The 41297-nt window shown below is 71.0% G+C and carries 35 protein-coding genes; 14 read left to right on the forward strand and 21 right to left on the reverse strand.

Features of this window, described 5'->3' with window-relative positions; all coding sequences use genetic code 11:
• Positions 1–95: 95 nt before the first annotated feature.
• The 3 genes from KU893_RS21950 to KU893_RS21960 form a co-directional block, all read right to left on the reverse strand.
• A complete protein-coding gene (locus KU893_RS21950; RefSeq protein WP_218236848.1) occupies positions 96–722 on the reverse strand; it encodes an NADPH-dependent F420 reductase in 627 nt (208 codons plus the stop codon).
• Positions 723–1290: 568 nt separating this feature from the next.
• Positions 1291–1569 (reverse strand): hypothetical protein, encoded by a 279-nt coding sequence (locus tag KU893_RS21955; protein ID WP_218236851.1) that lies wholly within the window; start codon positions 1567–1569, stop codon positions 1291–1293.
• A gap of 154 nt (positions 1570–1723) precedes the next feature.
• The gene (locus KU893_RS21960; RefSeq protein ID WP_218236852.1) at positions 1724–1984 is read right to left on the reverse strand and encodes a GlsB/YeaQ/YmgE family stress response membrane protein; all 261 of its coding nucleotides are present in this window, start codon (positions 1982–1984) and stop codon (positions 1724–1726) included.
• Positions 1985–2166: 182 nt separating this feature from the next.
• On the opposite strand from KU893_RS21960, the gene KU893_RS21965 reads away from it, so the two are divergent.
• The gene (locus KU893_RS21965) at positions 2167–2736 is read left to right on the forward strand and encodes an HdeD family acid-resistance protein (protein WP_218236854.1); all 570 of its coding nucleotides are present in this window, start codon (positions 2167–2169) and stop codon (positions 2734–2736) included.
• On the opposite strand, the gene KU893_RS21970 is transcribed toward KU893_RS21965, so the two are convergent.
• On the reverse strand, positions 2726–5188 hold the full coding sequence (locus KU893_RS21970) for a LuxR C-terminal-related transcriptional regulator (protein WP_218236856.1): 2463 nt from the start codon (positions 5186–5188) through the stop codon (positions 2726–2728). The two genes, KU893_RS21965 and KU893_RS21970, sit on opposite strands and share 11 nt — an antisense overlap.
• A gap of 159 nt (positions 5189–5347) precedes the next feature.
• Here KU893_RS21970 and KU893_RS21975 point away from each other — a divergent pair, with 159 nt between their 5' ends.
• The 3 genes from KU893_RS21975 to KU893_RS21985 are packed head-to-tail and all read left to right on the forward strand — an operon-like array spanning position 5348 to position 8423.
• Positions 5348–6982: an alkyl sulfatase dimerization domain-containing protein gene (locus KU893_RS21975; RefSeq protein WP_218236859.1), complete on the forward strand. Its 1635-nt coding sequence runs from the start codon at positions 5348–5350 to the stop codon at positions 6980–6982.
• Positions 6979–7389, forward strand: a complete 411-nt coding sequence (locus tag KU893_RS21980) for a phage holin family protein (protein ID WP_218236861.1) — start codon at positions 6979–6981, stop codon at positions 7387–7389. The genes KU893_RS21975 and KU893_RS21980 overlap by 4 nt, the downstream gene beginning before the upstream one ends.
• The gene (locus KU893_RS21985) at positions 7386–8423 is read left to right on the forward strand and encodes an AI-2E family transporter (RefSeq protein ID WP_218236863.1); all 1038 of its coding nucleotides are present in this window, start codon (positions 7386–7388) and stop codon (positions 8421–8423) included. The genes KU893_RS21980 and KU893_RS21985 overlap by 4 nt, the downstream gene beginning before the upstream one ends.
• A gap of 54 nt (positions 8424–8477) precedes the next feature.
• Here the strand turns inward: KU893_RS21985 and KU893_RS21990 are convergent, their stop codons facing one another.
• From KU893_RS21990 to KU893_RS22010, 5 genes are read right to left on the reverse strand one after another with little or no spacing between them, the layout of a single operon-like run.
• On the reverse strand, positions 8478–9149 hold the full coding sequence (locus KU893_RS21990) for a GAP family protein (protein ID WP_218236865.1): 672 nt from the start codon (positions 9147–9149) through the stop codon (positions 8478–8480).
• Entirely contained in the window at positions 9146–10489 is a 1344-nt protein-coding gene (locus KU893_RS21995; protein ID WP_218236867.1) for a DUF1254 domain-containing protein, read from the reverse strand. Before KU893_RS21995 ends, KU893_RS21990 begins: the two co-directional genes overlap by 4 nt.
• On the reverse strand, positions 10486–11439 hold the full coding sequence (locus KU893_RS22000; protein WP_218236869.1) for a DUF1214 domain-containing protein: 954 nt from the start codon (positions 11437–11439) through the stop codon (positions 10486–10488). Before KU893_RS22000 ends, KU893_RS21995 begins: the two co-directional genes overlap by 4 nt.
• A gap of 23 nt (positions 11440–11462) precedes the next feature.
• Positions 11463–11783: an SHOCT domain-containing protein gene (locus KU893_RS22005; protein ID WP_218236871.1), complete on the reverse strand. Its 321-nt coding sequence runs from the start codon at positions 11781–11783 to the stop codon at positions 11463–11465.
• On the reverse strand, positions 11783–12190 hold the full coding sequence (locus tag KU893_RS22010; RefSeq protein WP_218236873.1) for a hypothetical protein: 408 nt from the start codon (positions 12188–12190) through the stop codon (positions 11783–11785). Before KU893_RS22010 ends, KU893_RS22005 begins: the two co-directional genes overlap by 1 nt.
• 212 nt (positions 12191–12402) lie before the next feature.
• Between KU893_RS22010 and KU893_RS22015 the strand changes: the two genes are divergently transcribed.
• On the forward strand, positions 12403–14085 hold the full coding sequence (locus tag KU893_RS22015) for a SulP family inorganic anion transporter (RefSeq protein WP_218236875.1): 1683 nt from the start codon (positions 12403–12405) through the stop codon (positions 14083–14085).
• Positions 14078–15769, forward strand: a complete 1692-nt coding sequence (locus KU893_RS22020; protein ID WP_218236878.1) for a SulP family inorganic anion transporter — start codon at positions 14078–14080, stop codon at positions 15767–15769. Before KU893_RS22015 ends, KU893_RS22020 begins: the two co-directional genes overlap by 8 nt.
• Here KU893_RS22020 and KU893_RS22025 read toward each other — a convergent pair.
• A complete protein-coding gene (locus KU893_RS22025; RefSeq protein WP_218236880.1) occupies positions 15749–16963 on the reverse strand; it encodes a hypothetical protein in 1215 nt (404 codons plus the stop codon). The two genes, KU893_RS22020 and KU893_RS22025, sit on opposite strands and share 21 nt — an antisense overlap.
• Positions 16964–16972: 9 nt before the next feature.
• Positions 16973–17878: a YhjD/YihY/BrkB family envelope integrity protein gene (locus KU893_RS22030; RefSeq protein WP_218236882.1), complete on the reverse strand. Its 906-nt coding sequence runs from the start codon at positions 17876–17878 to the stop codon at positions 16973–16975.
• 206 nt (positions 17879–18084) lie between these two features.
• Here KU893_RS22030 and KU893_RS22035 point away from each other — a divergent pair, with 206 nt between their 5' ends.
• From KU893_RS22035 to cls, 3 genes are read left to right on the forward strand one after another with little or no spacing between them, the layout of a single operon-like run.
• Positions 18085–18465 carry a PLDc N-terminal domain-containing protein gene (locus KU893_RS22035; protein WP_257441371.1) on the forward strand — a complete coding sequence of 127 codons (381 nt, stop codon included), beginning with the start codon at positions 18085–18087 and terminating at the stop codon, positions 18463–18465.
• A complete protein-coding gene (locus tag KU893_RS22040; RefSeq protein WP_218236884.1) occupies positions 18462–19001 on the forward strand; it encodes a hypothetical protein in 540 nt (179 codons plus the stop codon). Before KU893_RS22035 ends, KU893_RS22040 begins: the two co-directional genes overlap by 4 nt.
• A gap of 40 nt (positions 19002–19041) precedes the next feature.
• Positions 19042–20526, forward strand: coding sequence for a cardiolipin synthase (gene cls / locus KU893_RS22045; protein WP_218236886.1), 1485 nt, complete (start codon positions 19042–19044; stop codon positions 20524–20526).
• Positions 20527–20565: 39 nt separating this feature from the next.
• Here cls and KU893_RS22050 read toward each other — a convergent pair whose 3' ends face one another.
• Positions 20566–21903: a hypothetical protein gene (locus KU893_RS22050; RefSeq protein ID WP_218236888.1), complete on the reverse strand. Its 1338-nt coding sequence runs from the start codon at positions 21901–21903 to the stop codon at positions 20566–20568.
• 29 nt (positions 21904–21932) lie between these two features.
• Positions 21933–23462 (reverse strand): flavin-containing monooxygenase, encoded by a 1530-nt coding sequence (locus tag KU893_RS22055; RefSeq protein ID WP_218236890.1) that lies wholly within the window; start codon positions 23460–23462, stop codon positions 21933–21935.
• Between the two features lie 59 nt (positions 23463–23521).
• Between KU893_RS22055 and KU893_RS22060 the strand changes: the two genes are divergently transcribed.
• Entirely contained in the window at positions 23522–24364 is an 843-nt protein-coding gene (locus KU893_RS22060; protein ID WP_218236892.1) for an alpha/beta hydrolase, read from the forward strand.
• Here the strand turns inward: KU893_RS22060 and KU893_RS22065 are convergent.
• The 6 genes from KU893_RS22065 to KU893_RS22090 form a co-directional block, all read right to left on the reverse strand.
• A complete protein-coding gene (locus KU893_RS22065; RefSeq protein WP_218236894.1) occupies positions 24349–24993 on the reverse strand; it encodes a TetR/AcrR family transcriptional regulator in 645 nt (214 codons plus the stop codon). The two genes, KU893_RS22060 and KU893_RS22065, sit on opposite strands and share 16 nt — an antisense overlap.
• A 71-nt stretch (positions 24994–25064) precedes the next feature.
• Positions 25065–25862 carry a hypothetical protein gene (locus tag KU893_RS22070; protein ID WP_218236896.1) on the reverse strand — a complete coding sequence of 266 codons (798 nt, stop codon included), beginning with the start codon at positions 25860–25862 and terminating at the stop codon, positions 25065–25067.
• A gap of 106 nt (positions 25863–25968) precedes the next feature.
• Positions 25969–28272 carry a hydantoinase B/oxoprolinase family protein gene (locus KU893_RS22075; RefSeq protein ID WP_218236898.1) on the reverse strand — a complete coding sequence of 768 codons (2304 nt, stop codon included), beginning with the start codon at positions 28270–28272 and terminating at the stop codon, positions 25969–25971.
• Positions 28273–28308: 36 nt separating this feature from the next.
• Complete coding sequence (locus KU893_RS22080) at positions 28309–30438, reverse strand: hydantoinase/oxoprolinase family protein (RefSeq protein ID WP_218236900.1); 2130 nt, start codon at positions 30436–30438, stop codon at positions 28309–28311.
• 28 nt (positions 30439–30466) lie between these two features.
• On the reverse strand, positions 30467–30895 hold the full coding sequence (locus KU893_RS22085) for an acetone carboxylase subunit gamma (protein WP_218236902.1): 429 nt from the start codon (positions 30893–30895) through the stop codon (positions 30467–30469).
• A gap of 32 nt (positions 30896–30927) precedes the next feature.
• Positions 30928–32841: a hydantoinase/oxoprolinase family protein gene (locus KU893_RS22090; RefSeq protein WP_218236904.1), complete on the reverse strand. Its 1914-nt coding sequence runs from the start codon at positions 32839–32841 to the stop codon at positions 30928–30930.
• Positions 32842–33057: 216 nt separating this feature from the next.
• Between KU893_RS22090 and KU893_RS22095 the strand changes: the two genes are divergently transcribed.
• Both KU893_RS22095 and KU893_RS22100 read left to right on the forward strand, forming a co-directional pair.
• Positions 33058–34884 (forward strand): sigma-54-dependent Fis family transcriptional regulator, encoded by a 1827-nt coding sequence (locus KU893_RS22095; RefSeq protein WP_218236906.1) that lies wholly within the window; start codon positions 33058–33060, stop codon positions 34882–34884.
• A gap of 502 nt (positions 34885–35386) precedes the next feature.
• Positions 35387–36490 (forward strand): S1 family peptidase, encoded by a 1104-nt coding sequence (locus KU893_RS22100; protein WP_218236908.1) that lies wholly within the window; start codon positions 35387–35389, stop codon positions 36488–36490.
• Between the two features lie 863 nt (positions 36491–37353).
• Here the strand turns inward: KU893_RS22100 and KU893_RS22110 are convergent.
• A complete protein-coding gene (locus tag KU893_RS22110; RefSeq protein WP_218236913.1) occupies positions 37354–38256 on the reverse strand; it encodes a DNA-processing protein DprA in 903 nt (300 codons plus the stop codon).
• A 146-nt stretch (positions 38257–38402) separates the two neighbouring features.
• The gene (locus KU893_RS22115) at positions 38403–39215 is read right to left on the reverse strand and encodes a hypothetical protein (RefSeq protein ID WP_218236915.1); all 813 of its coding nucleotides are present in this window, start codon (positions 39213–39215) and stop codon (positions 38403–38405) included.
• Positions 39216–39563: 348 nt separating this feature from the next.
• Between KU893_RS22115 and KU893_RS22120 the strand changes: the two genes are divergently transcribed.
• Both KU893_RS22120 and KU893_RS22125 read left to right on the forward strand, forming a co-directional pair.
• Positions 39564–40748, forward strand: a complete 1185-nt coding sequence (locus KU893_RS22120) for an AlbA family DNA-binding domain-containing protein (protein ID WP_218236917.1) — start codon at positions 39564–39566, stop codon at positions 40746–40748.
• 70 nt (positions 40749–40818) lie between these two features.
• Positions 40819–41241 (forward strand): hypothetical protein, encoded by a 423-nt coding sequence (locus tag KU893_RS22125; RefSeq protein ID WP_218236919.1) that lies wholly within the window; start codon positions 40819–40821, stop codon positions 41239–41241.
• Positions 41242–41297 lie beyond the last annotated feature (56 nt).

A 41297-nucleotide genomic window follows, 5' to 3' on the forward strand; every position in this document is an offset into this window, starting at 1 on the left:
ACCGGGGCCTCCCACGAATGTCGGATAGGCCGAGCAGGCAGCCCCTGCTCGGTAACCCACGAATCTCGTGAGCGAGGCCCCGGCCCGCAACCGCCTCAGGACGAGCCGGTCACGTCATACCGTCTAGGAGGCAGCCGGTCGGGACGGGAACAGGGACGGGGCCGGTCGTCATCGGAGTCGCCGATCCGGTGACGTGCGCCGTACACGGACATCAGCTGCCACCATCGGGACACGAGTCGTTCGGTCCCTCGAGCCGTCGCGATGTCGCCCAGGTCGACGACGTGTCGGTGGCCGAGCCGGGTCAGGACGGTCTGCACCACGTCCTTGGCCGCGCCGTCGTCGCCTGACAGGAGCACGGTCCCCGGCTCGAGCAGCGTGGTCGGTCGCGGCAGGGGATCGGTGTCGAGTGCGTTGATCGCCTTGACGACCCGCGCGGAGGGAAGGGCCCGCTGGAGGCGTTCACCGAGCGACTCCTGGGAGACCTCCTCGAGCGACGTGACGCTGAGCTCCGGGAGGTCGCGCGGCTGGGTGAGGTCGAGCACGATCGTGCCCGCGAGGCTCTCCGTGCCGGCCAGGGTGACCAGGTCGTCCGCATGCCTGCTGCTGAGGACGACCACCAGGTCAGCGCCTCCTGCGCCGGGAACGACGTCGTACGCCAGGTCCTGCAACGCGGTGGCGAGCCGGCGTGCGAGCCCATCCGTTGCTGGCACTGCGATCCTCATCGCGCCCCCTTCCGCGCCGGTCCCGCTGCGGGGTGCCGCGATGGCCCCACGTGGAAGTGACGGGAGACGGGGCCAGAGGCTTACGCCACTGGCCAGGGCCGGTCGCCGTCGACGCAGCCGACGGGTGGCGGTGCCGGCCTCGACGAGATCGGCACCGCCACTCCCCGGTGACCGCGGCCACCCCCCAGCTGGCCACGGATCCTCAGGTGGGTGGCGGCCCCACGGATGGGGATGGAGCCGCCACCCGCGCCGCCCCGGCACGATCCGGGGCAGCGGGAAGAGGACGTCCAGCCGTCGACCGGGCCGTCCTGCTCTGGTTAGACGTCTCGCGCGGGCGCATCGTTACGCTCCGATCCCGAGCGGCTGCCCACCGGGCCAGGCGATCCAGGGCCGAGGGAGTTGGTGGCGGCCCGCGGGACTCGGACCGGGCCGCCACCATGCCGGTGTCCAGCTCGGGCACCAGCACAGAGCGCGCGCTGCGAAGCAGCAGCGACGCGGGGCCGGTGAGGATGTGGGGCCCTCACCGGCTCGACAGACAGACGGAGCAGGCAGGCCGGTTCTTACGTTGTTACGTGGAGTGGCGTTCCGGGTGGGGAGCGGGTTCCCCGGCTGCGTCCGGCTCAGGTCGTGCCCCGACCCCGAACAGCTCCAGGAGCACCTCGCGCAGCGGCGACTCCAGGTCGTCCACCACCTCGTCGAGCACGTCGTCGAGTCGCTCCACGGAGACGGAGACCCCGCGGTGCGCCAGCAACGGGACCAGATAGCTCGGGTGCCGGAGGCCCTGCTCGGCCATGTGTCGACGCAGCGGCCACGCGGCGTGGATGTCCGGCTCTTCGTGCAGCGTCATCGCTCACCCCGTCCTCTGCTCGCCGGCGTCGCCGTACACCTACTAGACGTCGACGAAGGCGCGGCGATAACACCGCCTGTGCCACGGGTTCCGCTCCGGGCAGCGCGCAGGTTGGGGTCCTACCGCGGGCAGGCTCCTCGCGACGGACGCAGGGTCATCCGCGGGCGCGACGCGCCCACATGCCTCCGAGCCACGACAGGAGGAGCGCTCCGACGATCGAGCCGATCAACCCGCTCGGGCGCAGGTCGAGGCCATCGCCCGCGAGCAGGCTCACCAGCAGCCCGCCGACGAAGGATCCCAGGAGGCCGGTCACGACGGCGGTCGTCCAGTCGATCTCGTCCATCGAGTGGCCGAGGATCAGCTGGGCGACGCCGCCGGCGACGATGCCGAAGAGCAGCAGGGCGATGATGAGCATGCTCGGAACGCTAGCGGCGAGCGGCCCCCGACAGGAGCGCTGGAGGCCGGTCGGCGCCGAACTCACCCTGCAGGGATGAGATGGCGGCGCCGCCGGCGACGACGAGGGCCTCCGGCTCCTAGCGTCGAGCCGACGTCCTCGGCTCGGTCGGCGAGACGGGCGGTCCAACGGAGGTGGCGAAGATGTTCAAGGGATGGCTCGAGCTGTCGTGGCCCGTGCTCCTCGTCCGAGGGCTCGTCGGGATCCTGTTCGGGATCGTGGCGATGGCCTGGCCCATCGACACCGCGGTCGTGCTGGTCGTCGTGTGGGGGGCATGGGTTCTCGTCGACGGGGCGGGCTCGATCATCCACGCCTTCGGCCGTGACGTGACGCTCGCGGCCCGGGTCCTGCTGCTCCTCCTCGGCGCGCTCGGCGTCGTCGCCGCAGCCCTCGCGCTCTTCCGTCCCGGCATCACCGCCGTGACCCTGACCTGGGTCCTCGGTGTCTGGCTGGTCGCCCGCGGCCTGGTCTCGACCGTCACCGCGTTCACGCCGGCCGCCCGCGGCGGACGCGGTCTGCTGCTCGTCTCCGCCGCGGTCGACGTCCTGCTCGGCGTGCTGTTCGCCGCCAACCCCGGAGCGTCCGCCGTGGGCGTGGCGTTCGTCCTCGGGGTCGCCGCGTTCGCCTGGGGGGTCGTCTTCTTGGTGGTCGGGCTCGCCATCCGCTCCCAGATCGCCGACGCGGCGCCGCCGGTCGCGCCCGTCAGCCCATGAGGCGCACCGCGCCCCGGCGGTTCGCGACGCCGAGCTTGCGGTAGATCGCGCGCAGGTGCGTCTTGATCGTGTTGAGCGAGAGGTGCAGCTCGTCGGCGATCTCCTGGGTCGTCATCGACGTCCGCAGGTAGTGCAGGATCTCCTGCTCCCGTGCCGTCAGCGACTCACCCGGCGCATCGGCCATCGCGCTGCGCAGCCGCGCCACCTCGGCCAGGAGCAGCTCGGAGTGGCCGGACCGCGGATGTGAGGCGATCAGGTCGGTGAGGACCGCGTCGCGCGACAGGAACGGGAACCACGACGCCTCGGGCTGCGCGACCAGCAGGGCGCGCTCCAGGAACCGGTGGGCCTCGATCTGCTGGCCCCGCTCGGCGTTGAGCGCCGCCGCGGTGGCCAGCGCATAGACGTGGGCGTACGGCGGTCGCGACCGTCGGTCGATCCGCTGCAGCGCGATGTGGGCGAGTGAGGGCTCGCCGAGCCGGCGGTAGGTCTCGGCGATCAACACGTGGGTCAGCGGCATCCGCTCCCGGTTGAGGAGGGACTCGGCCACCTCCAAGGCGGCCTCCGCCTTCCCCCGCGCCTCGAGCAGCCGGGCCGCGGCGACCCGCTTGTAGGACTCCCACGGCACGCCGTGGCGGTCATGGTTGCTCACCAGGCTGAGGTTGTACTCCGCCTCGTCGTAGGACACCTCGCGCCCGAGTGCCGCCACCGTCATCGCGTAGTAGACGCGCCCCAGGCCCAGGAACGAGCCGTCGTTGCCGCCCTCGCGCACCATCTGCCCGAAGTAGGCGAGGGCCTGGTGCAGCTCACCGCGCCAGAAGTGCACGAAGCCGCGGGAGCAGATGGCGAGTCCGCCGTCGAAGGTCTCCCAGTCGCTGCGCACGATGCGGGCGTCGTCGATCGCGTCGAGCGCGCCGACGGCAGCGCCGAAGTGTCCGCCGTAGGTCAGCGCGAACGCGAGGTTGGCGTGCGCGCGGGCCACGAGGTCGTCATTCCCCTCGGCTGCGGCGACCCGCGTCGCCGCGGAGAGCACCTCGATGGCCCGCTCGGGATCGCGGCGCAGGCGCAGCTCGACCCAGCCGAGCAGGAACAGGGCATAGGCGTCGGTGGACGAGCCGTGCGCGGCCAGCACCTCGTAGGCCCGGTCCGCCGCTCCGGCCTTCTCGAACGGATCGCTGAGGAGGTAGAGCTCGGAGAAGCAGCGGACGAACTCCGAGGCGGCCGAGTCGGCCGTCGCCGACGCGGCCGCGCGCCGCCGCAGTGCCTCGGCCGCGTCCTGCTCCCCCGCGATGTCGCAGCAGCAGGCACGGATGAGGAGGATGTCGGGATCCTCGTGCAGCTCCTCGGGAAGCGAGAGACACAGCCGCTGCAGCGTCGTGGTCTGCGAGGCCAGGAGCAGGCCGAGCCAGCTCCCGCGGATGATGTCGGCGGCCAGCGACGGGGCCTGCGCCAGCAGCGCCTGCTCGACGGCCGCCGCCGGGTACTGCTTCACCAGCGCGTGCGCCGCGACCAGGTGCAGCTCGCGAGCCCGCTGGGGATCGCGGCGCTGCCGGATGGCGTGGGCGTGTGCCACGAAGGTGTCGTGCCAGCGGTAGATCTCCTCCTCGCCGGCCCCGGCGAACCGGTCGAGGAAGATCCCCGCCCGGTAGCACTGCGCGAGGAGTGCTGCACTGTCGTCGCGCCCCGTGAGCCGCCGGACCAGTGGCTCGGTGACCCGGGCACAGGTCGACGCCTCCAGCACGAAGGTGCGCTGGTCCTCCGGCAGCCGCTCCAAGACGACGTACTCGATGTAGTCCCCGATCAGCTGGTCGTACGACGTGTCGGCGACCGTAAGGTCGGGCGTCGACTCACCGCCGAGCACACGGAGCCGTACGGCGACGGGCCAGCCGCCGGTCTCCTCGCGCACCGCCACGGGGTCGATCTCGTTCGGCGTGCCGCTGAGCGAGAGGAGCTCGGCGATGTCGGCGACGTCGAAGGCGAGGTCGGCGGCGCGCACGACGCACGCGCGCCCCGCGGCCACCTCCCGCGCGAAGGACTGCTCGAGGCCCGGCTGGCCGATCAGGACGACGGTGACCAGGCCCGAGGCCAGGAGCGCCTCGGAGGCGAGGGTGTGCCGCACCGCCTCGGCGTCGAGCACGTGGGCGTCGTCGATCACCAGGACCCGCGGCTCGGACAGCCAGGCCAGCAGGTCGATCGAGTCCGGGGGCGGCTCCTCCGGGTCGCGGGCGGCGAGTCGTGCCTGCACCGGCTCGGGCAGCGCCGCCAGGAGGCACCCACGCACGATGGTGAAGCTGTCGGCCACCGCGCTCGCCGACACCCACACCAGGTCGTCGCGCGTCCGCGCCCACTCGGCGACGGCGGTCGTCTTGCCGAAGCCGGACGGCGCCGTGACGATCGTGAGCGGTGTCCGCTGCACGCAGGCGTCGACACACTCCTGGACCCGAGGTCGGGCCACCGTGTCTGAGCGCAGTGCTGGCAACGTCGCCATGAACCACGGCAAGCTCGTCCACGGCCCCGGAGGCGCGACAACCATGAGCGGAGCATAGTCATCCGCAAAGGGTGAGTTGGCGACCACGAGGTGTCGGCACGGCGACGAGGCTGCCACGCTCCCGGCATGAGTGAGTACCGGCCCGGCCCGGCCTCGCTCCACACGCGGCTGGTCTTCGAACGCGCCCGTACGGAGCTGCCGTTCTGCGACCTGCAGGACCAGGCCGATGCGCTGCGCGGGCGGCTGGCGCCGCTGCCCGCCGGTGCCGAGCGGTCGCGCAGCACGCTGACGACTGCGCCCGCACCGGGGACCGCGACGCACCCCAGCCTGCTGCGGATCGGCGAGCTGCGCCGGATCACCGGCGTGTTCGAGGTCGTCCCGGGCGTGCACCAGGTGCGCGGCCTCGAGGACCGCAACGTGACCCTGGTCGACAGCCGTCGTGGTCGCGTCATCGTGGACGCGCCGCACAGTCTCGCGGTGACGCGGGCCGCGGTGGCGCTGGTCGACGAGCACGCGGGCGCCCGCCCCGTGGTCGCGCGGCTGTGGGCCGGCGCGGGCACCGGGACGGCCGAGATCGACGGTCTGGTCGTGGACTCGGTGCGGGTGCCCGACGACGCGGTGTCCGAGGTGCTGCGCTGGTTCCCCTCCTCCGGCTTCCTGTACGCCGCCGCGTCGGTGCAGCACTCCCTGCCTCCCCTGACCTCGACGGGACGGGTGCGCGATCCGGTCGCGTGGTCGCAGGCACTCCACGACGTGCTCTGCGCCCACCGTGAGGAGCTCGAGGTCGTCGCGGGGGCCCGGGACTGGCCGACCTGGGGGAACGGCCGCGTGCGACAGCTCCTCACCGACCAGCGCGACCTGCTGCGCTATGTGCACGACGAGGTGCTGCGGCTGGGGTATCGCGGCCACGCCTGCGCCGAGGTCGTCTCCCTGCTGCAGCTGCCGCCGGCGCTCGCCGTCAAGTGGCACGCCCGCGGGTACGACAGCACGCTGGAGGCCCATGCCCGCCTCCTGCACCCCGGAGAGGCGGGCACGAGCACGCCGGACCCCTCCCCCTGGCAGCCGCCCGTGTCGCGGTCGGCGGCCGTGCGCTTCCTGAGCTGGGCAGGAGGGCTGCCGGGTGCGGTGGGTCGTCTGCGCACCGCCTACGCCGAAGGCGACTACCGCTGGGTGGCCCAGGCCGGCGAGATGGTCCTCGTCGCCGAGCCGGACGCCCCCGAGCTGCGCAGGATCACCGCGCAGGCCTACGAGCAGCTCTCCTACCAGGCGGAGAACATCGGGCAGCACCACGTCTTCGCCGAACGCGCGCAGCACCTGGCACTGAGCCGCGGCGAACCCCGGCAGCCGCACGCCTACTGCGTGGTGGACCGGGCAAGCGACCGCCTGATCGACCATCTGGGAGTCCGGTTGGAGGGGCCTCGGGCGGCCCAGCATCCTCTCCAGGTGCGCTGGTCGGTGACCGACGCGGGGCGGGACTACCTGCTCGAGGTCCACAACGGCGCCCTGTTCGCGACCCAGGACGCCACCGCCCCCGTCGAGGCGACGATCGCGAGCTCGCGCGCCACCTTGGCGGCCATCGTCTGCGACCACCTCGGGTGGCGTACGGCGCTGCGCGAGGGCTCCGCACGGGTCGACGGCGACCTCCAGGTCCTCGACCTCTTCTTCGGCCTCCTCGACCCGTGGCCCTGTCCCCTTCGCCCGCGACCGGCCCCCTCGCCCCCGTCGACCCCGTCGTCCCCATCCCTCCAGGAGGAACCGTGATCAGGCTGCTGGTCAGAGCACTCATCTACTTCGGCTCCGCGGCCGTCGGCATCGCCACGGCGGCGCTCGTCCTCGACGACGTGCACGTCGAGCCGACCGGCTTCGTCGCCGTGGTGGTGGTCTACGCCGTTCTGCAGACGGTGCTGACCCCGTTCATCACCCGCGTCGCGCTCAAGAACGCGACGGCACTGCTGGGCGGCACCGGTCTCGTCGCGGCGTTCCTCGCGCTCCTGGTGGCCGCCGCGCTCGGCGACGCGCTGAGCATCACCGGCGGCATCGGCTCCTGGCTCGCGGCGACGGTCGTCGTCTGGCTCTCGACCGCCCTGGCCACGCTGGTCCTGCCGCTGCTGCTGGTGAAGGCCGGCGTGGAGTCCGCGCGCGGCACCCATCAGGAGGAGCCCGCATGAGCAGCGGCCTGCGGCCCGCGCCGTACTGGCCGTCGGGCTGGTGGATCGTGCGCTCGACGGCCCTCGTCGTGCTCACGGTGGCGCTGCTCCAGGCCGTGGCGAGCATCGCGTCGGTGCTCGTGCTCATCTTCATCGGCACCTTCGTCGCGGTCGGCATCGAGCCGCTGGTGACCCGCTTCGAGCGCCGGGGATGGCGACGTGGCTGGGTGATCGTCGGCATCGCCGCCGCCCTCGCCGCCGCCCTGACCGGGGTGGCGCTCCTGGTGGCCGTGCCGGTCGCGCACCAGCTCGGCCGGCTGATCGACGCGACCCCCGAGATCGTGGCCGACCTCGGCGCGGTCCTGGGCGACTCGCGGGCGGCCGACCGGCTGCAGGACCCGCAGGTGCAGGCGGAGGCCAAGGACCTCGCGGTCAGCGCGCTCGCCCACCTCGACGGGCTGTTCGGCTCGCTGTTCGACGCGGCCGGGGGCGTCCTCGGCTTCCTCATGAGCGCCGGCACGGTCGCCGCCGTCGCGGTCTACGTCAGCCTCGCGCTGCCACGACTGCGCTCGCGTGCGCACGAGCTGCTCGGCGAGGAGCGGTCGGCGGTGCTCGACGACGTGCTCGCCAAGGTCGGCGCCTACGTGAGTGGGCAGGCCCTGGTGTGCCTCACGGCCGGGAGCGTCTCCTTCGTCGCGTTCCTCGTCCTCGGCGTGCCGTACGCCGCGATCCTGGCGATCCTGGTGCTGCTCCTGGATGCGATCCCCCAGATCGGGGCCCTGCTGGGCGCCGTGGTGGCGATCGCGGCCAGCCTCACCGACGGCGTGGGAACGGCGGTCGCCGTCGCGGTGTTCTTCGCGATCTACCAGCTGGTGGAGAACTACCTGGTCGCCCCCCGGGTCTTCTCGAGCGTGATCCAGCTCAGCCCGCTGACCACGTTCCTGGCGATCCTGGTCGGGGGCAGCCTGGCCGGGGTGCTCGGGGCGGTGGCCGCACTTCCGGTCGCGGCATCCCTCGTCGTCGTGGGCAGGCACCTGACGACCGCGTCGACGTAGGACGGGGGGCGCGGTCGAGGCCGGCGGATCGGCGCTCCTGCTGTCTGAGCAGGGTCAGAGGGCACCGATGGACTTGCCGACCAGACTCACCCCGAGGACGACCAGCAGAACGCACATCACCGTGGCGTTGTTGGCGACCAGCCAGACACGCATCCGGTCCAGCGGTGCGGCGACCCGGTCGGGCACGAGCAGGGCGGTGACGACCGGGACCGCGACCGTGGCGCCCGCCAGCAGCACCCAGACGACGAGCACGATCGCGGCACTGCCGACCGCGAGCTCGCCACGGGCCACCGTCACCCCCGCGCTGAGCGCGAGGAGCGCGTTCTTGGGATTGGCCGCGGCGAGCGCGGCCCCCAGGACCACCGCCTTGAGCGGCGTCATCGCGCTGACCCCCTTCATCCACGCAGGCAGGACGGGATCGGCACCCGGCGCCGGCCGGTCGTACCACTGGCGCACGGCCAGCATCAGCAGCAGCGAGCCGAGCACCATCTGCGTGATCGCCACAGCGGGGCGAGCACCCTCCTCCGAGCCGGTCGGCAACAGCTGGCCGAGGAGGCTGAAGACCGTGACGGCGCCACCGATGCCCAGCAGCCAGCCGACCAGGAACGCCGGCGCGACCCGGGTGGCGGCCGGCGAGAGCAGCATCAGGATCGCCGCGATGATCGGAACCGGGCTGATCGCGACGCCCACCGCGAGCGGCAGCGCCTCGCCGAGAACCTCGTTCACGACGCGTCGACCACCCGGAAGGGCGGCATCCGGTAGGAGCCGTCGAGGAACTCCCGGCGCGGGGCATAGACCCGCAGGATCGGCCGGAAGGGACCCGCCGGGGCCGGCAGCCAGTTGGCGCGGCGTACCGGATCCGTCGGCTCCTCGGCACTCACGTGGAGGGTGAGGCTGCCGTCGTCGCCGTGGACCAGGCCGGGCGTCCGATCGCCGATCGAGTAGCGCCCGGCGGGGTTGTCGACGAGGAAGTAGTCGGGCACGTCGTACATGGTCAGCGACCAGAAGGCATCGTTGGGAGGAGGCGTCTCGAGCCGCAGGCTGTAGCTGCGCTCCCCCGTCAGCTGCTCGCCGTCGGCGTCGACGTAGACCGGCGAGTACGCCGCCTCGTAGCCGTGGTTCCCCCACAACCCCCCCAGGGCTGCGGCGGCACGGATCACCAGCCGCTCCTGCGGGTCGGCGATCTGCCACTCGGGGTCGTCGAGCGCGCCGACCTCGAAGTGGTCGAGGTTGTAGTCGAAGACGTGGTAGGCCAGGTGCCAACCGTCCCGGACCTCGGTGTGTCCTCCGCGAGTGGCCTGGTCGAGCAGGGCCCGGCCGGCGTCGTGTCCCGCCGTGAGGGCGTCGCGCTGCTCCGGGTCGAGGTCGCCCACCGGAACGTCGCCGGTGAGGCCGAGACCGGCCAGGGACTCCTGCAGCGGCACGTCGCGGGCCGGGGGCGGGAAGGCCTGCGATGCCACGCGATAGGCCTCCCAGAACGCCAGCGCGGGCGAGAGGCCGTCGGTCGCACCCGACGGCAGCCCCTGCGGCGTGCCGCTCCCCATCGGGGTCAGCGTCGTCGCGTCCTGGAGCGCGTGCACAGCCGGGAGGTCGGTGTCTCCGGTGACGGCCCACCGCCCCACGATCGAGGCGATCACCGTCGGGACCCGGACCACCGTGGTCCCGGCCGGCGGCTCCCCCGACCATCCCGGCGGCACCAGCAGGAAGCGGCCGGCGTCCGAGCCCGTGGCCCGGGTGCCGATGTAGGCGAAGTTGTTGGTCCAGGCGTCGACGAACTGCAGCACGTAGTAGCGCTCCCCGACGGCGGGCACCTCCAACAGCAACGGTCCGGCGCTGAGGTCCAGCTGCGCCATCGAGTAGACCGTGTCGTTGTTGATCGTGACGAACCGGTCGGCGGGACCGGCCAGGCTGCGCGCGTGGCTGAAGCTGTTGAACGGCGCCGCCGGGTTGGCGCCGACACCGGTCGTGACGTAGCGCGCGACCTGCTCGAGGTTGAACACGAGCGGGAAGCCGTAGACGAATCCCCGGGTGGCCAGGGCGGTCGCGTCGTCGGGAGCGGTGTTCACGCCTCGCTCCCCACGCGGGTGACCTCCGGCAGCTGCCAGGTCCCGTCGAGGATCTCGGCGCGCGGCCGGTAGAGCCGCACCATGAAGTTCCAGCCCTCCATGATCGGCAGGTAGTTGGGCTCGCCGTTCGGGCTGACGCCGAAGCGGACCGTCGTACCTCCGTCGGCGTCCTTGACCGAGGTGATGCTGTTGAGGTTGTTGACGCCGAGCGCGTTGGGCTCGAAGTAGCCCTCGGCGTTGTAGAGCGAGATCGACCAGAAGGCGTCCACCGGGGGGTCGACGACGCGCAGCTGGTACTCGCCGACGGGGAGTCCCGGAACCACGTTGAGGTAGGTCGCCTCGTAGTCGGGCAGCCCGCCCCACCCGGCGGCGGTGCACAGCAGGTGACGGACCGGGTCGACCTCGTCGGCGCGGCCGAAGCCGTGCCGGAAGTCCGCAAGCCCGTCGGCCAGGCGCAGCAGCGCGTCGCGGGTCGCCTTCTGCGACGCCTGGTCGTAGTCGGGAAGCTCGAACGGCGTGTCGGACGTCGAGGCGATGCCCAGGCCGTCTTGGAGGGCGTTGACCTCGGCGACGTCCTCGGGGTCGCTGGGGTCGACGAGGATCCGCGCCCCGAGCATGACGTACCGGCTCCCGAAGTCCTCCTCGGTCAGCCGGTACTCGCCCGCCGCATGGAAGATCCGCGGGATGTAGTGGCCCTGGTTGACCACCATCACCGACAGGTAGCGCTCCCCCGACTCGGGCACCGTCAACACCACCGGCTCGGCGAGGTCGGCGATGCACGCGCTGTAGAGCGTGTCGCGGTTGAGCCGCACGATGTTCTGGTGGTCCAGGGGGGCCGGCACGCGGAAGTGGTTCCACCGGTTCACCGACCCGGCGTCGGCGTGCACCCGGGAGAACATGAGGTCCGACTCGGCACGGGCGAAGTTCTCGGCATTGACGATGATGCTCATGGGGGATCCGTTCCTCGGGGCGTTCAGGACGCAGGGGTCTCGGGCAGGCCGAGCAGCCGCTGCTTCGCGGCGGTGAACTCGGCGTACGACAGCACGCCCTGCTCGTGCAGCTGCGCGAGCTGGCGCAGCGCCTCGGTCGTCGGGTCGCCGGCGGGCGCCGGCGCCCCGAGGGCCGCAGGCGCCACGGGCGCGGCGGTCGGGGCCGCCGCTGCCGCCTGGGCGGCGCGGGCGCGCTGCCGGGCCGCGATGCGGCCGGTGACCACCTGGGCCGTGCCCGCGACGACGGCCGTGCGGGCCGCCGTCGCAAGCAGGCCGCCCCGTGCGGGGCGAGCGAAGAAGGGCATCAGTCGCAGCTCAGGTCGTCGGCGACGGCCGTGCGGGCGGACTCGATCGCCGCGGCCTCCTCCTGCAGCGAGGCGAACGCCTCGGCGAGGGTCGCGCCGTCCGGCAGCTCGTCCACGCTGTCGTCGAAGGCGTCGAAGGCGTCGTCGAGCTCGGCGTAGCGGTCGTCGGCCACGTCGTCGAAGGAGGTGACCAGGCCGCGGTAGGACTTCTGCACGTCGCTGCGCACGCTGCGGATCTCGTCGACCGTCGACTCGGCGCTCAAGGAGCTGATCTGGCTGACCGCCGAGCGGAAGTCGGTGATCGCCGCGCAGGCGTCGGCCTCGTTGCTCGACGCGTCGTCGGAGTCGGAGCACGCCGAGAGCGTGAGTCCGAGCGCGGCCACAGCCACGGCGGACAGAGCGAACATGCGGGTGGAGTGAGACACCTCGAAGGTCCCTTCGAATCGGGGCGGTTGACGTGGTCGAGCGTCTGCCGACCGGCTTTCGGTGTCCAGCCAGGCGCCTTCGCGGGCCGGAGAATCACCCGCGAAGGATGAGGTGCGGTCGCGTCCTTTGAACCGCTCCCCGCGCCGCTGCCAGAGTCGCCGCAGACCTTCGACGACAGGCTGGCGACTGCACCATGTCCTCCGACGCGACGAGACCGCCCCACGACCGGCGGCTCCTCCCGGGCCTCACCCGCGCGAACCTGCTGCGCGAGCTCAGCGCAGGGGTGACCCTGATCGCGATCTCCGTGCCCCTGAACATCGGCTACGCCCAGATCGCCGGGCTGCCCGCGACGGCAGGGCTGTACGCCCTCGTCGTCCCCGCACTCGTGTTCGCCCTGACCGCCTCGTCACGCCAGGTCGTGGTCGCGCCGGATGCCGCAGCGGCCGCGCTGGTCGCCTCGAGCCTGGCCGGGGTCGGTCTCGCCGACGCCGGCAGCTACTCGGCGATGGCCGCCGCCCAGGCGCTGATCGGCGGCGTGGTCTTCCTGCTCTGCAGCAGGCTGCGCCTGGGCTTCCTCGCCGACTTCCTGTCCCGGCCCATCCTGGTCGGGTTCATCGGCGGGCTCGCGCTGGAGGTCAGCCTCAGCCAGGTGGCGAAGATGCTGGGCATCGGCCTGCCCGAGGGGGAGTTCCTCGATCAGGCCACGCACCTGCTCACCTCGCTCGAGCAGGCCCACGGCTGGACGGTCGCGGTCAGCGCGATCGCGCTCGCTCTCCTCCTCGGCGGGCGCCGGTGGGCGCCCTCCGTGCCGTGGGCGCTGGTCGTGATGGTGCTGGCGACCGCGGCCACCAGCGTGCTGGACCTGACCGACCGCGGCGTCGCGGTGCTGGGCTCGATGCCGTCGGGGCTGCCCGAGCTGGCCTTCCCGGACCTGTCCCTCGAGGTGTGGCTCGGCCTGGTGCCCTCGGCGGTGGCGCTCACGGCGGTGACGGTCGCGGAGGGGCTGATGGTCGCGCGCAGCTATGCCGACCGCAACGGCTACCCGACCGACCCGGACCGTGACCTGGCCGCCTTCGGCCTCGCCAACGTGGCCGCCGGACTCACCTCGTCGTTCACGGTCGGCTCCTCCACCTCGCGCACCGCCGCGATGGACGAGGCCGGCTCGCGCACCCAGCTGCCGGCGGTGGTCCTGGCGGTGGGCTCGGTGCTGCTCCTGCTGTTCGGCGCCGACCTGCTCGCCGACATCCCCGCGCCGGCCATCGGCGCGACGGTGGCGGTCGCGGTCAGCCGGCTGCTCGGACTCGCCGAGCTGCGTCACCTCCTCCAGGTCTCTCCCGACGAGCTGGTGGTCGCCCTGGTCACCTTCGTCGGGGTGCTCGCCATCGGCCCCATCGGGGGCCTCGTCGTCGCCTTCGCCCTGGCGGTCGTCAACCTGACCCGACGGGCGGCGGCACCGCACGTCCACCTGCTCGCCGACCCGCGCCGGCCGGAGTCGGCCGCGCTCGACCTCGGCGAGCACGTCGCGCAGACCGCGCCCGGCGCTCTGGTGCTCCGGTTGGCCGGTCCGGTCTTCTTCGCCAACGCCGACGCACTCAGCGCGGAGGTGGTCCGGCTCGTGCGGGAAGCCCCGGACCCGGTGCACGTGGTCATCCTCGACGTGGGCTCGGTGACCGACGTCGACACGACGGCAGCCGAGGCGCTCGAGCGGCTCGAGGGCGACCTGCGGGCCGAGGGCGCGACCATCGCGATCACCCGCGAGGACGACCGGCTCCTGCGGCGGCTCGAGCGGCTGGGCGTGCTCGAGTCAGCCGAGCGGTTCCCGACCAACCGCGCGGCGCTCGCGTCGTACGAGCTGCGGGCCGGCGCCGGTGAGTGACGGCGGCGCCCGCGAACGGGTACGGCGCTACCTGCGTCGGTTCGGCGACCGGCGCACCGTGGCGCACGACCTCAAGGCCGGCGTCGTGCTCGGCACCGAGTCGGTGCCCGACGGGCTGGCGGCCGGCCTGCTGGCGGGGGTGAACCCGGTGCACGGCCTGTACGCCTATCTCGCCGGCACCCTGGGTGGGGCGCTGGCGACCGGCTCGCTGTTCATGACCGTGCAGACGACCGGCGCCATGGGGGTCCTGGTCTCGGACGTGCCGCAGACCCAGGATCCCGGCACCAGCGAGCAGGCGCTCGCCACGCTCGCCCTGCTGACTGGCCTGGTGATGCTGGGGCTGGGTCTGGCCCGGTTGGGCTCGCTGGTCCGCTTCATCCCGACCGCGGTGCTCGTGGGGTTCGTCAACGCGGTCGCCCTCAACATCGTGCTGGGGCAGCTCGGGAGCGTCACCGGCTACGCGTCGGAGGCGAGCAACCGGGTGCTGCGCGCCGTCGACACGCTCGTGCACGTCGCCGACCTCTCGCTCCCGGCGCTGAGCGTCGCGGGGATCACGGTCGCGCTGACGCTGCTCCTGGAGCGCACCCGGCTCGGCGCGCTCGCGATGCTGGTGGGCGTGGGCGTGGCGTCGGCGCTGGCCGCCGCGGTGCCGGCCCTCCACGTCGAGCGGATCTCGGACTCCACGGTGGTCCCCGACGCGCTGCCCGCGCTCGGGCTGCCGTCGCTCGAGCTGGTTCCTGTCCTCATCGTCCCGGCGCTGTCCCTCGCGCTGGTCGGCCTCGTGCAGGGGGCCGCCATCTCGGGATCGACCCCGAACCCCGATGGCGTCTATCCCGACGCCTCGAGCGACTTCCGTGGCCAGGGGATCGCGAACCTGCTCGCGGCGGCGGCCCGGGGCATGCCGGTCGGTGGGTCGATGTCGGCCACCTCCCTGGTGCGCGACGCCGGCGCCCGCAGCGCGCTGGCGAACCTCGTGGCGGCGGTGGTGATGGGTGCCACGATCCTGCTCGCCGCGGACCTGATCGCCGGTACGGCGATGCCCGCGCTCGGAGCGCTCCTGGTGATCGTCGGGATCCGCAGCCTGAAGCCCGCGGACGTCGCACTGGTCTGGCGCACGGGCGCGGTGCAGGCGACGGTGCTGGCGATGACGTTCGTGCTGACCCTGCTGATCCCGCTGCAGTACGCCGTCCTCAGCGGCGTCGCGCTGGCCGTCCTGCTCCACGTCACCCAGCAGTCGAACCGGATCACGCTGGTGCGCTGGGTGTTCGACGAGGACCAGCTGCTGCCACGAGAGGTGGCGCCGCCGGCGGTGCTCGAGCCCGGCGCGACGGTCGTGCTGGTGCCCTACGGCAGCCTCTTCTTCGCGGCCGCTCCCCGCCTGGAGGAGCAGCTGCCCACCGTCCCGGCCTCCGCACCCGGGGCCTTCGTCGTGCTGCGTCTGCGCGGCTCCGACGACCTCGGCGCGACCGCGATCGGCCTGCTCACCGGTTATGCGGCGCGCTGCCGGGCCGCGGGGGCGACCCTGGTACTCGCGGGGGTGGGCGAGCGCGTGGTGAGCCAGCTCGCCGCCACCGGCGGGCTCCAGGAGATCGGCGTCGACAACGTCTTCGCGGCCTCCTCACGCCTCGGGCAGTCGCTGACGGCGGCGTTGGAGGCCATCGCGCTACGCCGCAGCCGCTCCTGAGGGGCCGGCGCGGCGGACGAGGACCTCGACGACCGCACCCAGCACCCCGACCGCCACCAGCGCGCCCAGCGCCTGCCGGGGGCTCGGGTCGTCGGCGACGACGAACCACACGGGCACCAGAGCCACCAGCGAGAGCCGCACGGCGCCCGCCCGGGCCGCGAGGAAGGCACCGACGCGGCCCGAGGAGCCACCCCCGCGCCACCAGGTGACGGCGCGGGCCAGCCAGCCGCCCGGCCGGCTCCACCACGCGAGCGCTGCGACGACCAGGCTGGCAGCCAGCACCCCGCGCACCTGCGTACGCAACAGGCGCACCACGGCGTCGAAGACCTCCCGTGCCGCGCCGAGCCCCTCCTCGCGGACCGGGATCGCGTCGAGGTACGCCGCCCGCGCGGCCGCGAGAGCGACCCCCATCGCGACCATGGCGAACGCCACCGCGAGAGCCGCCACGAGCACCACGCGACGGCGGCGCCGGGCGAGCGCGACGGCTGCCGCCAGCGACAGCAGGGCGAGGACCGGCAGCAGCGTCGCCGTACGGTCCAGCGCTCGCGCCAACCGCTGCACCTTCACCAGGTCGGCCGACTGGAGCACGACGAACTGCGCCGAGACCTCGGGGATGCGGGCCGCGCGCTCGAAGCCCTGGTCCAGCAGCACCTCCTTGACGGTCGCGATGACCGCGGCGAGGTTGACCGACACCGTCCCCTCCTCGACGTGGAGCTCCTCGGAGTCCTCGCCGGTGACCAGGGCGACCAGCTGCTCGTGGGCCGAGCGGTTGGCCACCACCCAGGCGTCGGCGAACTGCTCGGAGCGCACGACCTTGCCCACGGTCTCGCGCACGTACGACGTGATCGCCTCGCGCAGCGGGACCGAAGCCGTCCGCAGCAGGTCCACCAACCGGGGCGGCAAGCCCCTCTCGGTGAGCGCGGTCGAGGCCTGGTCGGTCAGCTCATCGAGCCGCAGCAGCTCGAGCAGCTCGTCGGTGACGCGGCGCGCGATCGCGGCCTGCACCACCGGGTTGTCGGCGAGCGGGCCGACCGTCTCGACGTAGCGGTCGGTGTCGCCGACCTCCTGGTCGACGTACCGGGCGACGAGGCTCACCGGCACCAGCACGACGCCGAGGACGACGAGCAGGCTGGCGGCGAGGGCGCGCCAGCGTCCGTTCCGGCGGCGTGGAGGCAGGTCGGGTGGGCTGGTCATGGCCGGAACCTAGAGGCTCGAGGGCGCTGCCGGCTCGTCCCGGGCCGCGGGCTCATCCCCGACGGGTGAGCGGCCGGCCCGTTCGTCCAGCATCTCGCCCGCGGCGCGCCCGAGGATCGCGCTGAGCACCAGGACCGCGCTGAACCCGACGAGCCAGGTGGCGAGCGCCAGCACGAGTCCGAGGCCCCCGAACTGGCGCACCGAGGCGACGGAGTACTCCGGCATGACCACCGCGGACGCGCGGGTGAACGCGACGACGGCCACCGCGCTGGCCGCCGCCGGTACCGCGAGCGCCCGCCACGTGCGCGCCCCGTGGAGCAGCACGTGCAGGCTCCACCACCACAGCACCGCGACCAGCGCCACCTGGACGCCGACGACCACCGCGAACGGCACCGCGGCCCGGTCGAGCGCGCGGGTCACCAGGCTCAGCGCCTCGAGGGCGAACAGCCAGCCGAGCAGCCAGCCCAGGGCGCGGCGCCGACCACGGAACCCGGTGAGGTGCGGCACCTCCCACACCTTCTCGTAGGCCCTCATCACCGCTCGCGCGAAGCTCGACGCCGACAGCACCGTCACCAGCGCCCCGACCAGCCCGATCCGGTCGCGCACGTCCTCGGCCCCGGCGAGCGAGCGCGGCGCGGCGGACACCGCCCGGTCGAGCGACGCGTCGGCGAGGCCGGTGATGTCGGCGAACCGCTCCAACCCGGCCTTGGTCAGGTCGGCCGGCAGGTAAGCGACCAGGACGATGACGAGCGGCACCAGGGCCAGCAGCCCCTGCGCCGCGGTCACCATGGCCCGGTCGACCACCTCCACCCGGCGCCACTCCTCGACGATCCGGCCGACGATCGGGATGGCGTCGACCCGGGCGCGGATGCGGGCGAGGAGGGTGCGGGCGCGCGTGCGCAGCGGGGGGACCACGGACCAAGGATCCTCACTCGGGCCCGTCCGGGCAGTGCGTCGGGCGAGGTTCTCACCCCTAGCGGATGACATTGGCCTCCGCGGGGCCCGGGGACAGGCCCTCCGGCTCCCGACTCGCCTAGCGTCGAGTGGCTCCACCGCCCGGTGGGGCATGTCGACGACCGGCGCACGCACTGCGCTGGGAGCAACGAACGGACGGGTTCATCGTGAGCTTCTGGGACATCTTGTGGCTGCTGGTCTGGTCATTCTTCTTCGTGTCCTACCTGATGGTGCTGTTCAACATCCTGGGCGACCTGTTCCGGGACCACGAGCTGTCGGGCGGGATGAAGGCGGTGTGGGTGGTCTTCTTGCTGGTCCTGCCCGCCATCACCGCGATCGTCTACCTCGTCGCGCGCGGCAAGGGGATGGCCGGTCGCGCGATCGCACAGGCCCAGCGCAACGAGGAGGCCGCCCGCGCCTACATCCGTGACGCCGCCGGCCGTACGCCCGCCGAGGAGATCGCGACCGCGAAGAGCCTCCTCGACGCAGGCACGATCGGCCAGGACGAGTTCGACCTCCTCAAGGCTCGGGCGCTCGGCGTCCAGTGAGCCGCGACCCGGTCGGCACGCCGGACCCTGCCCACCCCCCGGGCCGGCGGGCCCGGCCGGGGGGGCCCCGACCCCGCGCCGAGCCGGGCGAGGTCGTCTACGGCGTGATCGTCTCGGCCGCGACGATCGGCGCGGTCGGGCTCCATGTCCACAGCAATGCCCGGCTCGGTGCGATCTGGGCGTTCGTGGTGCTGACCTACTGGCTGGCGCACGTCTACGTCCATCTCGTCGCCCACCCTCTGCGGGGAGTTCGGGTGCGGGTGCTGCGGCGGGTGCGCACGGCGCTGCGCGACGAGCTCGGCGTCCTCGTCGGCGCCCTGCCCGGCCTCGCGATCCTCCTCGTCGTCGCTCTCCTCGGCGGCGAGCCGGCGACCACGGCCAGCGTCACGCTCTTCGTGACGATCGGCCTGCTCTTCGGCCTCGGCACCTTCGCGGCGCTCCGCGTCGGCGCCTCCCTCGTCTACGCCCTCGGCGAGGGCCTGCTCGCCAGCACGCTCGGCGTGCTGATGGTCGTCGCGAAGGCTCTGCTCCACTGATCACCGGTCCGCCGCTCCTGTGGGACGGCGAGGAGGAAGCATGACCCTGCGCGAGTTCCTGGCCGAGCCGTTCACCTGGCTCGGCCTCGGCCTGCTGGCCGCCGACATGGTGCTGCGCGTGCTCGCGCTCGGGGTCATCCCGGGCAACCGCAAGCCCTCGACGGGGATGGCGTGGCTGCTGCTGATCCTGGTGCTCCCCATCCCGGGCTTCGGCGTCTTCCTGCTCTTCGGCAGCACGCACGTCGGGCGCCGGCGTCATGCCCGGCAGCGCGAGGTCAACCTCCGCATCGCCGAGCGCACCGCGCACCTGCCGACGCTCGACGACGACCCCGACCGGCCGACGTACGTCGACTCGGTGGCGCTGCTCAACCGCCGCCTCGGCACGCTGCCGCTGCTGCCCGGGAACGACGCCGTCCTGCTGCCCGACTACTCCGGCTCGATCGCCGCGATGGCCGAGGCCGTCGACGCGGCACTCGACGTCGTCAACGTCGAGTTCTACATCACCGCGTGGGACGACGTCACCGACCCGCTCCTGCAGGCGATGGCACGGGCCGCCGAGCGGGGCGTCACGGTGCGCCTGCTCTTCGACCACCTCGGCTCACGCGGCATCCCCGGCTACCGGACGATGCTCGAGCGGCTGGACGGCACCGGCATCCAGTGGCGCGCGATGCTGCCGATCCAGCCCCTGCGCGGGCGCTTTCGCCGCCCCGACCTGCGCAACCACCGCAAGCTGCTGACCGTCGACGGCCGGGTCGGCTTCACCGGCTCGCAGAACCTGACCGAGCCCGGCTACAACAAACCGAAGAACCATGCGCTGGGCCGCGCGTGGGTCGAGCTGATGGTGCGCCTCGAGGGTCCGGTGGTGGCCGCCCTCGACGCCGTCTTCGCCGGCGACTGGTACGCCGAGACCGACGAGCTGTTGGACGTCGAGGCGCATCCCGCCTCCGGCGCCTCGCGCCCCGGAGGGCTCCGTGGCCTCCCGTGCCAGGTCGTCCCCAGCGGCCCCGGCTACGAGGCGGAGAACAACCTGCGCCTGTTCACGACCCTCATCTACTCGGCCCAGCGCCGGATCTCGCTCACCAGCCCGTACTTCGTCCCCGACGAGTCGCTGCTCTACGCCGTGACGACCGCCGCGCTGCGAGGCGTCGAGGTCGAGCTGTTCGTCAGCGAGGTGTCGGACCAGTTCATGGTCGGCCACGCCCAGGCGTCCTACTACCGGGCCCTGCTGGAGGCGGGCGTGCGGATCCACCGCTACCCAGCGCCGTTCGTGCTGCACGCCAAGCACTTCACGATCGACGACGACGTGGCCGTGATCGGCTCCAGCAACATGGACCTGCGCTCGTTCGCCCTCAACTACGAGGTGTCGCTGATGCTGCTGGGCCCCGCGGCGGTCGCGGCACTGAGCGAGGTGCAGGACCACTACCGGTGCCGGAGCACCGAGCTGACGCTCGAGGAGTGGACTCGCCGCCCCGCGCACCTGCGCTACCTCGACAACGTCCTCCGGCTCACCGCCGCCCTGCAGTGAGCGTGCGGGCCCGGATCGGTCCGGGCCCGCACGCTCGGCTCAACCGCAGCCGCGCGCCGCCAACACCCCCCGGGGCGGGTGCAGCGACGTGGGCAGGTAGTCGCCCATCACGGCCTTCTCGTCACCGGGGACCCGCGTGTTCTGGACCGCGTGGGCGAAGTCCGCCGAGGGCAGCATGTTGCGCATCAGCAGCAGGTCGTCGCCGAGGTTGCCGGCACCGTCGCCGCGGACCGGCGCCTCGAGCCAGGTCACTCCGCAGCGGGCGACGGCGTTGGCCGGACGGTCCTCGGCCCGGGTGACCACGATCGTGTACCAGCCGTCGGCGTCGGTGACGACGTCCTCGTCGTAGACGCAGTCCTCGACGCGGGTGGTGGCCATCGACTCGTTGGTGCACAGCGACCAGTAGCGCATGTCGACGTCCGCGGCCATCCGCGGCTGGCGGTGCAGCGTGCGGGGCGTGACGGGCAGCTTGCCGCGCAGGGTGAGCACCTCGCCGAACCCGGTGCTCGCCTGGGCGCTGACGTACTTGTTGTCGATGTTGGCGTACTGCTGGTTCACCCGGGCCGGCGTGCCGGTGCACAGGCCGTAGTAGATGCACTGCACGTTGAACTGCAGGTTGTAGTAGGAGAGCCATTGCGGGTCCTGGCGGGCCGGGAAGGTCGCCGGCTTGCCGGGCTGGTTGCGCAGCGCGAGATAGGTCGCCATCGGGAACATCGCGACGGCCGGCTTGTCCGTGCTCGCCCGCAGCGCGGCGCAGGCCCGCGCGCCGGTGAGGACGGTGCCGTCGGCGAGGGTCAGCCGGGGCTTCGGGATCCCCGTGCCCCCGGTGAGGTCGCGGCCCCGGTCGGGCAGGTAGACCCGGTAGAGGAGCAGCTGCGAGGACTGGCCCGGCACCCCGGCGTACAGGGTGTTGTCCGCGCGGTCGCCGGCCGGCACCTGCTCGGGCGAGACGTGCACGGTGTAGTCGCGACCGGTCTCGCCGACCCGGGACGCACCGGGCAGGTAGGGGTTGCGGGCGCCGGGGTCCGGGCGGGTGCTGACGTCGTTGAGCGCGTCGACCGGCGCGTTCGTGGCGATGTCGTAGGAGTTGAGCGACTGGTAGCGGGCGTGCGCGAACCTTCCGGCGAGGTCGAGTCGGGCTCCCTCGGGGATGGTGAAGGCGGCCGCCCAGTAGTGCGCGCCGCTGTCGGGGAAGGCGTAGTTGTCGTCGGTGTCGTCGGCGGTGAAGGTGTGCACCCACAGGCAGTCGCCGGCGCTCGGACGCGGCGCCGGCCCCACGGGCCCGCCTGCGGCGGAGGCGGGCATCGCGGCAGCGGTGCCCAGGATCGTGGCGGCGGCGCCCAGGGTGGCGACGGCCCGGCGGAAGGTGAGCTTCACGGTGTTCTCCTCGGGTGGTGGTGGCCCGCTCAGCGGGCAGTGACGGCGGGAACGGCGGGGGTCTCGGGCACGTTGCGGGGATCGGTGGCGGGGGTACGGCTCAGCGTCATCACTCCGTCGTCGAGACGGCGGTGGCGCAGGGTGAGCAGGTCCGAGAGGTAGTTCATGCCCAGCCGCCACGGCGGGGTGGCGCCCGCGCGCGGCAGCCGGTCGAGCGCCCGGGTGACGTAGCCGGCCTGGAAGTCGAGCAGCGGCCGGGTCTCCAGGTCGGGGTCGGCGTTCACCGGGACGGCGACGTCGTTGCCGGTCTCGTCCATGCGGCGCAGCAGCCGGACGACGTACTCGGCGACCAGGTCGGCCTTGAGCGTCCACGACGAGTTGGTGTAGCCGACGGTGAACGCGAAGTTCGGCACGCCGCTGAGCATCATGCCCTTGTAGGCGATGCACTGCGGAACCTCGATCCGCTCGCCGTCGGCGAAGAAGTCGAGCCCGCCGAAGGCGCGCATCTCCAGCCCCGTGGCGGTCACGACGATGTCGGCCTCGAGGTGGCGGCCGGAGGCGAGCACCAGGCCGGTCTCGTCGAAGCGGTCGACGTGGTCGGTGACGATCTCGGCCCGGCCGGCTGACAGCACCCGGAACAGGTCGTTGTCGGGGACCGCGCACAGCCGCTGGTCCCACGGCCCGTAGGACGGGTTGAAGTGGGTGTCGATGTCGTAGCCTGCGGGCAGCTGGCGGCGCTGGAGGAAGCGGATGACCCGCCGCATGGCCTCGGGACGTGCCTGACTGAAGCGGTAGACCCCCCACTGGCGCAGCACGTTCTTCCACCGGGTCACCGCGTAGCCGGTGCGGTCGCCGAGGAGGCGGTGGGCCACGACCGCGAACCGGTCGACGGAGGGCAGGTTCATGACGTAGGTCGGCGAGCGCTGCAGCATCGTCACCTCGGCCCCCAGGTCGGCGAGCGCCGGCACCAGGGTGATCGCCGTGGCGCCGGAGCCGATGACGACGATCCGGCGGCCGGCGACGTCGAGGTCCTCGGGCCAGTGCTGCGGGTGCACGACCTGGCCCGCGAACTCCTTGCGGCCCTCGAGCTGCGGCGTGAAGCCTGCCGCGTAGTCGTAGTACCCGGCGCACGACCACAGGAAGGAGCAGCGGTACCGGTGCTCACCACCCGCGTCGTCGACGGCGAGCACGGTCCAGCGTCCCTCGGCCGAGTACCAGTGCGCCTCACGCACCTCGAGGCCGAAGGCGATGTGCTGGTCGATGCCACCGTCGGCCGCCGCTGCGCGCACGTAGTCGCGGATGGCGGGGCCGTCGGCGATGGACTTCGCCGCGGTCCACGGCCGGAACCGGTAGCCGAGGGTGTGCATGTCGGAGTCGGAGCGGATGCCGGGATAGCGGAACAGGTCCCAGGTGCCGCCGATCGCGTGCCGGCCCTCCAGGATCCGGAAGCTGCGCCCGGGAAAGGCGGTGGCGACGTGGTGGGCGGCCCCGATGCCGGACAGCCCGGCGCCCACGATCAGCACGTCGACCTCGTCGACGGTCTCGGCCGGCTCTGTCATGACACTCCTTCGTTGTGACCAGTGGTCATATGACCACTGGTCACTGTAAGGTCCGTCACATGGCCGCGCAAGCCCTGCGCGGCCCGATCACCCGTCGAGGGGGAGCCGTGACCATCACCCGCATCCGCCACCGCGGCCTGGAGGTGCTGAGCACCGACGCCACCCGGGACCCGGCGCTGCCGGCGTTGCCTCCGCTGTTGTTCGTGCACGGGCTGGCTCACGAGGCCGGCTGCTGGTCGGCCTGGATGGACGCCGCGGCCGCCGAGGGCCGTACCGCCTGGTCGGTCTCGCTGCGCGGCCACGGCGGCAGCGAGGGCGCCGTCCGCACCGCGCGCCTGTCCCAGTACGTCGCCGACGTGCGCGCCGCGATGGCGCTGCTCCCCGCCCGACCTGTCCTGGTCGGCCACTCGATGGGCGGCCTGGTCTGCCAGCAGGTCGCGGCGCGCGAGCAGGTCGCCGGCCTGGTCCTCGTCGCCTCGGTCGGTCACCGGCCGGCCCTCGGCTCGCTCGCCTCGATCGCCCGGCAGCACCCGCTCGACGCACTCCGCGTGCTGGTCGGCTCGACGCTGCCCCTGCGCCACGAGTACCTCTTCGAGGGGCTCCCCCGGGCCGAGGCGGACCGCCTGGTGGCCCGATGCGGCCCGGAGTCACCGCTCGTCCAGCACCAGTTGGTCTTCCACCGCCCGCCCGGGCTGCCGCTGGGCGGCGCGCCGGTGCTGGCGCTCGCCGCCCGGGCCGACCGCCTGGTCCCCGTCGCCGCCGTACGACGCACCGCCGCGCGCTACGACGCCGAGCTGCAGGTCTTCGACGGGATCGGGCACAACCTCATGCAGGATGCCGGCCAGGAGGTGCCGTGGCAGGCGCTCTCCGACTGGCTGCAGCGCGCTCACCTGCGCGCGTAGGCCGCCTCCAGCGCCCGCAGCATCCGGTCCGCACCGGCGATCGCGTCCTCCACCTCGGCGCCGTCCAGCCCCAGGACCGAGTCCAGGCCCGCGACATGCGGCGCCAGGGCGAGGTGCGGCAGCATCAGGATCAGGTGCGCCAGCAACGCGTCCTCGTCCGCATCCGGGACCAGTTGGCCGGTCTCCGCGGCCAGCCGGATCAGCGGGCGGAGCATGAGCTCGTACTGCTCGGCGGCGGCCGCACGCACGGCGGGCCGCGCCGACCGGTCCGGCTCCAGGTTGGCGGCCGCGGTCAGCCCCAGGTCGACCGGGTGGGCGTAGAAGTAGCGCACCCAGGCCGCGCCGAGCCGGCGCAGGGACCCGAAGAAGTCGCTGTCCCACGGCAGCTCGAAGGCTGCCGCCTGCATGTTCTCGCGGATCCGAGCACTGGCCAGACCGGCGACGTGGACGAAGAGGTCGACCTTGTCCTCGAAGTACTGGAAGAGGCTCCCCTTCGACACCCCGGCCTCACGCGCGATGACGTTGAGACTGCCCTGGCTGAAGCCGCGTTCGGCGAACTCGCGCTCGGCCGCCGCGAGCACCGCCGCACGGCGCGCTTCAGCAAGACGCTCCCAGGTGCCGGTGGGCATGCCTCTCCTCGCATCGGCTGTCGACGGCGCAGACTACCGCGCCCGCTCCGCGCCCGTTCCACCCGAACACCTCACCCGAGGACCGCGAGCTGGTCGAGGACCCGTTCGGGCGTCGCCGTGGCAGGGATGGTGGCCAGCAGCGCGTCGCCGTCGGGCAGGTCCGCGTCCCCGGACCAGAAGGCGTCGGGCACGACCCCGACCGCGACCCCGTCGATCTCCAGCCCCGTCTCGTGCCGGACGGCGACGCTCCACTCGAAGTGCGCCGCCACGTTGGTGAGGGCCGAGAGCGCCCCCAGCCGCTCCGGCACCTCGACGGGCGTGTCGCCGGGCGCCGTCCGCGCGTCGAGCACGACCAGGGCGACCGGGAGGGCGCCGAGCTTCCCCAGCCATTCGGCGAGGTACATCGACGCGGTGTCGGCGGCGATCTCGTCGACGCTCTCCAGCCGGTGCGGGGTCAGGGCGTGGGCGCGTCCCAGCCACACCGCGGGCGAGGGCACCGACACCACCAACGGCCGGCGGCACGCCTCGGCGAGGGTCCCGGCCGTGCGGACCACCCGCTCCACACCACCCTCGTCCGCCAGCAGGACCCGCAGCGGGTAGCCGGTCCGCGACCGGGCACCCATCTGCTCGAGCAGGTCCGGGTGAGCGGCGAGATGGGCGGCGTAGAGCGCACCGCCGTCGATCCACGTCGTGTCGGGGTCGAGCAGCGCGTGCACCTGTTGGACGTGCCCGGTCAGCGCGGCCAGATCCGTCCACGGCACCGGTGCACCCTGCCGGATGACCGCCGTGGCGTAGTCGCGGTGGTCGAGCAGCACCGGCCGAGGCCGTCCGCTCGGGGCGGCACCGACGAGGCTCAGCAAGGAGGACATGGCGTTTTCCTTCCACCCGCCGCGGCGGGGAGTCATGGCTTCGAGGAGGCGGTGGGCGACCGGGGTGGACCGCCCGGTCACCCACCGCCCGTGGGGAGGAGAGCTGTCAGGCGAGGCGCTTGACCTCGATGCCGTGGGTGGCCTCGAGCTCGAGGACGCGCGCCTCCAGCTCGGCGATACGCACCTCGCGCCGGTCGGGGATCATCACGATCGGGAGCTCGGCCAGCGGAGCGGAGACCCGCTCCGGACCGTCGATGGTGAACACGGTCGCCGTGATGTCCTCGGTCTCCGAGCCCCACGAGCCGTAGTAGTGCAGGCTCTCCGGCGGCTCCGGGGTCACGAACTCCTCGCAGAACTCCGCGAACGGCTTGCCGCGCCGCAGCCTCGCCTCGCGGGCCGCCTGCCGAGCGGCCTCGGTGCCCTCGGCGTCGAGACGGAAGTTCGTCGGGTCGTAGCGGACCCCGAAGATCTCCTCGGCGACCTTCTGGGTGATCCTGCCCAGCTCGGCGTCCCGCACGACGGACTCCGCCAGGCGCTCGAGCGGGTCGCCGTACCCACCGCCGGCACCCTGGCTGATCATGTACAGCTCGCCGTCCTTGGCGATGTCGAACTGCAGACCCATGTGGTAGGTCGAGTACCGCCCGTCCTCGAACGGCCGCTCGTTCATGACCTTCTCGATGGACAGGTCGAACTTGGACGGGTCGCGCCGGATGTGCTCGTAGACGTTGGTGCCCTTGACCATCGCCAGCGGGTAGGTGCCACAGCCGTAGCCGCCGTACATGCCGTAGATGGAGGAGAACTTCGCACCCGACGTCACGGTCATGAAGCCCCACTGCGGCGTCCCCTCGGCGGCGACGATCATCTCGTAGCCCATGCCGCCGTTGAACTTGCCGAAGCCCATGTTGTCGCGGACCAGGCGCTTGGAGACCAGCTGCATGAAGGGCACCTCCTCCTCCATGACCTCCTGCTCAGCGGTGTCGGCCATCGCGCAGAAGAGGGGCGACACGGCGTCCTCGCCGTCACGGAACGGCTTGGCCCCGCCGGGCATCCCGTTGAGGTCGGCGCACAGGTTGCCGACCATGTCGCCGTGCTGGGTGACGCCGCCCCACAAGAAGGTGTTGATCTGGTTGAACCAGTTGGCCACCACGTTGCTGTACTTGTGCGGCGTGGAGAAGGACATCCGGCTGTAGAGCGCCTGGAAGGCCGAGAATCCGCGGAACGACGCCTGCAGCGACTGGCCCATCGGGGCGTCGTACGACGCGTCGGCCCAGGTCCCCTCGTCGGAGATGATCTCGATGCAGCTCATCGCCGAGGTGCAGCGGGGCAGGTCGGGCCACCAGAAGGCGAGGATCGCCTGCATGAACATCGACTTCACCGAGCACAGCGGCGAGTTGATGGCCCGGTTCAGGATCTCCGGACCGGTGCCGCGCAGGTCGACGATCATCTCGTCGCCCTTGACCGTGATCTTGCAGGCGAACTTGATGAGGATGTTCTCCTTCAGCGTCGAGTCCATGAACTGGTCGAAGCGGTAGGTGCCGTCCGGCAGCTCGCTGATCCGGCGGCGGACCTCGACCTCGACGTCCTCGACGGTGGTGCGCAGCGCCGCGACGAAGGTGTCGACGCCGACCTCGTCGATGACGGCGTCGACCCGCTCCATGATCTTGCGCACCGCGGTGATCTTCACCTTGAGGTCGGCGAGCTGGAGCTTGGGGTCCCGCACCGAGTGCTGGAGGAAGGTCAGCAGGTCACGGCGCAGCTCGCCGCCCTCGACGATCTTGAACGGGCTCATCCGCAGGCCGTCGTCGAACGGCGTCTCGGAGCCCGACGGCATGCCGCCCGGCTCGCAGGCGCCGTTCTCGCCCTCGTGGATGGTCGCGGCCACCCAGGCGATGATCTGGCCGTCGCGCATCACCGGCATGATCATCGACTGGTCGGTGTTGTGGACGTTCCCGAACCGGGCGTCGTTGTGGATGAAGCCGTCACCGGGGTTGATGCCGACGGTCGGCTCGTCCTTCCAGTACTTCATGATGTAGCGGATCGGGTGGTGCAGGATCGCGCTGAACGCGATCACGCCGTGGCAGGACAGGTACGACACGTCGCCCGAGCCGGTGTAGATGGCGGTCGTCAGGTCGCCCCACTTGGCGCCGGGCGCGGCCCCCTGGGCCTCGCACATCTCGTAGCCCTCGTCGAGGGCGCCGGCGATCCGCTTGCGGATCCGCTCCACCTCGAGCCGGTCGACGCCGGCGGCGATCGCCAGCTCCTCGTGGTCACTGCGCGGCGCGATGCCGTGGTCGCGCATGATCTCCGGGTCCGGACCGAGGAACAGCGTCGTCTCGTCCATGAACTTGTCGACCCACTCCTGCTCCTGCGGAGTGAGCACCCGGCTGGGGTTCTCGTGCACTGCGGTCATGTCAGTCTTCCTTGCGTTCGGTAGCGGGTGAGCGGGTCAGTCCTGCAGGAACCACACGGCGCCCTGGCGGGTGGGCTCCAGTCGCCAGCCGGGCTCGACCAGGAACGTGGTGTTCTCGGTGGTCACGATCGCCGGGCCGTGGATCACCCGCTCGTGGGTCAGCGCGGCCTGGTCGTAGACGGGGGTGTCCAGCGCCGCGTCGTGGCCGATGAAGTGCACCTGCCGGCGCGCGACGGGGGACGGCTCGGAGCGCTCGCCGCCGAAGTCCAGCGGCTCGAAGTTCACGACGTCCCCGTCGACGTACGACGCCACGCGGACCGTGCTGCAGCGGATGCCGGCCTCCGGCGCGGCCGAGGCCGCACCGAAGCGGTGGCTGTAGACGTCGCCGAAGGTCTTGATGATCTCCAGCACGTCGCCGACGCCGTCGATGCGACGGAGGTCCTCCAACGCGACGGCCTGCGTGAGCAGCTGGTTGCCGTAGCGCATGTCCACCTCGAGGCGGTGCCGCACGTCGGCGGCGTCGAAGCCCTGGCGGACCAGGTCCTCCCGGCCGCGCGCCTCCAGCTCGGCCACCACCGCGTTGAACTCCTCGTAGCGGTCGTAGAGCGCCCGCGTGGTCGCGTTGTACATCGTCACGTGCACGCCGCGCTCGTGGAAGTGGAGCTGCTTCATGTTGCCGGCGCCGCACGCCGAGAAGACCGACGAGAACGGCGGGGCGAGGACCCGCTTGATGCCGGCATGGCGGGCGATGCCGCAGGCGTGGAGCGGCCCGTTGCCGCCGTACGCGAGCATCGTGAAGTCCTCGGGCAGGTAGCCGCGGACCCGCAGCTCCTTGCCGATCCCGATCGCCATCTGCTCGTCGACGCCGTCCTTGATCACCCGGGCGATGTCCAAGACGTCCATGTCGAGGTGGTCGGCGAGCGCCTCCTCGATCGCGAAGCGCGAGCGCCTCGGGTTGAGCTTGATGTAGCCGTTGGCGTAGTTGTCGGGATCCAGGTAGCCGAGCAGCAGGTCGGCGTCGGTGACCGTGGGGCGCAGGCCGCCGCGGTCGTAGCACGCGGGACCGGGGTTGGAGCCGGCCGACTCGGGACCGATCTTGATCGAGTTGTGGATCCGGTCGTACGACGCGATCGAGCCACCGCCGGCGCCGAGGGTGTCGAGGTGCACCATCGGCACCGAGACCAGCCAGCGGTCGATGGTGGGCAGGAAGTCGTAGTGCTTCACGCCGCCCTCGGGCACCAGGCCGATGTCGAAGGAGGTGCCGCCCATGTCGGTGGAGATGACGTGGCCCAGTCCGGTCTCGCTCGAGAGGTGCTCGGCGGCGCCGACACCCGCGATCGGTCCCGAGTGGATGGTCTGCAGCGCGTCGGTGGAGTTCATCTGCGCCATGCCGCCGGAGTTGTGGATGACGAGCATCGGCTTGTCGTAGCCGGAGTCGCGCAGGTTGTTCGACAGCTGGCTGAGGGCGTGGAACATGATCTCGTGCAGGAAGCCGTCGATGATGGTCGAGGTGGCGCGCACGTACTCGCCCTTGCGTCCCGAGACCTGGTGGCCCAGCAGCACCGGGATGGCGCCGAGCTCGTGGGGCGGGAACTCGTCGAGGATGATCTCCTGGATCGCGAGCTCGTGCGCCGGGTTCTCGGTGGCGTTGACCAGGGACACGACGATCGCCTCTGCGCCGGCGTTGACGAGCTCGCGCACCATCTTGCGGACGTCCTCTGCATCGAGCGGAGCGACCACCTTGCCGGCCGAGTTCATCCGCTCCTTGACCGAGCGGATCATCGAGCGGGGCACGATCGGGTCGGGACGCTCCGCGGCGGGCAGGTTCTGCTGCATCGAGTAGTCCAGGCCCTCGCCGTACCCGCGGCCGCGGGAGAGCGGGATCGTGTCCTCGAAGCCGTGCGTCACGATCGCGGCCACCTTCGGCCCCTTGCGCTCGATCAGCGCGTTGGTCCCGAGGGTGGTCGCGTAGCGCACCGAGTCGACCTCGGACAGCACGGTCTCCCGGTCCAGGCCGGCGCGGGAGCAGGCCAGGTCGAGTGCCTCGTTGAAGCCGAGGGCGAGGTTGTGGTGGGTCGTGAGCGCCTTGGCGTCGACGTACAGGTCGTCCCAGACGAAGAAGCAGTCGGTGAAGGTGCCACCGATGTCGACGGAGATTCTCTTCATGAGGTGTCTGTTCCTTTGCTCCGGCGCGTCAGCGCACGTGGCCGATGGCCTTGAGGGCCGCTGTCTGCTGCTGGGCGTCGTCGCCGGGTCCGTAGTTGTGGACCTCTTCGGCGTCGACGCCGCGCTCCTCCCACTGGGCGCGCAGGGCGGGGACGTCGATCAGGAGGTCGACGGTCGGCGGGTGGCCCGGCGGGAGGTACTCGACCTCGATCTGGGTGCCGCAGCCGGGGCAGTAGTACTCGAGGATCCGGCAGTAGGTGGGATCGGGGCTGAAGGTGTACTCGTAGCGCTCCGGGTCGATGATCGACTGGTGGATCTCGCGCGGGTCGCGGTCGTAGACCAGCGTCCCGGGCTTGTAGTTGTCGTGAGCCGACCCGAGGTCGTGGGCGCACACGCGGCACACCCAGCGCTCGGAGTCGAGGTCGATCACGAGGTACTCGGTCATGGGGACTCGCACGGGAGTCCTCCTTTCCAGGGTTGGGTGTGGGGTCAGCTGAGGTCGTCGAGGACCAGGTCGCCGGCGGCGGTGACCCGGAACGACCAGCCGGGCAGGACGCGCGCGGTGAAGAAGGGGCCTTCGACGATCGCCGGACCCTCGCCGGTGTGGCCGGGCGAGAGCTGGTCGAGGACGTGGACCGGGACGGTGTCGACCCGGTCGGCGGCCGAACGGACCTCGCGGGTCCCGGCGACGGGCGCGGCAGCCGGGGCGACGGGCTCGTCCGGCACCAGGTCCGGCTGCGAGAGGGGTGCGGTCACGGTCAACCGCAGCGACGCGAAGTGTCCCGGGTGGTCGGCCGGGCTTCCCTCGACGTACGGCGCCCGGAGCAGCTGGGAGCCGTCGACGTCCTCGACGATGAGCTCCCAGTCGGCCGTGCAGTCCGCGAGCGCGTAGCCCTCCTGGAACATGTCGCGCCCGGCCCGAGCCAGCAGGTCGCGGTAGGTCGCGGTCGCGCTCGCCGTGGTCGGCTCGCTGATGCCCACCTCGTAGGTCTTGCCGACGTCGGAGAACGAGATGCCCAGGGCGGAGAACACCGCGGCGCTGCGCGGGATCAGCACCTTGCGGACGCCGGCGGGGCGAGCCGCGCCGGTCGCGCTCATCGGGCCGGCGCCGCCGAACGCCGCCAGCGTGGTGTCGTCGTCGACCTGGTCGGCGAAGGCCGCCGACACGGCCTCGAAGTAGGCCTGCTCCATCCGGACCAGCGCCTCCTCCAGCGAGATCCCGAGCGGCTCGGCCACGGACTCGGTGATCACGGCCCGGGACCGGGCGGCGTCGAGCCGGAAGGTGCCGTCGAGATAGGTGTCGGCGTCGAGCACCCCGAGCAGGAGGTTGACGTCGGTGATCGTGGCCTGCTTGCCGCCGAAGCCGAAGCAGGCGGGGCCGGGCGCGGCGCCGACCGACTGCGGTCCGACGGTGATCCGCCCGTCCTCGACGGCGATCACCGACGAGCCCCCGACGCCGCGCGAGTGCACGTTGCTCATCGGGTAGGAGATCGGCACGCCCTTGATGGCGCCACGCTCCTGGACGTCCACCCGCTCGCCCTCGACCACCCCCACGTCCGTGGTCGTGCCGCCGATGTCCATCATCACGACGCGCGACAGGCCGTAGGCGCGGGCCAGGGCCGCGGTGCCCTCGAGCCCGCCACGGGGGCCCGAGGAGTAGGTCTTCAGTGCCACCGACTTGGCGACCCGGGAGGAGGCGCCGTCGTTGCGGTAGACCAGCAGCGGGTTGCTGACGCGGTACTCCTTCAGCCGCCGCTCCGCGCCGTAGAGGAAGCGCTCCATCGTCGGGTGCAGGAACGAGTTGAGGATGCAGGACCAGACCCGGCGGGCGTCCTCACGGTCACCGGCGAGGTCCCAGCTGTAGATCAGCGGGATCGAGCCGAGCAGGTGGCGGGGGAACTTGCGCAGCAGCACGGTCCGCAGCCGCTGCTCCTCCTCCGGGCTGCTGCCCGCCACGACCACTCGAGCCGCGCCGAGCGTCGTGAGCCGGTTGACCTGCTGCACGACCTCGAACTCGACCTCCTCGGCGGGGGCGTCCGGGTCGAGGGTCAAGATGCGGTCGCCGACGAGGTCGTCGAAGAGCACCTGCTCCGCCTCGGTCTTGCGCAGCGCGATCTCGAGCTCGGGCAGCGTGGTGAGGATGCCGATCATCGGCCCGCGCCGCTCCACCAGCGCGTTGGTCCCCTGGGTGGTCGAGTACCGGATGTGCTGGGTGGCGTGCAGCAGCCGCTCGGTGTCCGCCTCGCCGTAGAGGGAGGCGGACACCTTCTCGATGCCGGCGAACAGGCACTCGGAGAGGTCGTGCGGGGTGGTGAGGGTCTTGGTGAAGGTGAATCCCGCCCCGTCCCAGACGCAGATGTCGGTCAGGGTGCCCCCGTTGTCGATGTTGATGAGCGTGCTCATCGGGCTCCTTCGGTCGTGAGCCGGTTGGCCGCGGCTCGTTCGGTGACGGTGTGACGCGGACCACTCTGGGCGCCGTCCCAACCCCGACCGGTGTCCCAAGATCGAACAGGTGGGGGGACTTGGCTGTGGCGGCCGTCACGGTCACCATGGACACGTTGGGACTCGTTGGGACCGTCGACCGGGTCGGGAGAGAACGTGCCGGAATCTGCACAGCGCATGCTGCGCGTCGCCGCGGCGCGCGCCGACTTCCTCGACAGCGGGCTCCCCGGGGCGGCCGGCGTGCCCGGCATCCTCGCCGCCTCCTGGGAGCGCAGTCAGCAGGCGGGGGTGGACAGCGCCCAGCCGCACAGCCACTTCACCGAGGAGATCGACACCGGCTCGCTCCTGGTGCGCTGCGCGCGTCCGGTGCTGCGCCAGCTCGGCATCGACGCCGCCGACGTACCGGTGGTGATCGCGGTGACCGACCACCGCGCCCGGCTGGTGCAGCGCGTCGACACCTCGAGCGGTGTCAGCCGGCTGCTCGACCGCGTCGACTTCGCTCCCGGCTTCAGCTACTCGGAGTCGACGATGGGCACCAACGGCGTCGGCACGGTCCTCGAGTCCGGCCAACCGGTGAGCATCGTGGGCCCCGAGCACTTCGCGGAGAACCTGCACGCCTTCGCCTGCACGGGCGCACCGATCATCGACCCGGTGACCCGCCGGGTCGAGGGCGTGCTGGACATCTCCACGCTGAGCCAGAGCTGGAGTCCCTTGATGCACACCCTGGCCAAGAGCGCGGCCCAGGACATCGGCCGCAACCTCCTGCTCGACCGCAGCCAGTCCCAGCAGGCCATCTTCGACACCTACCTGCAGGTCCAGGCGAAGGCCTGCCGCCAGGCCGTCTTCGCCTTCGGCGACTCGGTGTTCATGGCCAACCCGGCGGCCGAGGCCCAGTTCGACCCGTCGGAGCAGCGCATCCTGCGCGACCACGCGACGTTCATGATGGAACGCCGGGACCGGGCCAGCGACACCCTCGAACTGCCCACGGGCCGGATCGTGCACGTGCGGGGCACCCGGATCCTGGCGGGGTCCGAGGTCGCCGGGCTGGTGGTGATCGCCGAGGTGGTCGCCGCCGCGAAGTCCGGCACCAGCGGGGACTTCGTCGAGCACGTGCTGCCCCAGGTGGCGATCGCCACCAGCTCGACCTCGCGGATCGCCGGGGACCTCGGCAAGCCGTACGACGAGATCAGCGCCGGGCGCTCACCCGCGTGGCTGCGGGCGTGCGAGGACCTGCGCACCGCGTTGAGCAGCCAGCAGCCCACCGTCGTCCTCGGCGAGACCGGGACGGGCAAGTTCACCCTCGTCGGCGAGCTCTTCCACCACGGCTTCCCCGGGGCCTACAGCGTGGCCATCGATGCCGCCGACGTCACCGTGGGGGGCGAGCCCGCGGACCTGGAGGCGCTCGGGACCAGCGACGCCGGGCCCACGCTCTACATCGTGCGCAACCTGGACGCCGCCTCGACCGCCGCCGCGGAGCAGCTCGACTCCTTCCTGGAGCGGATCCGCGACAGTGGTGGCACCGCCTGGAGCGTCGCCACGCTGTCCGACTCCGCGCTCGACTCCGACCTGCCCTTCCACCCCCTGCTCCGGCACTTCGACGTCTCCGTGACGGTCCCGCCGCTGCGCTGCCGCACCGAGGACCTCACCGGGATCATCGACTCGCTGCTGCGCACCCTCGCCCCGCACCGCAGGGTCCGGCTCAGCCCGGAGGCGCAGCGCCTCGTGGCCCGCTACTCGTGGCCCCGCAACGTCGCGCAGCTCGCCGAGGCGCTCGACCAGGCGCTGCGCCGGCGTCCGGTCGGCGAGATCCAGGCCGACGACCTGCCGGCGTACTGCCAGACGGCGACCCGGCACCGCCTCACGCCGCTCGAGACGGCCGAGCGGGACGCGATCGTGGTCGCCCTGCGCGAGCACCAGGGCAACCGGGTCGCCGCGGCCGCCCACCTGGGCATGGCGCGGTCCAGCCTCTACCGCAAGATCAAGTCCTACGACATCCGCGCCTGATCCGGCTGGGCTCAGGCAGGCTGGCGGCCGGCCATCTCGACCTGGCGTCGCAGCCAGCTGCGGACATGGCCCACCACCGCGTCCGGGGCGTCGGACTGGACGAAGACATGCTGCACCCCGGTTGCCGACCCCCGAGATAACGAAAGCGCAGGTCAGCGGGCTGACCTGCGCTTTCGTGTTCTGCGCGCCTGTAGGGATTCGAACCCCAAACCTTCTGATCCGTAGGGCTCCGATGGGGTGTCCGGCGCCGACCCGGCGCGCCTACGGCCGACACCTCGATATCCCCAAAGTAGCAGGTCAGAGCGGCCTTCACCGGCCTGTCGTCCCCCGTCGGAGCCGGTCGCGCCGAGCCGGCCGTGCTCTCGGGGGCAGGCTAGATTGAGCCGATAATGAGCCTGTTCCAAGGCAGCCGCACGCGATTAGCGTGCGGCTCCGGTGGTGGACCTGCGCGTAGACCGCGCCAATGAGCCGCTGTGGGCTAAGACTGTCGAGGAGGATTCCTGTGGACACCGGCCACGCTCGCACGCTGTTCGATCGATTCAGCGCGGCAGTCGCTTACATCGCGGTCGAGAAGGCAGATGGCAGTCATGGCATAGGAACCGCCACCCACGTTGGCGAAGGGGTCTTTGTCACCGCCAGGCATGTCGTAGACGGACATCAGATCGTAGAGGTCTCATCCACGGAGGACGTCTACATCCGGTTGCCAGAGGGGACAGAGAGTCAGCTGACAGTGCACGCTGGAGACGAGGAGTGGCCAGCACATAGAGTCTCGAACGGATCCATGACGCTGGCGTCGGGCGTCGTCTTCCACTCTGACCCTGATGTTGATCTTGCAGCCTTTAGAGTCGCGGATTGCGATCCGCAGACGCCTTGGGTCCCTCTCGGCGATCACCTCGACGATTGGCTCGGCGCCGGCGACTTCGTCCTGTCAGAGGTCATTGTCATGGGGTATCCGCCCATTCCGATGACGCGGCGGCCATACATCGTCGCGGCACGGGCGGAGGTAAACGCTCAGGTCGACTACTACGACACACCCCACGTCCATTGGATCCTGTCGACCATGGCACGGGGCGGCTTCAGCGGCGCCATGGCCATCGACGAGCGCGGAATCGCCCTTGGCGTGGTCGGGCGCAGCGTGTTGTCTGGCCCTGCACCGGAGGAGCTGGGCTACATGTCGGCCACTTCGATCGAGCCGATTTACCAGATGCTGGCCGAGGCCAAGATGCTGCCGATGGCCCAGCAGGACCACTGGGACGGCTTTTGGAACAGTGACATCACATTCTTGGAGCGCCCTTCGGTTGACGGCTTTGGTATGCAATCAATAGCCCATGTAGAGACCTTCGATGACGGACAGCGGCTCTGGCTCCGAGTGAGGGCGCACGACGACTCCGGGCTTCAGGCGGAGGCTGCGCGCGTTGCACGCGACGAACTCGGGCAAGATGTCGAGGTCGATGTCACCAAAGGCGGTGCTGCGCACTTGCGCGTTAGAACGTACGGTGTATCCGAGGTCCAGGCCCTCGAGCGAGCCCGCGATAGAGCACTGGCAGTGCTCGAAGCGGCCCTGCCCGGAGCCACACGGGGAGAGAATCGCTCATCCCCCCGATAGCCGGACGCGGGCTGGTCCGCGGCGGCGAGCGAGCGATCAGCGCTCGCTCGCTCCGGTCGGGACGGGGCGCAGACACCGTTCCATCGCTGGACCAGCACTTTCCTCATTTAGCAGTGGGCACCGGTTATCGGACAGATATCGGGGTCGTACGGGCTTTGTGCGTTCGCGACCAGGAACGGCCAGGTGTTAGGCCTGTTTGGGTCCATCCATCGTGCCACCACAAGTGTCGTCACGGATTTGGCGCCGGCATACTTGAGGGCTGCCGCTGCCGACTCCACGTGAGCTCCCGTGGTCCAGGTGTCCTCGACTAGCAGGACGTGGTGCCCGGCGACCCCAGAGGCGACATAGTTTCCGGGGGTGAAGCTTCGAGCCGGACCTGAAAGCGTGGGTGCAGCGCTGAGTCCGGCCATCGGCATCCTAGAGCCCAGCACCCGATGGGCGAGCACATGTAGCGGGTGGATGCCGGTGCGAACGGGGACTGACGGAACGGTGGCCCAAAGCGTAGGAGCGCCGTGAATAGGGTCGGCCAGGCAAGCCTGGTGGCCAACTAGCGCGTAGGCGAGCATGAACTGGACAGTCTCGACCGCGGTCGTACCTGGGTTACTGGCCTTATAGGCGCGCATGACCGCGCCCGACTGATGGCCGGAGACGCCGTAAGCAAGAATGCCGACGCGGTCGGAGGCCACGCCTGGATACTCGAACTCGCACGGGTAGCAACTTTGAAAGCCGGGCTTAGGGATGCCCATGCACCGAGGACAAGAGCTGCCCTGCACGTACTGAGTGTTGACCATAAACCCGGCGCCGTGCTGCGTAAGAAAGGTCTTGACCTGGGTCAATCCCGGGCTGGTCGCGACCATCTAGACTCAGATCGCGCTGACGAGGCTATCGAGAGCGCTGCTGACCCGGCTTGGCTCCTCAACCAGCGAGCCGACGATGTCCTTCACCTCGGCGATGGAAGCGGCCGGGTGCACCCCGGGCTGGCCTACGAGCTCTCGCGCCCAAACGTTGTTCTCGATGACCGAGTCGGTCAGGATCACCGGCCGGCCGTGTTGGACTGCGACCCGTGCTTGAATCCGGGCACCGCTATGCTCACCGGCCTCGACTACCAAGGTCGCGATGCCATAGCCCGACATCGTCGCGTTGCGCATCGGGAACGTGTGCTTTTGCGGCGGCTGATCCGGCCAGAACTGGGACAACAGCAAGCCTGCTTCCGCGACCCTGCGGTGCAACTCGCGATTGGCCGCCGGGTACTGGAGGTTGATGCCAGTACCGATCACGCCGACGGGCCGTCCGCCTGCCTCGAGGCAGGCCGTGTGAGCGGCTGTGTCGATCCCTGCGGCGAGACCGGAAATGACCGAGACGTCCATCGAGACCAGGGTCTGGGCGATGGCTCGGGCCATCTCGATGCCTCGGGCGGAGGCATTCCGCGAGCCGACGACAGACACCCCGACGTCGCCTGCGGCAGGGGTCCCGCGCATGAAGACAAAGGGCGGCGCCTCGTGAATTCCGCGTAGCCGGGAGGGATAGTGCTCATCGAGGATCGACACGAACCTGTTGTCGGAGACAGCCCAAGCTCTAAGGTCCTCCCGTGCCGTGATCGAGTCGGCCGACGGCAACAGTTCTGCGCCGATCAGACTGTCTCGAACTGCAACTGCGCTGCCTTGCTCTAGAACTTGAGCGACGATCTCTGGCCACTTCAGCCCCGCAGGACGGGTACGCAGCAGCACAATCAGCGCCGTGTGCTCGTCAAGCGTGCTCTGCTCCACAGCCACAGGCTACTCAACCTCCTTCGCACTCGAGCCAAGGCAGCGCGTTGGCCGTGTCGTCCGAGCGTAGGCGGCACCTCCGACACTCGATAGTCGTCTTGCGGTCGACTTACCGCGACGAGCTGACGAGCCGCTCGATGTCTGCGTCATGCGCACACGACGCAGTCGCGTAGGTCCCACACGTCTCTCTGAGCATCTTCGTAAATCTCTTCCGAGCTTCCGAAGCCGCCCGCGACGTTTAGCTGTCGTCCGAGCGTCATCACGGTGACGTCGTTGGCACCGGCGTCTTTCAGCGCTTGAGCCGAGCTGGCAGCAGAGGACCCGGACGTCCAAGTGTCATCGAGCAGGAGGACTGACGAGCCTTCGACAACGAAGGGGTCGACAAGGTACGCCTCAGGCTTGAGTTGTCCTCGAGCTGGACGGGTGGTTGAAGCGTCTCGGGAGAGGAAGTCGAGGTCCCAAGCCCAACGCGCCAAGATCGGATCGCCGGAGACGACCCCCTTGAGAAGGCGCTCGAGATGATTGAAGCTACGGGTGCCGTTCGAGGGGACGATGGTGGCGACGTCGAAGCGACCTCGTCCAGCGAGGCTGTCAATGCATTCGTCGTGCGCTTGGACGAACTGGTGCAGCAGTGAGGACAACGGCTTCCTCAGCCACTTGTATCCGACGAAGTCCTTGTACCGGTGCAGTATGGACTCGAGCCCCGCGTCCACGCTGTATGTCACCGGAATGAGCGCATCGACGGCGTCGCCATAGCGATGGCAGTGATAACACCGCGGCCAGGTTTGGGACGATTCTGCATCTAGGTACCCGCTGGCACCGAAGCACAGAGTGCATGAGCGTTCATGACGGGGAGCGACGGGGAGAAGCAGGTCGTCCTGGTCTTCCATCCAGGCGAGCCATGCCGTGGTCGTCTCTGGCTCGTCCAATCGAGGTTTGAAGAAGCCTCGGTAGCTCACGTGGTCCTCCCTCCCGAGAGGCTAATGGCCTCGGGCCGCTGCCGGAGCGGTTTCCTGAGAATCGGTGGCTGCAACGTGGGTCTCTCCGCGCAGGTTGCGACCGCTGACCCGCTGCACCTCTCGTCCGCACGAGTCGTCCGCACGAGGCCGATCGACACGCCCTCGTACAGATCGACCGCAGGCTAGCTACCAGCCACCCGTGCGGTGCTAGCGAACGGCGCCCATCGCCGCTGCTGCACCAGCAGGTGTCACCGGCACCGAGTGACATTACGAACGGGTCGAGCTCCTCACAGAACGGAGCGTGGCAGCGACCCGTAAGTGCCGGACTCCCCTGCTAGAACTCCTCCCATGACGAAGAAGCCGGAGCCGTCGAGGTACGCGACGGTCAGCCAAGCGGCTCAGCGCATCCTCGCGCTCGGCGAATCAGATCGGTATGAGTTCAAGCGAGACGTTGAGGTTGTCACGCCGAAGCTGCTGGCTGCGCTGGCGAACTGGGTGTCGCTCGACCCGACTCGCGAGGCCGCTCACCTTCTGGTGGGTGTCGATGAAGCCGAGGACAAGGAGACCGGGCTCGTCTATGGAGTGCCGTTTGGACTATCGAAGGGCCTCGACAAGGCGGTCGCACGTATCCAGGACATGGCGAGCAAGACCCGGCCGATCCCCGTCGACGTCCGCCTCATCGAGGAAGGCGTCGAACAAGCTACGCCGTTCCTCCGAGTGGAGATCCGCCCGAGCATGGCACCGCATTTCGATGACGAGGGCCGGCGCCAGACCAGACAGGGACGTTCCACTCGGGCGCTCACCGACGACGAGCTATTGAGCATCTACCTCGACCGCGAGGCCGGCAGCTTCGCAGCTCGCTTCCGGCAGACCACAACGGAGCTGCAGTCCGCCATCGGAGCAATCGGCGGCCAGGTCGACCAGATCGCCGAGGGCATCGAGAAGAACATCGCCGAACCGATCGCGCGCATGACGGCAACTGCAGAAGAGGCCGCGGAGGCCGCGCACTCTGCCGCTTCAGCAGCCGACTCGGCCAACGCCGCGGCCGACACCGCCACCTACGAGGTCGAACACGTCCAGCGGCTGGTCAGAGAGCTCCAGGAGGTCGTGGACGATCTCGACGACGAGTCTCACCAGAACCTGGTGTATCGCGTGGTGCAACTCCGCCGGAAGGTGTGGTGGAACTTCACCGTCGATACCCACCAGCGCACATCGGCACGGGCCAACAAGCTCGCCGACGAGCTTCACAATCTGCTGGCAGGCGACGTGTCGGTAGAGCCCGCCCGCAACAGCTGGGAGCTGGACGTCTGGCAAGGTCTGCTTCGGGACCGCGGAGAGCAGCGGCACTCCCGCGGAACACAGAAGTGGTGGGCGGCGGTGATCGAGGAGGTACAAGAGTTCCTCAAGGACCCCGTGTACACCGGCCCCGACCTGCCGGACCTACGGGCGGCACTTCAGGCGGACTTCGATCACGAGGTGGACGACCCGGAGAGCACGACGAACCATTTCCGTGCCCTCCTCGACGACGACTGATCCCGCCGGCGCCGACGGAAACTGTCGGAGGCTCAATCTAGCCTCGTCAGTGAACCAAGGAGGCACCGCCATGTCCGACCGTCTGCAAGAAGCCCTCAAGCACCAGTACATATACGTACCGCGGCTCAAGGACAAGGACACGCTGCCGCTGGGCAAGCAGCTCGGCCTGGCGGTGGCTCGGCAGCACCGCACCCAGCTGACGGTCCTATCAGTCCAGAAGAGCGGAGCCACGCACCACCCCGAGCTTGCCAAGCAGACCATCGTGAGCGAGCGAAGCGGGTACATCGAGGACGGCGGAGTTGTGCTGGCCTGGTGCCCACGACACCAGACCATGGAGAAGCTCCACCATCTGGAGAAGAGCGTCGTGGTGCTGGTCGAGTGGGTTTCTGGCCAGATGGCGGCTTGGGCCAAGATCAACGAGGGAGCTTGTCAAGATTCCTGTGTAAGCGATCGGTCCCTCGTGGTTGGTTTCTTGCTTACAGGTAGGGGTTGATGCGGTCGGGATAGGCGATCGCGAGCTGGCCCAGGGCCTGCTTCCAGTTCGTCACG

It is taken from the genome of Nocardioides daeguensis (genome assembly GCF_019192965.1).
GTDB lineage: Bacteria > Actinomycetota > Actinomycetes > Propionibacteriales > Nocardioidaceae > Nocardioides > Nocardioides daeguensis.

Excerpts from the sequence above, each read along its gene's own strand:
- KU893_RS21950 (WP_218236848.1), bottom strand. The coding sequence starts at position 722 with ATGAGGATCGCAGTGCCAGCAACGGATGGGCTCGCACGCCGGCTCGCC.
- KU893_RS21955 (WP_218236851.1), bottom strand. The coding sequence starts at position 1,569 with ATGACGCTGCACGAAGAGCCGGACATCCACGCCGCGTGGCCGCTGCGT.
- KU893_RS21960 (WP_218236852.1), bottom strand. The coding sequence starts at position 1,984 with ATGCTCATCATCGCCCTGCTGCTCTTCGGCATCGTCGCCGGCGGCGTC.
- KU893_RS21965 (WP_218236854.1), top strand. The coding sequence starts at position 2,167 with ATGTTCAAGGGATGGCTCGAGCTGTCGTGGCCCGTGCTCCTCGTCCGA.
- KU893_RS21975 (WP_218236859.1), top strand. The coding sequence starts at position 5,348 with ATGAGTGAGTACCGGCCCGGCCCGGCCTCGCTCCACACGCGGCTGGTC.
- KU893_RS21985 (WP_218236863.1), top strand. The coding sequence starts at position 7,386 with ATGAGCAGCGGCCTGCGGCCCGCGCCGTACTGGCCGTCGGGCTGGTGG.
- KU893_RS22000 (WP_218236869.1), bottom strand. The coding sequence starts at position 11,439 with ATGAGCATCATCGTCAATGCCGAGAACTTCGCCCGTGCCGAGTCGGAC.
- KU893_RS22005 (WP_218236871.1), bottom strand. The coding sequence starts at position 11,783 with ATGCCCTTCTTCGCTCGCCCCGCACGGGGCGGCCTGCTTGCGACGGCG.
- KU893_RS22010 (WP_218236873.1), bottom strand. The coding sequence starts at position 12,190 with ATGTTCGCTCTGTCCGCCGTGGCTGTGGCCGCGCTCGGACTCACGCTC.
- KU893_RS22015 (WP_218236875.1), top strand. The coding sequence starts at position 12,403 with ATGTCCTCCGACGCGACGAGACCGCCCCACGACCGGCGGCTCCTCCCG.
- KU893_RS22025 (WP_218236880.1), bottom strand. The coding sequence starts at position 16,963 with ATGACCAGCCCACCCGACCTGCCTCCACGCCGCCGGAACGGACGCTGG.
- cls (WP_218236886.1), top strand. The coding sequence starts at position 19,042 with ATGACCCTGCGCGAGTTCCTGGCCGAGCCGTTCACCTGGCTCGGCCTC.
- KU893_RS22055 (WP_218236890.1), bottom strand. The coding sequence starts at position 23,462 with ATGACAGAGCCGGCCGAGACCGTCGACGAGGTCGACGTGCTGATCGTG.
- KU893_RS22060 (WP_218236892.1), top strand. The coding sequence starts at position 23,522 with ATGGCCGCGCAAGCCCTGCGCGGCCCGATCACCCGTCGAGGGGGAGCC.
- KU893_RS22065 (WP_218236894.1), bottom strand. The coding sequence starts at position 24,993 with ATGCCCACCGGCACCTGGGAGCGTCTTGCTGAAGCGCGCCGTGCGGCG.
- KU893_RS22070 (WP_218236896.1), bottom strand. The coding sequence starts at position 25,862 with ATGTCCTCCTTGCTGAGCCTCGTCGGTGCCGCCCCGAGCGGACGGCCT.
- KU893_RS22075 (WP_218236898.1), bottom strand. The coding sequence starts at position 28,272 with ATGACCGCAGTGCACGAGAACCCCAGCCGGGTGCTCACTCCGCAGGAG.
- KU893_RS22080 (WP_218236900.1), bottom strand. The coding sequence starts at position 30,438 with ATGAAGAGAATCTCCGTCGACATCGGTGGCACCTTCACCGACTGCTTC.
- KU893_RS22090 (WP_218236904.1), bottom strand. The coding sequence starts at position 32,841 with ATGAGCACGCTCATCAACATCGACAACGGGGGCACCCTGACCGACATC.
- KU893_RS22095 (WP_218236906.1), top strand. The coding sequence starts at position 33,058 with ATGCTGCGCGTCGCCGCGGCGCGCGCCGACTTCCTCGACAGCGGGCTC.
- KU893_RS22120 (WP_218236917.1), top strand. The coding sequence starts at position 39,564 with ATGACGAAGAAGCCGGAGCCGTCGAGGTACGCGACGGTCAGCCAAGCG.
- KU893_RS22125 (WP_218236919.1), top strand. The coding sequence starts at position 40,819 with ATGTCCGACCGTCTGCAAGAAGCCCTCAAGCACCAGTACATATACGTA.